The sequence below is a fragment of the Odoribacter sp. genome (genome assembly GCF_985060555.1).
The window spans coordinates 1-57671 of the sequence record NZ_CFKYFN010000056.1; the positions used below are offsets into that span (position 1 = coordinate 1).

Here is a 57671-nt window from a genome sequence, read left to right on the forward strand (position 1 = left end):
CCCGCACAAAAACCAACCCCGCAATCACCGGCACCACCACCCGCGACTTCCGGTACGTCCACTGCCTCAACACCGTCTGTACCGGCAAAAAACACTCCATACCCAGCTCTTCCAACCGGTCACGCACCTTCTTCTCCGCACGGGAGGCGGTGAAGACAGCGTGCCAATGAACCGTTTCCGTTTTTTGCCTATCTATTGCCATACATCCTTTCATAGTATCCCTGATAATCTCCGCTCGTCACCTGATCCAGCCACTCCTGATTATCCAGATACCATTTCACCGTTTTCTCTATACCCTCCTCGAACTGTAAAGAAGGTTCCCAGCCCAATTCATTTTTCAGTTTCGTCGAATCGATAGCATAGCGCAAATCATGTCCGGCCCGGTCTGTCACGTATGTGATCAGCTTCTCCGATGCTCCTTCAGGGCGTCCCAGTAAGCGATCTACCGTCTTGATCAGAACCCGGATCAAATCGATATTTTTCCATTCGTTAAAACCACCGATATTATATGTTTCGGCTACCTTTCCATTATGGAAAATAAGATCGATGGCCCGGGCATGATCCACCACATACAACCAGTCACGCACATTTTCCCCCTTTCCGTAAACAGGTAACGGTTTGTTATGACGGATATTATTGATAAACAAAGGGATTAGTTTTTCCGGGAATTGGTAAGGACCGTAGTTATTACTGCAATTGGTTACAAGGGTAGGCATGCCGAAAGTATCGTGAAAGGCCCTCACGAAATGATCGGAAGAAGCTTTCGAAGCCGAATAGGGGGAATGCGGATCATATTTCGTGGTCTCCGTAAAAAAGGTGCCGTCAAACTTCAGGGCCCCATACACCTCATCGGTAGAGATATGATAGAAACGTTTCCCGTCATATTGTCCGTCCCAGCTTACTTTAGCAGCTTGCAACAAAGACAGGGTCCCCATCACATTCGTCCGGGCAAAGGTAAACGGATCTTTGATCGAGCGGTCTACATGGCTTTCCGCTGCCAGATGGATCACTCCGTCAATGCAGTACTGCCGGAACAATTCCAGTATCTTTTCAAAATCACAGATATCTGCTTTTACAAAAGTATAATTCGGCTGCTGTTCAATGTCTGCCAGATTAGCCAGATTCCCCGCATAAGTCAGCTTATCCAGATTAATGATATGATATTCCGGATATTTCGTCACAAACAGACGTACTACATGCGAGCCGATAAAACCGGCACCACCGGTAATCAATATATTCCTTTTAAAATCCATTATTTCCGTTTTAATTCATTTATACATTTCACAAGTGAATCCTTCCAGTAAGGAATGGTACAATCAAAATCCCGTTTCACTTTTGTTTTATCCAGCACTGAGAAAGCCGGACGTTTTACTTTACCCGGAAACTCATCCGAATGGCACGGCCGGATGTCACAAGTATTTCCCGATAAAGCAACGATCTCTTTAGCAAAATCATACCACGAACACACGCCCTCATTGGAAAAATGGTAAATTCCCTGATGTTGCCTGTATTTTCCCGTTTCGATGGCGTGAACGATCAAAGTGGCCAAGTCGGCGGCATAAGTCGGCGTTCCCACCTGGTCAAATACGACATTCAACTGCTCCCTTTCCACTGTCAAACGCTGTATGGTCTTTACAAAATTATTCCCGAAAGCAGAATACAGCCAGCCGCCTCATCTCATTCCCCAACTATCCGTTGGCTCCGGTCACCAATATCCTATTCATAGAGATTCACATTATAGTCAAACCAATCACAGGCATCTTTCAGGCATGGATGGTGTCTGTCCTTTTCAGAAAGGATCACCTTAGCGGCCGGAATCCGCCAGTCGATTCCTAAATCCGGATCATCCCAGGCTAAAGCCCCCTCACTTTCCGGTGCATAAAAATTATCGCATTTATACTGAAACACGGCCTCCGCACTCAATACCGCAAATCCATGGGCAAATCCCCGCGGAACGAAAAACTGCCGTTTATTCTCCTCCGTTAATTCAACGGAAACATACTTCCCGAACGTAGGCGATCCCTTACGGATATCCACCGCCACATCCAGTACCCGACCTTTCACCACCCGCACCAGTTTGGATTGGGCATACGGAGGTTGCTGGAAATGCAATCCCCTCACCACACCGTAACACGACTTCGACTCATTATCCTGGACAAAAACGGTTTTACATACCTGCCGTTCGAAATCACGCTGCGAAAACGACTCAAAAAAATAGCCGCGTTCATCACCGAAAATACGGGGTTGTACGATAACAACACCCGGTATACAGGTTTCAATCAGTTCCATATTTATATTGATAATATCACACGAATTCTCAGATAAAGCCCAAGCGATTTTTATCATTTCTCCTTTCCGGAAAACTCAGCCGCCAATTTCAGAAGATATTGTCCATATTGATTTTTAATCATAGGTTGTGCCAGTTCCCGCATTTTCTCCGGTGTAATCCAGCCTTGCCGCAAAGCAATCCCTTCCAGACAGGCAAGTTTCAACCCCTGCCGTTTTTCAATCACCTCCACAAAAGTCGACGCCTCACTCAATGAATCATGCGTTCCGGTATCCAGCCACGCAAATCCCCGGCCCAGCAACTGCACTTTCAACTCCTGATCCTGCAGGAAACGCTGGTTCACCGTTGTAATCTCCAGTTCTCCGCGTGCCGACGGCTTGATATGCTTCGCCACATCCACCACCTTATTGGGATAAAAATACAACCCCACCACTGCATAATTGGATTTCGGCTGTGCAGGTTTCTCTTCGATACTCAACACATTCCCTTCCTTGTCGAACTCCGCCACACCATACCGTTCCGGGTCATTCACCCAGTAACCGAAAACCGTCGCCTTTTGTTCTTCCTCTGCCGTCCTCACCGCCTCCAGCAGCATCCGTGTAAAACTCTGACCATAAAATATATTATCGCCCAGTACCAGACAAGCCGAATCTTCCCCAATAAATTTCTCCCCGATGATAAACGCCTGTGCCAGCCCGTCCGGACTCGGCTGCTCCGCATACTCGAAACGCACCCCGTAATCCGATCCGTCCCCCAGCAACCGCCGGAATCCGGGTAAATCCTGAGGGGTTGAAATAATCAATATCTCCCGAATCCCTGCCAACATCAGCACCGACACCGGATAATAAATCATCGGCTTATCGAAAATGGGTAGCAATTGCTTGCTCACCCCTTTCGTAATAGGATAAAGCCGCGTACCGGAACCTCCGGCAAGCACTATACCTTTCATAAATAAAAAATTTTGTGATTATGTATTTCTATCGAAAAGATTTTCTCCCCCTCCAATCCATCGTCCATTTAATATATCAAGCAAAAAACCTTCCTCTTAAACGTTCATATACAACTTTCAACGTTTCCGTACTTCCGACCAATTCATTTAATGAAAGCACCACCTCTTGAGTATCTAACGGATAATCATGTGCTATCGTATTTCTCAACTCCCGCATATAGCCCCAACTTTCAACACTATCAATCACCCCCAGGCGTTCCAAACGATCCAGAACATCCCGCATGGACATTGTCTCTTCCTCCTCATACAACCACGCCAGTACATATCTGAATATCTTTGCCCCAATAACGTCTTGCAACCTGGAAAAGCGAAATATAAACTGATCCAAACGCATCACCGCCTCGCTATTCAGATTCAAATACTTCTCCTCATCCAATGGGAAATACGGTTTCAATCCACATAAAGCCTCCTCTATTCGGGTTATATGTTTATCACAGATTTCAAATGCCCGAAGCAACCAATCTTTCAATTCCTGCCGCTTATCTGTCATATCAATCGTATTCCATGTAACAACGCCTCCTGCACAACCGCATTATCCTCGTAATCCCCGATCACATCTATCTTCCTGTCCCCCAATGCCAGTTTTAACCTGGTCACCATTCGCACCCGTTCCAGGATCCCTTTTTTCTCTCCCGTGCTTCTAACCAACAAATCAATATCCCCACCCCGCTTACTGTCATCCGTACGCGAACCAAATAAAAACACCTCTACTCCCCAGCCATAAATCTCCCTTGCAATCCTGACAATCGTATCTATCTCCCCCTGAGTCAAACGCATAAACAACTTATTTTTGTAACAAATATAAGAAATTTTTCTATCAAACAACTTTTCCTTTACCCATTCAGTTTTTCAGATACAACCGTTCATACTTATCCGCAATCACATTCCAACAATAACGCCGATAGGCTATCTCCCTCATCGCTTCTCCATTCCTTTTCCAAACTTCTTCACCATCTTCATTCATCAGAGCAATTAACTCTTGTTCATTCCCAAAATAACCTGCTTTTCCTTCTGTTGTTTCCCGATTATAAACTACATTAAACGCAAAAACAGGTCTGCCGAAATACATCGCCTCTACCAAAGAGGGATTCGTCCCTCCGGCACTATGCCCATGCAAATAAAACTTACAATAAGTTCGTAACACATTCAATACTTTAATATCATAAATTGGTTCCAAAAGCTTTATATTTGAAATAGTTTCGTATTCCTCTTTCAGTCGCCGCCCAAACTCACTATTATGCCAATTGCCAATAAATACTAATAATTCACCGGAGGCAACAAACGCTCTCAGAATCATTTCCACATTATTTTCCGGTTCAATCCGACACAATGCCAACGAATATCCATTTTCAGGCAACTGATATTTCCCTAAAATCTCCTCTTCCATATCGTTTGTGTCACAAATCACATGGTCACCACCATATTCAATCAAAGCGCTCTTTTTGCCATACTCTTTCTCTACGTAATCCTGTATTCCTTTATTATCAGTGATGATATGAGTCGCATATTTTACAGCTAAAGACTCAGAGAATTTTAAAAATTTTCTCACATAATTACTCCATTTGGCACGCCGATGCTCCAAGCCATCGATATTCACAATAATATTTTTCCTGCTGAACAAACGAATCAAAGGTAAAATAATACATCCCGAAACACCTAAAACCAATAACACATCCGCTTTAAATATGGCATGGCATATAGACACAATATCATATAATATACTTTGTATACCATTTGCCTTCAAGGGTATATACACGACTTTAGCTCCCTTGTAAACCCAACGCTTATCTTTATAAGCACAAGAACTGCAATAAACAGAATACTGTATATCATCTAAAGAATTCTGTTTAATAATGTTCTCAACCAATGTTTCAAATCCGCCATAATTTGCTGGGACACCGACAGTGCCAATCACAGCAATTTTAGTAACCATCATTATATTTGATTTAATCAGAAAACCGGGGGGCTTTTACTCCAAAATAGTACATAAAAGGGAGGGCTGACATTAAATTATTTATACCCACCATATACACAGAATAATGTGTTAAGCTTAAACAAAACAGGATATACAAATATCCCCCTAATCGCACCTTATCGTTTTTCAAATATTTGAATAAACATACAGGTTTTAAATAAATCAATACGCCAACAACACCAATGTAAAAAGTTACCGTAACCCAAAAAACCTCGCTATAAAATAAAGGATTATCGCGTAAATAAGATGCCCCACCGACAAAAAAAGAAACTACATCATATTTAATAAACGTATAGGGTACAAATATGGTGTGCTCGAATAATTGAAAAAGAATTTTCCACATTCCTTCGCCTAAAATCAAATGAAGAATTTTTTCCCAAAACAAAAAGCATATTAACAAAATAAAAGGTAAACTTTTTTTTATATATAAAAACATTCTGCTCGATTTAAATAAAAAGATCAGAAACATTAAAACAACAGTCATATATGCAGTTTTTACACCTGAAAGAAAAAAAGAGCATAACATGACTCCTAAATACACATTTTTGAATCGGATAATATTTTTGGAGAAAATAAGTATTATACTCGCCCCTAAAGGCATGTAATATTGCGAATGTGTATCAAAAAAATAACCAACAGCACGAATAAACCCAATATCATTATATTGTGCACTGATAACGATATAGTCATAAAATAATTTATTCAGCTTCATCAAATAGTCCGTTACCAACTGATAACGATCAAAAGTAATTGTCCATCCATTATGAATATAATTGTCAGTATGTAATAAAACAAAATGAAATATATTGATAATTGAAATCCAAAACGCCATACTAACTATCATACGTAACAAACGTCGAATTTCGTTTTTCTCATAATACATTTTATATAAACACCAACCTATAAAAATAAATATGTAATAACCGGATATGGCACGCAAAAATTCTATAATTCCCATTCCTGCCTGATTGCGTATATAAGCAAACATGGTGATAAAAAGAATGATAATAAACGATAAAAAGAATTTGAAATGAGCAATTTTAAGTTTATTAACATAACTCAGAGATAGGATGATAAGAAATATATAAATAGGAAAATAAAAATTGTTAAAATTAAAAAAAACGCCAAAAACAATATATACTAAAAAGCTCAGAAAAGGCAATAGTAAGAGTATATACACCAAAAATTCAAAGACTCCTCTTCGATTTAAGAATAATTTGGTCATTTAAACAAACGCTTTAAAATTTTTTTAGGGCATAAGATGGCAGAAAAAGAAATAAAATAAAGTTTTTTCAATTTATGAGATTCAAAAAGAAAACGACGATAATATTTTAAATGCAAGTATTTTAATCTCATTTCAACTTTAGAGTAGCCAATTCCCCAAATTTGCTGTGCAATAGAATAGGTTTTTTGAATAGTCTGATAAGGTAAAAAATTAGAAACACTATTTGAATGAACACGAACAAATGTCAATGTCATTGGTAAATTATACATTTTCACCCCATCTTTCAGCATTTTTGAAAATAATTCATAATCTTCGGCAGGTACATTCTTTTGATTATATTCATATTTTTTAAAAACAGAGGTACGTATCAAAGTCGAGCCATGAATTATCCCACAAGAAGCGGATAAGAAGTCATCCCAAATAGATCGGTGGCTATGTGAAACATGGGAATCAAACAACATTTTTCCTGACACAGCATCAAAATATCGGACATTACTGCCTAATACTCCTATTTCTGTATGTTCAAGCATAAATAAATATTGTTTCTCTAGTCTGTCGGGCGCTACATAATCATCCGCATCCACCCGTAATACAAAACACCCTCTTACTTGTTTAAGTCCAGCATTTAAAGCATTAGCAAATCCTTGATTCTTCTCCAATTTAATTAATTCTATAAAATCATATTGAGAAGAATATGATTTTATAATCTCAACTGAATTATCTGTAGAACCGTCATCGACAATAATAAATTGAATCGGCAACATTGTCGATGTCAAGACGGAACGAATTAATTCTTCAATATATTTGCCGTTATTATAATTAGCCGTTAAAATTGATACATCTGCCTTATTCATACTTACGTTTTAACAGTATCAGAGAATAAAATAAAAGTGAACGCAATACAACCGAAAAATCATGACAATGAAAGGATTGTCGAAATTTCTCTATGGATGCATCATACTCTTTTAATAATTGAAAAATCCGGGCTTGACGATAACAAAGATGAGCAATAATTTCCTGCTTCAATTTTGAAGACTGTATATTCATAAGATGTTTTTCATAAAGCGCCTCCATACGGTTAACTTGCTTTTTATTAAATGATAAATTACCATTCCCCAGCCAATAGTAACCAAGACACTTCTTTATATGTTTAAACCGAACCTTTGCCCAGGCCATTCTCAACCAATAATCAAAATCCTCTACTGCAATTAAATTAACATCTGCGGAAAGATATCCAATTTTTTCAATAACACTCTTTCTGCAAACAACACTAGAATTAACACAAGGATTTCCTCGGAGTAACATTTCTTTATATGGATCACGTTTATTCACCTGATAGCCACGCAGCGTTTTCAATCCATGATTTTCCGCATTATAACGGATAAACATATCTGTGTATATTAAATCATAATTAGTAAGAAAAGGGATACAGGCTTCCAATTTATTACAGGTCCACCAATCGTCTGAATCCAGAAAACAGATCCAATCTCCTTTAGCCAGTTCTATCCCTTTATTTCTGGAGACAGCGATAATACCATGATTAGCATTATTAACCAAACGGATACGCGGATCCCGGTAACTTTCCACTATTTCAACAGTATTATCATTAGAGTAATTATTAACAACAATCGCTTCCCAATGGATATAAGTCTGTGCCACAATGCTATCTAAACATCTTTTTATAAGATGTCCATGATTATAGGTAGGAATAACTATTGAAAAAAAAGGTTTTTCATTTTCCATCATGGCATTCTAAAAAGTCAAATAAATCATGAATTCCCCGTTCCAACTCCCATTCTGGTTTAAAACCGATGGTCAGAAGTAAAGAATTATCAATACAATAACGCTTATCAACTTGGACAGAATTTTCATCTTTCCGGTATACAAGAAGTCTCCGCTTATATCTTTTATAATAAATATCCTGTACCAGACAAGCTATTTCCCATATTGTCAATGTAGTACCGGAACTAATCTGATATAAGAAATCCGAATGATCCGTTTCAATAATTTTTTGAACTGCCTGGCAAACATCCCAACCATGAATAAAATCGCGTTGTGGTGTCCCATCAGATTGCAAAACAATTTTTCCATCAAAATATGCCTGTTTGCATAAATCATTTATAACCAGCCACCAACAATTATTTTCAACAAATATTGGAGCTCCATAACTATTGGATAATCTTATAACCCGACATGCAGTCAATGTAGTCCTGTTATAAAAATCACAAATTTTTTCTCCGATCAAATGAGTTAAACCATAAGCATTCGATACAAGTGGAGTATGCTGTTCTGTAATTTTTTCATTAGACAGTTTTCCATAAACCTGGACAGTAGAGAAATAGATAAATTTTTGCAGTCCTTTCTTGGAAAAAATATCCAGCAAACTCCATACCGGAGTTATATTCACAGAAGTGACAAAAGCAGGCTCACCCTCAGACTGTCGATGGTCTAAAGACACCAAATGGATAACAATATCATAAGATCCCTTCGCAATTTCCTGAAGGAAAACTATATCCCGCACATCTCCAACCTTTATTTCCTCCATTTTTTTAATCCAAAACGTATCGGCAGGTACTTCAGGATAACAAACCGGAGTAACAGCATAACCGACATCTGCCAGATATAAACATAAACGGGAACCGATATAACCATTTCCCCCTGTTATAAGAACTTTCTTCACCATCGATAATTTATAGCGTCTAAAGACTCTTTTCGTTCTATTTCCAACGGATCATGTTCTAAATTGGCGACATTGAGTAATAAATTCAAATCTTCCCCCACTCCGGCAAAAGCCACCCAAAGTCCTGCAGGAATAGTCAACCTTTGATAATTTTCATGACTTAAAGTGATATCAAAAAACTCTCCCTTAGTAGGACTTTCCGGTCGATCATCAAAAATAACCACCCGAATCTTTCCCACTGGAACCACAAAATTAAGTGTCATCCTAAGATGTTTTTTCCAAGGTTTGGTATCCTTATGATAAATCGTTGAAAAATAAGCCTCTCCAAAACCATCAAATCCGGGATCACTACATTTCATCGCATGCCAAACATCACCTCTCGGATTATAAATCTGTTTTAAAGGAGTTACAATAACCCCTTCAATCGTTACTTGCTCCATTGTATTTCTTTCTGTATAGCTAATTCTACATAATTGCTTATTTGCTTTTGAGTATAAGCAAACATATCCGGTTTATTTTTATAAAATTCATAATACCAATCGCTGGTATATTCAAGTAATGTCTGATAATCTAATGTAGGACGCCACCGAAAATAGAATAAAGCTTTATCACAATTCAATTTCAATAAACCTGCCTCATGAAATTTTACATCACCGGTAATGCGATAGGCAGCCTCAGGCTTATCAAAATGCCAGCGCACACTCATATGCTCCAACAATTCCTGAACAGTATGGCTATATTCAGCCTGAGGGCCGAAATTGAAACTTTCACCATTCAATTCAGGTCTTCGGCTTAACTCGCTACCCAATTGTAAATAACCGCTTAATGGTTCTAAAACATGTTGCCAAGGACGAGTTGCTTTCGGACTGCGAATCTCTACAACATCACCTTTACTCCACGAACGCATACAATCCGGAACAATTCTATCAAGCGCCCAATCACCTCCACCAATAACATTTCCTGCTCTAGCGGTAGCAATCCGAACAAGATGTCCGGATTGTTTGAAAAACGAATGATAATATGACTTAAATACTAATTCTGCAGCACCTTTACTTCCACTATATATATCTTTTCCTCCCAACTGATCCGTCTCTTTATATCCCCACATCCACTCAACATTATCATAACACTTATCGCTTGTAATGATAACTGCGGTACAAGATTTGCTATAACGACGTAAAACTTCCAATATATGAGCAGTCCCCATTACATTGGATGATAATGTATCCAATGGCTCCCGATATGAAAGCGATACAATCGGTTGAGCCGCCAAATGAAATACAAAATCTGGAGCGATCTGATTTATAGTTGCTTCTAAAAGCGCATAATTTCGGATATCTACAGTATAATGAGTTATTTTGTCAGCCAAATGAAGCTCTTCAAACATAGACGGTTTACTTGGAATATCTTTAGATATACCATATACATCCGCCCCTAAAGAAATTAGCCAAGTTGTAAGCCACGAGCCTTTAAAACCGGTATTCCCCGTTACTAATACTTTTTTTCCACGATATACGTCACTAAACAATTTTGAATCTACCATTTTACCCAAGGAGCTTTATTATTATTATATAAATCATTCAACAATGAATATTCCCTTGATGTATCCATCGGTTGCCAGAAACCATCATGCTCAAAAACTCTCAATTCCTTCATTTCCAACAATTTTCTCATTGGTTCCTGTTCCAATACCAAACCTTCATCGTTGCTTAAAATGTCGAAAAGTTCCCGATTGCAAACAAAAAAACCACCATTGATACGTCCCCCGCTTGCCTGAGGCTTTTCGTTAAAACCTGTAACCGTTACTCCATCCTCTGCAATTCCTAATTCTCCAAAACGACCTGGAGGACGTACTCCTGTAACCGTGACCATCTTACCATGTGATTTATGAAATTTCACCAATTTTTCAATATCCACATCTCCAACACCATCCCCATAAGTAAGCATGAAACATTCATCATTACCTATATATTTGGCAATACGTTTAACCCGAGCACCAGTCATTGCATTCAAACCCGTTTCTGCCAACGTAATATTCCATCCAGCCTCATCACATTCCACATCTGACAGTACAGGTTCAACTTTCTTACCTAAAGTCAACATGATATCAGACCGACGAAACTCATAATTCACAAAAAAATTCTTGATAACTTCACTTTTATAACCAAGACATAATATAAAATCATGATAACCAAATTCCGCATAAGACTTCATAATATGCCAAAGGATTGGCTTTCCTCCGATTGGAATCATAGGTTTAGGGATATCTTCTGAAACATCCCTGATACGAGTTCCATATCCTCCACAAAGAATTACTACTTTCATTTTTTATTATTTAAATACTGTTTTCCAATAATCTTTCACCTCACTCTTAGAATAACAAATAAAATATTTTAAGCAATGGCACTTGAAATATAATTTCAAAATAAAGGTTTCCATCCATGTATTGTGTTTCTCAAAATAATAACACAAACTACTATCATACATTTTCGCACGAGCTAAAGTCGGACTTTGAGAAGTTGTAGAACCCTCTAAATGAATTATTTTACCATAAGGTATAATATAACGTTTATAACCTGCCTTTTGCATCCTTCTTTGGAGATCGACTTCTTCCCAATACATAAAAAAACAAGGATCAAACATGCCAATTTCATCAATTACTTTTTTGGGAATAAACATATCTGCCCCAACTACAAAATCAACTTCAACATTTTTATTACTTGTCAAAAGAGAACGAACATTAGTAAACCTCCGTCCACAGAAACCACAAAATCCACAAATCAAATCTCTAAAAAATCGCCAAATATTAGGGAACTGTCCATAAGAATTAGAATAATTATCTATGCCATTACGATCCAACATCAGAGTTCCCAAAACTCCTATTTTTTCTCTCTGAAAAGAATAATATATTTCTAAAAATCTTGATAAGATATTGTCCAATATTACTGTATCAGAATTTAATAAAAACAAAAAATCACCTTGTGCAGCCTTTATTCCTATATTATTCGCTCTTCCAAAACCTAAATTTTCAGAATTAATTATTACTCTTATATGAGGAAATTTTTTTTGCAGTTCCTCAGCAGAGCCATCATTTGAAGCATTATCAACAACAATAACTTCATAGGAAATATTTTTACTTTTTTCAATAAGTGAATGAATACAGTCTATTGTTAAAGACAAAGTTTTATAATGTACAATAATGACAGAAACGTCCATAATTACTCACAAATAAATTTAACAAATATGTCTTTTGTTAATTTCTCTTCAGTTTCAAAAGAGGTTTGAAAATCATATTTATAAGCCCGATAACGTTCCTCATCCAAAACTTCTATTAAATTAACAGACTCGTGAGGTTGATCAAAATATTGTACATTACAACCAAGATACTTTGCAAAACAAATCACATTCTGATGAATGGATTTCATTTTTCGCTCAATGCTCTTTGAAGTAATAAAATGCAGTTTTTTCCCAAAAACGACAGGATAATTAACAGATGTAGATGCATGGGCTATCACAAAATCAGCATCTCTGCAAAGAATTGCCGAACTATCAAAATAAACCGAACGTCCTCCAAAGAAATTTTCTTCCTTATAACGCAAAGCTTTGGGATGTGCTGCAATAACAACTGGCATTCCAAATTGTTTCTCCACACGGTCAAAATAGGCATTTAACAGAGGATAATATTCCTCAGGTTTTATCGCATCCAACGAAAGTAACTTAGTATCAGGATGCAATGGAAGATATTCATCTAAGAAAAGAATATATTTTCCTTCTATGAGCCTATTTGAGTTTTTTCTTAACTGAAGATATCTATCATAATCATTGCTATTAATTTTTATAACTTCAGCATTTTGAAGATTTTTGGAAGTAATGTGACCAGCTCCTCGTAATCCACAATTTCCACCCACAAAAACAATATCATGATCTTTAATTCGTGTAAATTTCTGGTCAATCATAAGCATACGAGTTTGAAAGAAATTTTTTATCATAGAAAAATTAAGATTTGATATCTTATGGAATATAGAACAACTTTTGTTTGGAGATAATGGAAACATATTACGTCCAAATATACCTAAAACACACTTGTATTTTGTGAACAAATGATATAAATGACGCACTCTTCCATCAAATGTCATTATAGAAATGATTAATGTTCTCTTTTTTAAAATACGTAAAGCCTGTTCAAGTTCATGGTAATTTTTAAATTTTTTAGTAGGCAGAAGATGTGATGAATCTTCTTGTCCATAATTAGAAACAAAAAACAACTTTGAAATATCCCAATACTCAACTTCAAAGCCTGAATCAAGAGCTTCTGACATATAATAATCCTCATATATTTTTACAGTTAGAGGAATATATCTAATATAAATAATTTTATCAAATCGCATATAGACTTATTAAAATTCATGTTTGAGTTTCAAAAGATAACTTTTAAGTTGAGGTATCATTAATACACTAAAAATCATAACAATACCCATATTTATAATAATAATACCTATATTAACAAATAAAGCAAACCAACTTTTTTCTTCCATAAAAAAAGCGTGAGAAAAAAATAATACAATACACAATAAAAATAAAGCTGGCAAATAAGGAAGTATAATCTCCTTCATAAACTGAACCAGCGATTTTTGTAAAAAATTCGAGGAAATTTTTATATAAATCACTCCTGACAATAGGAAAGTAAGAAATTTAAAGATAGCAAATGACTCAGTTCCCCATCTATTTATAGTCAATGCAATCCCAAGCCAAAATAATATTACAGAAATAATGTTCACCCAATACATGACTTTTATTTTTTCAAGCGCATATAACAATATGCCTGCCGGATAAGCCACAAAGGCTAAAATATTGCATAGAATCAACCATTGAGTAATTTGAACCGAAGATTCGTAAGAAGAGCCAACCCAAGATAAAATAAATGGTTTTGTCGCATAAGTTAAAGCAAGAATAGGAAAAACTATTAACGGAAACGTCATTAATATAATATTTCGGTAAAAATGCTTTAACTCTTCAATATTACCTAAACCATAGAAATGATTAAAACGTGTGTTGAAAGGAGAAAACAAAACACCCAAAAGCGACCGAAAAAAATTTAAAATGGTAAAACCTATAGCATAAACAGCAACTTCTTCAGCACCTAATATCTTCCCGATAGCCATAGAGTCCAGTTCATAATATAATACCCAACATACCGTTACAACAAGACTTGACAAGGCCAACACATAGGTATTTTGAAAAACGGCCTTTGAAAAACGAAAATAGGTCCAAAAACCTTTAAAATCGTAATGAAATACTCTTTTTATTTTCACACATGTTATCAATGAACAAAGCAACGTGATTAATTGTAACATAAAAAAATATCCAACAATATTATAACGACCACCTGTAAAAAAATAAAATACCGATGCTATTTTTATAAGATTTCCCACAATCTGTATTTGCTGATAAAGATGCTGCTTTACCCGAATTGATAAAATCATCTGAGGTAAACGTTGTAAAACAGTAGTTGGAGCAAATACAGCCAAAATAAAAAATAATCTTTGAGCCGTTTTATATTTCTCCATACTATCCAATCCTTTGACCAACCACTCCGGATTAAATCCAACCAAAATAAAAAGAACAGAAAACAAAAGCATACATATAAACAAAATAAAATGAGAAAAACCCAAGTACTTCAATTCATTCTGTTCTTCATTGCGTGTATAGCATTCTGCCGCATATTTTGTACCTGCACTTAAAAAACCTAAATCAGCATAAGAGAAAAAAACAGTTACAGAAATACAAATAGAATAAATTCCATATATTTCCTTATTCCCAGACAAATAAGGAATTACCACAAATAAAGAGACAAAACCCAAAACAATGGACAAAGTCTGGAACAAATAAATATTCAAATAATTACGGGTATAGGACTTTTGTAACATCCGACTCTTTTAAATAAACCATAAAATTTCCTCAGAAAACTCAATTTCAAAAGAGGTTTGAGAATCATATTTATAGTCTGATAACGCTCCCTATCCAAAACTTCTATCAAATTAACAAGTTTGGAGTTTGATCAAAATATTGTACATTACAACCTTAATATTTTGCAAAACAAGCCACATTCAATAAATAATGGTATAACGTGTTTATTTTATAATAAGCACTCCAAATCAATTTATCATATCGCCGTCCATCCACCGTCCACCATCAGATTATGGCCCGTAATAAACGAAGCCTCGTCCGACAACAAAAAACAAACAGCCGGAGCAATCTCCTCAGGACGTCCCATACGTTTTAAAGGAGACTTACTTTCATAACGTTCAATAAACGAAGGATGCTGCTGGTCTTTAATACCCCCGGGTGACACACAATTCACCCGTATGCCGCATTTCCCGAAATAAGACGCCAAATAACGGGAAAAATTGATAATGCCTCCTTTAATCGCACAATAAGCAGCAGGGGAGGTCCCCCCATAACCTTCATAAATCGTAAAATCATTCCCGACCACACCATAAATCGAACCGATATTTACTATACTTCCCGAACCTTGTACTTTCATATATTTCAACACCGTCTGACATAACAGAAAAACACTGTTCATCTGCATATCCACATTCTTCTGCCAAGAATCGTACGGAACATCTTCGAACCGGACGCCCCAGTCTCGGGTACGCGGATAGGCATTATTTACCAAACCGTCAACCCGTTTATATCTTTCCATCACACCCGTAACCAACTCCTTTACAGAATCAGGAGAAGTAATGTCGCAATGCACGTTCCCTTGTTCCCAATCTGTGGCTACGCTGATTTCGGCATTAATCACAATGGCCCCGTAACGCCTCAAATCCGAAAGAATATAACGGCCGATTAATCCGCTGCCTCCAGTGACAATAATTACTTTATCCTTCAGTTGCATATTATTTCCTTATAAAAATTTACTTGCCGGTCATTCTTTACCGGAAAATTTTCCCGGCATATATCCACCAAAGCAGGATCAATTTCGTAAATGTCAATTTCTTCGTTTATGCTTTCCGGTGAAAGGATTTCACCTTCTGGCGATACAATCAGACTCGAATTCTCATACTTCAGCCCGTTCCCGTCTTTCCCAATTCGGTTTACCCCTAAAAAGTATACCTGATTTTCGATAGCCCTTGCCTGAATCAGAGTTTTCCAGTGCAATACCCGCCGTTCAGGCCAATTGGCAATATTCAGAATAAGTTTATCAGTCCGCGACAATGCCTGAAATATTTCAGGAAAGCGTAAATCATAACAGATGCTCAAACCTATAGGTACCCCTTGTATTTCCAAGGAGGTCAAATGCTTTCCTTTCTCATAAAACCGATCCTCCCCGGCATAAGAAAAGGGATGAATTTTGATATAATCCGCACACATTTCCCCCTCCGGAGAAACAATAATAAAATGATTAGCCGCTTTTATACCGGCTTTTAAAATCATACCGAATCCGATATACACCCCATACTGACAGGCACAATCTGTAAAAAAACGAATGGTCGCAGAATTCTCTGCCTCCTCGGCATGTTCCTTCACATTCATGGTGAAGCCCGTTAAAGTCATCTCCGGGAAAATCACAAGATCCATATTGCGGAAAGCTATCGTCTGAAAGCAATTCCTTACCTTCAGACGATTGGCTTCTTTATCTTCCCAACTTTGATTTAAAGAAACTAAAGCTACCTTCATTAATTATACTTCCGAAACACAGGTTTTATTACTTCGCCTTTCAGATATTTCTCATATCCTTCACTTACTGCACGAGCATAAACCTGTAGCGACTTCCGGGTGGCTTCAAGTGTTTTTTCAAGCTCAGCCTCCCCATGAGCCAAAGATATGGCAATCCAAGGCATCAGTACGCCATTCTTAATCATTTCCTGAGAAAAAAGAGTACGCAATCCCATCGAAACCTCACCGTTTTTGTCTTTTGTCAGATAATTCGGTGAACAGGGAACTCCGTATACATTGAAATTTTCAGCAACTCCTAATTCTCGGGCTATAGCATTCATTCCGTTTATAAGTTTTCCACCGTAATTCCAAAGATGTTCTATAACATTTTGTTGCTGGTAAACTTTAATTGTCTCTACAAAAGCCCCCATTCCGCACATTTCCGCACCGTGAGTCGTAGAAGTCAAAAAAACCCGTTCTGCTCCGCTCTCTTTTATACCACCGACATTCATATATTCTCGTTTCCCTGCTACTGCTGCCACAGAAAAACCATTGGCCATTCCTTTGCCGAAAGTACACAAGTCCGGCTCTACATGATAGTAGGTCTGAGCCCCTTGCAAATGCCAGCGGAAACCGGTAATCATCTCATCCAAGATAAAAAGCGCCCCGTTCCGGTGGCATAAATCCTGCACCTGATGCAGAAAATTATTTTCCGGATGAGAACCGGTGGCAGGTTCAAGAATAACGCCGGCAATCTGCCCGGGATACCGGTCAAATAATTCTTGTAAAGATGCTATATCATTATAATGGAAATGCAAAGTAAGAGAATGGTATTCCTCCGGTATACCACGAGTCAAAGGGGTATCGCCAATAAACCAGTCGTCAAAGGAGAAAAAGGGATGGTCGTAACACCTTGCTATATACTTCCGTCCGGTATAAGCCCGTGCGATTTTTAATGCAGCCGTTGTTACAGTAGAACCGTTCTTGGCAAATTTCACCATTTCCACCGAAGGAATCAATTCTGTTAGCAATTCGGCAGCCTGCAATTCAATCAAGGAAGCCCGCGTCAAATTATTGCCATTCCATATTTGCTCAATAGCGGCATTGGCCACATCTTTTTGAGCATAACCCAACGTAACAGCCCTCAAAGCCATGCCATAATCCAAAAAACGGTCACCTTCCGGCGTATAAACATAAGCTCCTTCGCCCCGCTGAAGAATCTGAGGGGCATTCTGCGGATACTGGTCATCTCCCCGGCTATAGGTATGACACCCACCCGGTATCACATGATTTAAACGTTCACTATAATTCATTTTATTATACCTTTTAATTTTAAGTCCATCAAAGTTTCTATAATCTTAAAATCTATAAAATCATCTATTTCAAACGATTTCCATTTAGGAACAACATAAGGCAAACATTTTTCGTGATAAAAAGATTTTCTTCTTATCAGCGCTTCAACACCTGATACATAGACAGATCCCTCAAAAAAATACAAATCCTCCAAATCCTGACGACGTACAGCCTTCATCTCATTAGTATAGGGTGCTAAGAAACCCCGGATAATTTTTGTCAAAAATGCCGGATGAACAGCTTCTGTCTTACACACCCCTACAATACTTTCCGCCTCCTCTATAGTAACCAGTTTTTCTATGGCATAATCAATATCCATAACATCCCTTAAGGGAGAGGTCGGTTCCAATAATACTATATATGAAAAATTTTTCCCTCTCTTCTCCAAAAGATGTAAAGTGTAAAGTATAAAATCCATAGAACTAGCTGTATCATTGGCTAATTCTTCCGGTCTTAAATCAGGCACTTGAACCCCAAATGTTTCTGCTACATCGGCTATTTCGCGGCTATCCGTAGAAACAAATATCTCATCAATATACTTACTAGTCAATGCTTGTTCTATAGTCCAGCCAATCAAAGGTTTTCCTAACAGCGGTTTTATATTCTTTCCTGGCAATCCTTTACTTCCTCCACGTGCCGGAATAATGGCCAATATTTTTTTATCTTTATACATAAATGCTTCCTATAAATGTTTTACAAACTCCTGGGCCTTACGGTAATCCTCATGCTTGCCGATATCAATCCAATACCCCACCAAGGGGAAACGAATCACATTGAAGCCGTCATGGATCAGTTTTTCCATAAAATCGGTAGCGTTGAAAAAAACGCCGTCCGGAATCAAATCCAATAATTTCCTCTTAATCAAATAGATTCCGGAATTAGCATAATAATTATAAGTGGGTTTTTCCCTGACGCCCTTTATTTTTCTCTCGTCCAATTCAAATATGCCGTAAGGCACCGAAATGGAATAAGGTATAGCGGCTACCGACATATCGGCATGATTCCTCCGGAAATGCAGGAAAAAATCTTCAAAGTTGATGTTCGTAAACAAATCCGAATTCATCAACAAAATGGTATCATTATAAAAAGTGTCCACAAACTTTATAGAACCGATAGTTCCTAAATACTGAGGTTCACGCACACAATTTACTTTTATCCCTTTCCGTGAGACTTTAAAATGTTTTTCAATCTGCTCTCCCAAATAATTCGTCGTCACACTGATATGAGATACGCCATAAGAAATCAGATTATCGATATTATAGTCTATGATTGCCTTTTCCCCCACTTTCAAGAGCGGTTTAGGCGTTTTTTCCGTCAAAGGCCTCAAACGCTCACCCTTGCCTCCCGCCATCAATACAGCATCTATCGGAAGAATCGATTTTTTCTTTTTCAGATTGTAAATCGCCCGAATGGTACAGTCGCTTTTCAATACCGGTAATAACTTCACACCTTCCTCTTTCAACTGTTTCAAACGCTCTACACTGAACTCCGTTTCATAGATATAACGGAAAGAGGTAAACATCGCCGCCGTGACACAATCCTCCACCCTCAAACCTTCGATTAATCCCCGCCGTATATCCCCGTCTGTCAAAGTACCGACCAAACGCCTGTCCCGGTCAATGACAAACAACACCAACGTATCGTTTGACAAGCGATTCAAGGCTATCAACGCTTCCCGGACCGTTACATTATCCCGTATCAAATATTTGGAAAAATCACACATGGCGAATATCATAAAAGGTTTTCTGAACTATTCCGTCCAACGGATAGTTCTTCAATATTTTCAAAATTTCCAAAGCCGAATCTTCCTTCTCATAAGGATTTTGAACACAAGCCGTCTGCTTCGCAAACGCATCGGAGAGAACCCGGTTCAGCCCCTCGCTGATTTCTGCTCCCGACACCCCGCAATGTACCACACTATTCGCCGCCAACCGGCCTTTTTGACGATTGCCGATGTCCAACGTCGGTTTCCCGAAAGAAGGTACCTCCAATATGCCGCTGGAAGAATTCCCGACAACTGCGGCAACAAACCGCAAGGCCGACAAATAGCGCAATTGCCCCAAAGAAGTATATGCCCTTGCCCGTTGTTTGTTGCGGGCCACAAACTCCTCAATCATCCGGACAATAATCCGTCCCCCGGTATCGGAATTCGGCAGAGTAAAGAGGATTCGTATATCTTGCCGGTCATCCAAGGCCTCCAACAGATTCCGGAACTGTTCCTCGACCGGAATCGCATCCAAGGTTTCCGGATGATAAGTCACCAAAACCGTTTTCCTGTCAAAAGGAAAATCCAATTGTTCCTCCAGCACTTTCTTATCCAATAAAGCGATATGCCGGATATTATCTATCCCTATCGCCCCCACATGAAACACCCGTTCCGGTTGTTCCCCCAACTGAATGACCCGCCTCCGGTATTCCTCCGTCGATGTAAAATGCAAATGGCTCATCTTCGTAATCGCATGCCGTATCGCATCATCATAAGCCCCCTCTGTCACCTCCCCGCCATGCAAATGCGCCACCGGAATCTTATAAAACAAGGCAGCTGTCACTGCGGCTAATATTTCATAACGGTCACCTAACACCAGCAACATATCGGGTGCCAACTCCTCGTAAGCGTCCGCAAATCCGATTGTAGCCAAACCGACGGATTTCCCCGTGGCATTTGCCGAATCCGATGACAGTAACATTTCAACCTTGCGGTTTATCCGAAAACCTTGCCGCTCTATTTCCCTATACGTCAAACCGAACTCCGGCGAAAGGTGCATATTGGTCGCGATAATCTGTAACTCCAGTTCCGGATCATCCGTAATCTTCCGTGCTAAACCGCTCAACAATCCCCATTCAGCCCTCGAACCCGTCACAATACAAATCTTCCTCATAATTCTATCAATTCATCAGGTTCAAAATCTCTGACAGCGACCTGACCGACAACCTGTTCCCATTCCATCGGCGATATACCCGTTCCGGGACGCTTCACCGCCAGATTGTCCTCCGTCAGCATTTCCCCCGCCCGAATCTCCCTGCGGGCTACGATGCTTTTGCGTGCCACCGCTATATTCCTGGCCTCGGACACACTCACTTTCTTTTCTCCGTCCCCCAAGGCTGCCTCCACATTCCGGATGGCCCGTACCATCGCCTTCAACTCCTTGGGTTCCAAAGAAGCCTTGTGGTCAGGGCCTTTCAGGCTCCTGCTCAAAGTAAAATGCTTTTCTATCACAGTTGCCCCCAATGCCACCGCAGCAACCGGAATCTCTATCCCCACTGTATGATCGGAATAACCGACTCTTATCCCCAATTGCCGACCGATCGTCTGCATGGCCCGTAAATTCACATCGCACATCGGGGTCGGATATTCCGTATTGCAATGCAAAACCGTAATCTGTTCCCGCCTCACGCCATACGTTTCGAGTACGGCAATTGCCTCCGATATATGTTGCATCGTACACATTCCCGTTGAAAGTATAACCTCTTCCTGCTGCCGGGCAATTTTGCGCAAATAAGGAAAATTGGTTATTTCCCCCGACGGAATTTTCCAAATACCCAACTTCAATTCCTGCAGGAAATCAATACTCTCCAAATCAAATGCCGTAGAAAAGAAACGGATTCCTTTATGCCGGCAATAACCGATTAATTCCACATGCTGCTCCGGAGTCAATTCCAGTTTTTTCAGCATATTAAATTGGGAATCGTCCGTGTCACGGGTGTAGCGTGACTGGTATTCTGCTTTCCGGGCCTGCTTCGACACTAAATTTTCAGTCCTGAATGTCTGAAATTTTACATAATCCGCTCCCGCTTCCGCCGCCGCATCTATCAACTGTTTGGCCAATTCCAAAGAACCGTTATGATTCACTCCGGCCTCCGCTATGATTAACGTTCTGCACATTACAATTTTATTTTCAACACCGCGGGATTATCCGAATAAATTCCTTTCCGGACTATATTTTTCCGCACCATCGAACCGGCCGCAATCACACAACCTCCCACAATAGACACGCCGTTTACCATGACCGCCTGGCTGCCTAAAAAGGTGCCGTCGCCCACCATACAGTTTCCATTTACCATAGCCCCGGTAGAAATGTGGCAATAATTCCCGATGACCGCATCATGTTCTATATTGGAAAAAGTATTAATAATGCAACCTTTCCCGATTCTTGCATCGGCATTTACCAGGGCATGGTGCATAATAACAGACCCTTCACCGATAAGGGCATGTTTGGAAACATGCGCGGTAGAGGCTATTAAAACGGCCAGACGCCCTCCGGCAGCTTTGATTTTTTCATGCAAACGGATTCTCACGGAAGCATCTTTAATGTACCCTATGGTAACGACAAACTCGGCCTTGCCAGCCCATTCCACAATCGAATCATCCGTTCCGATGATATCATATCCCAAAACTTTCTTACCCACATTCGCCGCGACATCCAATATTCCCGCTATCCGTCTTCCGGCACTTTCCGCAACTTCGATGACCGACTTGCAATGTCCTCCTCCGCCGACTAATATCAACTCCCGCTGATTCATGACAATCTTACACTACTCGGAATATTTACGATACGTTCTTCCAACCATTTCGCATGGCTCAAATCTCCGCACTCACAGTTTTTGAACATCGGCAAACGATTCATCAACTGCCACACGGGCCGGGTCATAACTCCGGCGTCATTCGTTTCTTCCAAAAAACGGTCTCGGGCGGTCTTATCTTTCAGCAGAACCGCATTCAGCCAATAATTCGACCGACATCCATCCGGCTCTGTAAAAAACTTGATATCGCTTCCCTTGAAAAAACCGGCGTACAAATCCGCTAGTTCCCGCTTGTTGTCCACAAACTCCTGCAAATGCTCCATCTGCGCACATCCCAATGCTGCATTGATATTCGGCATTCGGTAGTTATATCCCACGTGGTCATGTACGAATTCCCAACGATGCGGAACCTTCGCCTGGGTCGTTAAATGCTTGGCGTAATTTCCCAACTCTTCATCCATAAACAACAACATACCCCCTCCACCCGTGGTAATAGTTTTGTTGCCGTTAAAACTGACAGCACCGACTTTACCGAAAGTGCCGGTATGCCGCCCTTTGTAAAAACTGCCGATACTTTCCGCTGCATCTTCTATCAGTTCCAGATTCCATTCCCGACAGATGCCGGCCAATTCATCGATTTTCACCGGATGACCGAAAGTATGCATCGGTATTACCGCTTTCACCCGGCGTCCGGTACCTTTGTTGAAACATCCTCCGCCACGCACCTCTGCATTGCTCTCAAGCCACGTCCTCACCGCCTGCGGGGACAAGCCCAGCGTGTCACAATCCACATCAATGAATACGGGGTGGGCTCCGATATAACTTATCGCGTTACAAGTGGCAATGAACGTCAAAGGCTGGGTGAGAATTTCATCCTCCTGCTTTATCCCCGAAAGCAACATCGCCATATGAAGGGAATTGGTTCCGTTCACACATACCACCGCCCGTTTTGCACCTGTATATTCTGCGACCATTTCCTCAAAACGGTCTACGAATTTTCCGACACTCGATACAAACGTAGAATCAATACATTCGTTCAAATATTTCTTCTCATTCCCGACAAAACAGGGAGCATGCAACGGAACTACCCCTTCCGTCTGATGAAAAGTCTGACGAATAAAATCAATAACCCGACTATACATTGTAAATATCAGCCTTATATTTTTTCAAATTCTCCTTATCCAAAAACCAATCTATCGTTTCCCGCAATCCTTCTTCAATAGTATATCGGGGAGTAAAACCGGTCAGGGATTTGATTTTCGCATTATCCCCCCACAACCGGAATACTTCCGAATTTTTCGGACGCAGACGCTGCGTATCTTCCACGAATTTTACATCCGAATGCATCAGTTGGGCGATTAATTCCAAGGTATCGCGCATTGATATCTCGTAATTGCTGCACACGTTCACTTCCTGGCCTATGGCAGCGTCACATCGGGATAATTCAATAAAACCGCGGCAGGTATCTTTCACATAATTAAAGTCCCGAGTAGGAGTGAGATCCCCCAATTTGATTTCCTTCATACCATTGGCAATTTGGGTGATAATTGTAGGAATAATAGCTCTTGCTGATTGACGGGGACCATACGTATTAAAAGGCCGCACAATCACGACTGGTAATCCAAAAGCATTATAAAAACTTTTAGCCATCGCATCTGCCCCTATTTTGGTTGCCGAGTATGGAGATTGTGGTTGTTTCGGATGCTTCTCGTCGATAGGGACATATTGTGCCGTTCCGTATACTTCAGAAGTAGAAGTAACCAATACTTTTTTTACTCCATTTTCTTTTGCAGCCTGACAAATATTCAGTGTTCCTTTGACATTAGTATCTACATAACTATCCGGGGCTACATACGAATAAGGAATAGCGATCAGAGCCGCCAAATGGAAAATAATATCGGTGTCTGCTGTGATATGTTTACAAAAATGAGGATCACGGACATCACCCGTTACAACTTCCAGATTCGGATGCTGAATCCCGTCCAGCCATCCCCAGTAATTGAAAGAATTATAATAGGAAAGAGCCCGTACTCTATGCCCCTGTTCCAATAACATTTCAGTTAAATGTGAACCGATGAAACCATCAGCCCCCGTTACCAATACTTTTTGCATAAAGAAATATTGTAAATTTGAAAAAATCGATTTTAAAAGAATTATTCAATGCCCGAATGAGACTTCAATTAAATCAGGATGGGAATTGTGCAAACTGATCTGCCCGGGTAAAATAACCCAAATCAGTGGAAGCAAATTTTTTACCGATAACGATAGTATAAATATTCCGGTAAATTGTATCTAATAATCCGGAAGCCAATAGTTTGGAACCAAAAGCGAATAGTTTTTTGAAAGATTCAAAAGAAAAAACTTTCAAAGGAATCCACTTTGAAAAAATCCATAATAAAACTGTATTCACGAAAGCATTTAAAACAGTCTGAACAGCAAGTGACCATACTCCGAAACCGGTATATGCCATGACTATGCCGACGATGCCTGATATTATCGCAGCACTAAAAGAAGCCTTTGCCTGAGTCTTAAAATCTATTTTTATAGACAATATAGCCCGTTGAACGACAGCTAAAGAATTTATAAACAGATTCAAGGCTAATACACGTGTTAATCCTGTCAGTTCGGGCGTGTTATAAAATCTCGCTATTAAAGGAGAGGAAAAAAACAGAATAAAGTAAAGGATAATTCCTACAACGATATTAAAATAAAATACAGTAGAATAATCAATTTCTGATCTGTCTTTTTTCTGAATTAAAGCATTGGAGAAACCACTGTCTATCAACGTTTGTGCTATGGCGATAAATATGGCGAGCATTCCGATCATCCCATAATCAGAAGGTAAAAGTATTATGACCATAATGACAAACTGAATACCTTGAACCGAAAAGCGTTCAACACAACTCCAAAGAACTCCTGAGATCGTTTTTTGTTTTAGCGATGACAATACAATCAAATAATTAATAAAACATATTAATCTAATTAAATCAGAATTTAATTGGACTTTTAACAATTCGGATAACATTTATATTTTTGTGAAAAGTTTTTTATTATTGGGAGGAAATGACCTTGATGAATAAAGAAATTAAAGGACAGATTTTCGGTTATGCAAGGGTGAGTACGCGTGATCAGAATCTGGATATGCAACTGGATGTGTTGCAACGACAAAATTGCGTAAAAATCTTTTGCGAGAAAATTTCCGGGGTAAAAAAACGTCCGGAACTGGAACATTGCCTTTCACTATTACGTGAAGGCGATGTATTAGTCGTTTATAAATTAGATCGTTTGGCCCGTAGCCTGTCTGAAATTGTCCGGATATGCTCGGAGCTGGAAAGTAAAAACATACGGATTCGTTCGGTCAAGGATAATATCGATACGACCGATTATATGGGGAAATTTACGATGCATATTTTTGCGGCTCTGGCAGAATTCGAACGGAATGTGATTATGGAAAGGACTCGTGAAGGACGGGAAGCAGCCCGGAAAAGAGGAAAAAAATTCGGAAGACCTCAGGGCTTGAATCCGGAAACCCAGCAAAAAGTAAAAAAAGCAGCTCTCTTGTATCAAAAAGGATTTGCTGTAAAACAAATATGCCAACAAATTGAAATTAAGAGTAAAAGCACACTTTATAAGTACCTCCAACTGGAAAATATTCCCCTGAGATCTTTCTCTAAAAACTGAAAAGGCATTTTTTTCTTTGTAGTGGAAAAATAAAAGGCTATTTTTGCGGCTGAAAATAAGACGGTTCTTCAGTAGAAATATGACACTGAGGACCGCGGAGCGTACCTAATCGGTTCCTTTTCTAAAAGATAATCATATAGAAATCAAGTAGTAAACTATATTTACCCTGAGTTTAGTTTAAATAAATTCAGTGAAATAATTTGCCTTAAAAAGGTCCAATTAAATTCTGATTTAATTGGACCTTTTTTATTATATAGTTATAACTATCGGGGGAATGCTAACCACATAGGACAAAGCAGGATATGTGTATAGATAAATCCAGATTAAATCCAGTACAAATCCTATTTATTACCAGATTAATAACTAAATAAATAAGCTTTAATCCAGTTTTTATTTGGATTTTAATCATTTTTTAGTTAATTTCATGGAAGCTGATACTCAAAGGGATCTCCGGGGAATCGCTGTTATCGGGAAATTGATTCATTTTCAAACTAAAAAAACAGGCTATGGGTACTGCTGAAAGGAAGTTTCGGAAATGTTATCCTTTATGAAGTAAACGGACAGCTGAGAATAAGGAGCAAAACGGGACGGTATAGAAAATCGAAAAGTAGTAAGCAAAAAGCACAGAAAAACAGGTTTAAAGGGGCGGCTTCATTTTATCATAAACTGGAAATGCCGATGTATATGACCTGGAGCGATGCTACGCATGGACAAAACATAAGCGGATATAACCTTTTTATAAAAGAGAATATCCATAGCTTTACGGAGACAGGAGAAATTACCGAATTTTCAGGCCTGAAGATATGTTACGGGCCGCTTTATATCCCGGATTATTTCGGAATGCAATATACCACTCCGGATCTTATTCGCCTGGAATGGAATCCCGGGTATAAAAATCAGGGTTTCGACGACGACTTATTACAAATAGCCATTTACGATAAAACCAGGGTAGACGACGGTGAGATATATTGGCTGGAAGGTTTTGAAACCATACGGGCTACAGGAGCATATACCTTTACTCTCCCGGCCGAAAGAGGTAAAGAGATCCATTTATTTGCTTTTTTCAAAAATAAATACCGGAACATTTTTTCGGAAAGTCGTTTTCTGGGAACAGTGGCAAAAGAAACATAAGTCTCCCCTGACGGAAGAAATGAACGAATTCGTTTCGTTCTGCACCCGGTTTGCATTATCATTCGATAAAATAAGCTACATCTCAGCAAAGTTCAAGTAAACTTGGCTTTGCTTTCGGTTTACATTATCTTTGTAGCAGAATCAAGTCGTGCGGAATTATGAAAATGTGTATTGCAGAGAAACCAAGTGTTGCCAAAGAAATCGCGAATATTCTGGGAGCTACGACCCGGCGGAACGGATATCTGGAAGGGAATGGATATTGTGTTACCTGGACATTCGGACACTTATGTACCCTGCAAGAACCGGGAGAATATACGGAGAAATGGCAAAAATGGAATTTAGGGGTATTGCCGATGATCCCCTCGAAATTCAGGATCCGTCTGATCGAAGATGAGGGAATAAAAAAACAATTTGTCGTTATCGAGGAGCTGGTCTCGAAAGCTGAAATGGTGATCAATTGCGGGGATGCCGGCCAGGAAGGAGAACTGATTCAACGCTGGGTATTGACCAAAGCCAAATGCGGGGTACCTATCAAACGCCTTTGGATTTCTTCGCTGACAGAAGAAGCCATCCGGGAAGGATTCGAAAAACTCATGGAATCGCAAGATTTCGATACTCTCTATGCGGCCGGTTCTGCACGGGCTATCGGCGACTGGCTGTTAGGGATGAATGCCACGCGGGCTTATACGTTGAAATACGGGACAGGAAAAAACGTACTCTCGATCGGACGAGTGCAGACCCCTACCCTGGCCCTGGTCGTCGAACGACAAAAAGCGATCGAGAACTTTAAACCGGAAACTTATTGGGAAATACGGACGAATTACCGGGAAGGACTTTTCTCCTGTTTGCGCGGACGGTTCAATAAAAAAGAGGAAGCCGAAGCCCTCCTGGAAAAAATCACTCCACTCGAACTGGAAATTCTCAGTATCGAGCGGAAAAAGGCCATGGAACATCCGCCGAAACTGTTCGACCTGACTCTATTGCAGGTGGAATGTAACCGAAAATTCGCCTATACAGCCGAAAATACCTTAAAAATCATACAGTCGCTTTACGAGAAAAAGCTGACCACCTATCCCCGTGTGGATACCAACTTTTTACCGAACGACCAATATGCCAAAGTTCCCAAAATACTTCAGGGCCTGAAACCTTATGAGGCTTTAACACAGCCGATCTTATCGGGAGGAAAAATACGGAAGTCAGCCAAAGTCTTCAATGACAAAAAAATTACGGATCACCATGCCATCATTCCTACCGGTGTATTCAGTTACGATATGTCTCCCGAGGAAAAGCGGGTATATGATCTGGTAGCCCGCCGTTTCATTGCCGTCTTCTATCCGGACTGCGAAATAGCCAATACAACCGTTATGGCCAGAATTGGCGACGAAGACTTCAAAGCCACCGGAAAACAAATCATCGATCCGGCGTGGCGGGTGGTATTCGGCAATAATACAGACAAACAAAACGAAGAAAACGTATTACCGGTTTACGAAAAAGGAGAACACGGCCCGCATACCCCCGAAATCCAGGAAAAACAAACTCAGCCCCCTAAATACTATACGGAAGCCGATTTATTGAGGGCCATGGAAACTGCCGGGAAACAAGTGGAAGACGAAGAACTGCGGGATCTGATGAAAGAAAACGGAATCGGACGCCCTTCTACCCGCGCAAATATCATCGAAACGTTGTTTAAACGGCAATACATCCGCAAAGACAAAAAACGGATTTTAGCAACAACGACAGGCATAGAGCTTATCGACACCATTCAGAACGACCTTCTGAAATCCGCAGAACTGACGGGACAATGGGAAAAGAAGTTGCGTATGATCGAAGACGGTACCTATCAGGTGGCCGACTTCATGGAAGAATTGAAGGCGATGGTAAACGAAATCGTCCATTTTGTACGTTATTCTTCAGCGAAAACGATCACTGTAGAAACACCGGAGGAAAAAGACGGGGAAGACAAGAAAACTAAAAAAGAAAGGGAGAAAGGAAAAGGGAAAAAGGAGAACGGAGAAAAAATTGCAGTTGTATTGAAATGCCCCAAATGCGGACAAGGAGAAATTGTGAAGGGAAAAACCGCCTGGGGATGTACCCTATACCGGAAATCCTGTGATTTTCTGATTCCGATGGAAATACAAGGCAAGAAACTCACCCAAAAACAAGTAGATACATTAATACAAAAAGGCCAAACCGGCAAAATATCCGGTTTCAAGGATCCGAAAGGCAACCCGTTTAACGGAATGATCCGCCTGGATGAAAATAAAAACATTATAGTCGACAAGATATAATATTACAAAAAACGTATACACACTTTTTATAACAACAACTTATTATTAACTTTCCGGGGTTGGATGTATACCTTATAATATTTCAGGACTATGAAAAAAAAATGGGGAATTATAGATTATTTAGTCATCGCTACAATAATAATCATTCTATTAGCTACCTCTTGGACAGAAAAAGGAAAATGGATTCTTTCATCTGTATTGATCATTTCATTGACATCAACATTTTTGACAAATAAAACAATCAAAATAATAATCGCTATCCTCCTTTTAATAACACTTATTATTACTCTTTATTTCAATCTTATTTAAAATAGGGAAGATGGTAAATGAAACAGACTGAATAAAAAACTTTGCTTCATAAATTTAAGTTTTTAGGTTAATCGATACGAATTTAAACATAATTATCAATAATAAAAATATTTATCGATATTCATTAAGAAAAAGATACAAACAAATATACAGTTTTAGATAAAGTTTATGTTATCCGAAAAGATTAAATAAATATATTCCCAAAACAGAAATCCCCTAATGGCCCGCTTTCGGATCGGTATATTGAATAAAAAACAGAGAAAACGGTCTATATCTAAAAACTACCGTATAAAAAGAAAAATAAGATACCCGCCTTTAGAACAGGAAACGGGCTATTAATGAAAGAAAGGCCCACTCTGCCGTAAACAGACCGACAACTGATCTATCAGTACATTCTTTGAACACGCTGATCAGCTTTAATAAATAGCTTAAAATCCGGAACCGAAAGTCCCGCCAATCAGCCCTATACCCATGTATATCCCTACATGGGACACTAATCCCAACAAGTCGAAAATTCGACTTGTCGGAATCCCTTTTTATTGTTGTTTCAAATACCCTTTTTCCTGTGCTTTCTGCATCAGTTCCTGCATCGTCTGCATCCCGATCTGTTGGGCGATAGGTAATATTTCGGCTGTCGCTTTGGGATTCATTTCAGACAATTTCTTTCCTACCGGAGTTTCATAAAACTTGATGATCTCTTTCAGATCATCCAGCGTAAGGTATTTTTTATACACCGGGATCACCGCCTTGATCATCTTGTCATACATCCCATTCATAGAAGCATCCAGCTCTTTCCAAAATTCATCGGGAGCCTGAGGCAACTGCTGCTTTAACATAGCTGTCATCTGAGGGAAGATTTGTTTCATGGCATCCATGGTATGAGTCATTTCCAACATCTTGGCAACTTGCTTCTCATACTCCTGATTATCCTGTGCCTGTACACCGAGTGCCACACACCACAATACGGCTAAACTTACCAGAATCTTTTTCATATTATTAAAATTAAATCTATCGGTTCCGACAGAATAAGCCCATCCGATCCGGAAAATTTATGGACTTTTCCGACCGGTCTAAGGTAAGGAAATTTTTATCGTCTGCAAACTAAAATGAAAATTGCAGCCGGGCCTGAATCAGGTCGAAATCATCACCTCCCTTGGGCGAACTATTTCCGACCATCATATGGGTATAATTGATTTTTGCCGCTACATATTTATTGATAAAATAATTCATTCCCAAAGAAATATCCGTCAGTCTCCCTCCCCGGATACCGGCATCATTCAGGTCGATCATATTATAGCGGCATAACACTTCAAGGCTTTTGGGAGCAGGATTGACGATCATACCGGTAGCAGCATTATAATTATGCTTTGCTCCCAGAATCATGTATCCGATCTGACCGTACCATCCTTTGCCATTGTAATTATCGGCCTGAAAACGATTCAGGTGTGCCAGAAAATATTGCCCCTGGAAATACCATTTATTGTAGAGCAAAATCATTTCGAGATCGAGCTTCCATTGATTAATCACCTGATCCACTTTTGCCTCTACATACGAATTATCGTCTTTCGTCAATAAATCGGTCGGTATGCCGGCATTGAAAGTGATCGTTTCCTGTCCGCTACTGAACCGGGGTGCGACAGAAAGATGGACAAGTTTCTTATCTTTCAACAGAGGCCGGCCGATCAGTTTCGCCGCCAGGGAATAGCCCTGATCCAGCGACTTGGACTTCTGTACATCTCCGTCGCTGTATATACCTCCCATAAAATTAAACCATTGGTGATTATAGCTGTAGCCTACCCCCAATTTCCGGGAATTTCCCAACGCTTTATCCGAAGCAGCATTGGTCATAAAACGAAAATTCGTCGTTCCTACCCGGGAATTTCCGAAAGGCTCATATTGATAACCGACCCGGACAGCCTGTTCACCGAATTTGTAAGTCAGGAAAATATCCTTCATACTGATCTTACTGTCTCCATACCCCAATTCTATTTTAGCTTCCCAGTGCTCCAGAAAACGAATCTGGGTCCCTAAACGGATATCGTTCACCTGAAAACTACTACCTAAATCGGTGGTATCGTTAAAAAAATACCCTCCGTCAAAAAATACACGGCCTATCAACCGCCATTCGAAACCATTCGCCCCCCCTTTTACAAACTCCTGAGCAGAAAGTGAAATAAAAAACGAGGAAAGAAAAATACAGGAAAAAAGCAGAAAAAACCGAAGACCTAAATGTGTGAGCAATCTTTTCATAATCGATGTTATTAAGAGTGTAAAATTATAAAATGAAATATTAACAAACAAATTCCAGATAAAAAGAGTAAATCCCTATCTTTGTCCATCATTTAATCTATCATTTCAGTTACAAGAGTTTCAGGTTGTTTTTACCCTCTTTACCGGCTTTGTAACTACAGCGGACAGCATCGATGATTCACGGATAATCATCGGTCGTATACGTTAAAACAGACAAAAAGTAAGCAAAATATGAACAAAGAAATCATCGACAAAACTATTGCAGCTTTACGCCACAACCATTTCGAAGCATTTTTTGCCCATAATACAGCCGAAGCCAGTGCGATATTTTTCCGGGATATCTTCCCGGGACTACAGGTGGAGACTGTTTCCTGGGGCGATTCCGAAACGATGAAGGCTACGGGCGTTTTGAATGAATTGCAAAAAAATCCGGAACTCTCGGTCATCGATAGTTTCGCTCCGGGTATGAGCCGGAAACAAAAGATCTATTGGAGACGCCAGGCTCTGTTAACCGACCTGTTTCTAACGGGGAGCAACGCCCTCACACAAAAAGGTCAATTGGTCAATCTGGATATGATCGGTAACCGGGTCGGCGGTATCACTTTCGGGCCTAAACATGTGGTATTGTTCATCGGTATCAATAAAATCACCGCAAACCTGGAGGAAGCCATGCACCGGGTCAGGACCATTGCAGCCCCCCGAAATGCAATACGCCATGAAGGCTTCCGTACCCCATGTCACAAGACCGGTGTATGTATGGATTGTAATAGCCCCGACCGGATTTGTAATGTCTGGACAATTACAGAAAAGAGTTATCCGGCAGGCAGAATCAAAGTCATTTTGATCGGAGAGGAACTGGGGCTTTAAACGAAACAAAATCAGGGATTAAAAGAAAAAGAAAGTGATTCGAGGATTACGGGAGATCTTACCGGATAACGGTAAGGCTTTTTCATCTATTCTGATATCGTTGAAGACGCGTAATTTCCGGTTGTATTTCACGGGGATGTGTGTGTCGCTGACCGGAACCTGGATGCAACAGATTGCGATGAGCTGGCTGGTATACCGCCTGACCGGTTCGGTATTTTTGCTGGCAACGGTAACTTTTATGGCCCAAATTCCGATTTTATTGGTCACCCCCCTCATGAGTGTTTTTGTCGATCGTTTCGACCGGCAAAAAATACTGATCCTGACCCAATCTTTATCTATGGTACAAGCCCTTTCGATGGCTGTACTGACCTTGAGCGGCGTGATCGAAGTATGGCATATCCTGATTTTAAGCCTGCTGATCGGTTGCATCAACGCCCTGGACAATCCCACCCGTCAAGCCTTCTATCCGAGTTTGGTAGCCAAAGAACATCTCAGCAATGCCATCGCGCTCAATTCGGCTGTGATCAATGGTTCCCGGCTCATCGGCCCGGCAGTCGGAGGAGTACTGATCGGAATCTTCGGTGAAGGGCTCTGCTTTCTATTGAACGGAATCAGTTACCTGGGAGTCATCATCGCCCTCTTCCTGATGCGCCTGTCTCCTTTTACCGTTCAGCACCGCCGGCAAAATGTGCTCACAGATATACAAGAAGGTTTCTCCTATGTGTCCGGTAACATTCCCATACGGGCCCTGTTGTTGTTAATGAGTGCCGTTAGTTTCTTCGGCTTGCCGCTCATGACTTTTATTCCGGCTTATGTCAAGGATATTCTTCAGGGAGATAGCGAAATGCTGGGATTTTTACTATCCTGCATCGGAGTGGGCTCTTTTCTGGCCGCCCTTTACCTCGCAGCCCGCAAAAGCGTAGTCGGCCTGGGTAAGGTAGTCACGATATCGGCCTTCCTGCTGGGGATCAGCCTAATGATTCTATCGTATATCGATACTTATTGGATTGCAGCATTCATTTGCCTGCCAGCAGGATTTGCCATCATCAGTACGGTAGCCTCTATCAACACCCTGTTACAAACGTTATCCGATGAAGATAAAAGAGGACGTGTCATGGGATATCTGGCAATGACTTTCACCGGAATAGCTCCGGTGGGGAGTATGTTTCTGGGCAGTCTGGAAAAGCAAACCGGTTTACCGGCTATCATCCTGATTTCAGGTGTTTCCTGTGCTCTCGGAGGAATTATTTTCGAATACTACCGCCCATTGGTACGGAAACATGCCCGGCAAGTCTATATCCGGAAAGGGATTATCCAGGAAATTGCAACGGGGATCGATGCTGCAGAAGAGCAGATTTAAACAAGTCCCCTTTCCTTCATTTCCAGATAGCCATCGATCACCGTAGCGGTCAGTTTTTCGGGTTCGGTCAGAATGGTATAAATACCGGCATTTCTCAGCTCGTGGGCGATACGCCTTTTCTCTGTAATAAAACTTCCGGCTAAAGCTTTGAAATAGATATCCCGGATGCTCAAGGCCGGTTCGGTCACCACCCGGTTGATCTCTGTGTTTTCAAATAAAACGATCAGCAGCAAATGGTTATCCGTCAACCTTTTCAAGGCCGGCAAACGGCGCTTCATCCCGTCGACGGTATCGAAATTTGTAAAAAGGATCAGCAGACTCCGGTTATGGATCTGCCGGGAAGCCGTGACGCACAATTGCTCGAAATCCGACTCCAGATAATAAGTCTGCTGACTATAAAGCGCCTCGCTGATGCTATTCAGCTGCAACCGGCGGTTATCTGCTTTTATCAACGCTCCGGCTTTATCAGAGAAAGTCAGTAATCCGGCTTTATCTCCTTTTTTCAGAATGATATTCGCCAAGGCCAGAGTGGCATTGATCGCATAATCCAAAGTCGTCATTCCCCGAAAAGGAGCTTGCATGGTCCGTCCTTTATCGATCACGCAATACACGGATTGTGAACGTTCTTCGGTATAGGAGTTGACCATAAGCCGGTTGCATTTGGCGGTCGCTTTCCAATTTACGGTACGGGGATCATCACCCTGGATATAAGGCTTTATCTGGTCGAAAGCCGTGGAAATACCGGCCACCCGTATCCGTTTTATCCCGTTACCGGACTGCCGGCCTGTAAATGCCAGTAATTCGTATTTCCGCATAGAGACAAAGGAAGGATAAACCGCCACTTCCTTTTCTTTTCCGAAGGAATAGCGGCGTTCGACCAGCGACAAACGGGAGGTCACGAATACCCTGATCTGCCCGAACCGGTAAGCCCCCCGTTTTACAGGGCGGAGGAAGTAAGTACCTTCTTTGTGTTCGTGGGAGGACAGACAAAAATTCAAACTGTTGTTTCTTTCCTGAAATTCGACCGGCGCTTCATCTACGACACGCACCCGGACCGCAAAAGGATACTTGTTTTCCACCCGGATCCGTACCGGATTTTCTTCCCCGTTGGAAAATTTATCCCCTACGATACGTTGTGCACCGCATGCCTTTCCGAATCCATACAACAAGGTGATATCCACAACGACGAGTCCCCCTCCGCATCCCAAAGCCCAGATTACCCAGGGATATACCCGAGGAAATACGAAGGTCAGCAGTAAAGCGAATACCCCACCCCACAGGAACATAAAAAAACGCCGGTTCAAAAAGAGTTCCTTCATTATCTGGGAATTTCGACTTTAGCGATCAATTGTTGAATGACCTGATCCACCACAACCCCTTCCAACTCTTTCTCGGCCGAAAGCTGCACGCGATGCCGCAATACCGGAGCAGCCAGATACAATACATCCTCAGGAACGACAAAATCACGTCCGCTGATGGCAGCAAATGCTTTTGCACTATTCATCAAAGCGATCGATGCCCGGGGAGAGGCACCCAGGTACAACCAGGCATTGTCGCGGGTTGTACCGACGATATCTACGATAAAAGCTTTTATTTTTCCGTCGACATGCACATCATGTACTTTCTCCCGTAAATAGCTCAATTCCCCGACCGATACTACCGGTGTTTGTTCTTTCCAACTTTCGGACGATCTTTTATCGTGCAATTCCAATACTTCAATCTCTTCTTCTTTCCTGGGATAATCCACTAAAATTTTAAACATAAACCGGTCGAGTTGGGCTTCCGGCAGGCGATAAGTGCCTTCGTGTTCTACCGGATTCTGCGTTGCGACGACCATAAATGGAAACTCCATAGCATATTCTACACCATCATTGGTAATCTGTCTTTCTTCCATAACTTCAAAAAGGGCTGCCTGCGTCTTTGCCGGCGAGCGGTTGATCTCATCCACCAATAAAATATTGGTAAATACAGGCCCCTGCCGGAACTCGAATTTTCCTGTAGAAGGTAAAAATACCGAAGTCCCGAGGACATCACTCGGCATCAGGTCGGGAGTAAACTGAATACGGCAGAAACCGGCTTCGATCAAATGAGACAACACCTTAGCCATCAATGTTTTAGCCACTCCGGGTACTCCTTCGATCAAAACATGGCCGTCGGCCAGCAAGGCCGTCAGTAACAAATCGACCACTTGCCGCTGCCCGATAATCACCCGGGCCATTTGTTCTCTTAACAAACCAATTTTCTCATTCAACGCTGAAAAATCTATTCTCGTTTCAAAACCAGTATCCATATTTTATTGATTTAATTTCCTGTTAAAAAGTTCTGTTCCCTGTACCAAATTACGCAATTCGGTTTCATTCACCTGCCGGCTGGTCCTGATTTTCGTAATCAGCTGCACCAGTCTGCGGGTATCTTCCTCCTCTACCCCGGAGCGTGCGGATAATCCGAGGATAAAGGGTTCGTCCAGCCGGTCGGTAGCCAGTTGATATCTGGTCCTGACCTCTCCCAGAAAATAGTCGGTCAGTTTTAAAGCAATCGCCGAATGTTCTTTCTGTTTATAATAAAGTGAACTCACGGTAGCTATAAATTCGAGCATTTTATTTTCCGGAGGGTGGATTACCGGAATCGGACGTTGTTCTCTCCGTGCGCGGAACAGCACATAACACAAAGCTCCTGCCAGCAACAGATAAAGCGCCCATTTTAAGGCAGGGTATTGCAAAATCACCCGCAAAGGTGTTTGTGCTTCCTGCCTTCCCAACGTGTGGTAGGCGTCCCAAATCACTGTTCGACCTTTATCCGGTAACCACGACAACGCCTTGTAATAATAATCGCCACAGACACTATCCAAAACCCAGCGATTGGTGAAAGCCCAGGGATTCAAATTCAGGAATACCTGTCCCCGCCCATAGGGTAGGCGGATAAAATCGGTGGAATCGTTATCGATCCTGATCCCCAAACGTTCGCCTTTAAAATCAGCCGGCAAGACAAAATAGCTACCGTGCCGGATTTTATAAAACGGATATACGTGCCCGGGAGCAAAAAGCAATTTACTGCCGCTGGGGTTCAAATTCTGTTCCAGCTTCAGGGATAAAGCATTCAACAGCGTGTCGGCAATCCACCCGGCGGCAACGAACATATCATTTCCTTTCTCTACCCACTGCATCAAATGTTTCAATTCAAGGGCATCGATCCGATAGTCCGAACCGACAAAAATGTATGTCCCGGCAGATGTATCCCGCCCACTTCCGAACTCTTCGGCTATCGACAAGCGCGAAGTCCTGATCTTTGAATCCGGGAATAATTCAGGCAAGCTCCGGTATGTAATGTAAGTACCGTAAGGGATCTTATCCTTCGGCGAATACGTTTCGGACCAATCTACCGGCCGGGGACGATTTGCCTCATACCAGGTGTAGATCAGTGATAAGATCAACAATAATGCAATACCGACAAAATTTCTAATCTTCATTTTTTCAGTTTATCCCGGAATTCGTCGAACACCGGTTCAAGTTGCCCATACAGAGAAGCACTCACCTCAAAATCACCGTAACACACGCAATCGAAAATATAAGCGAGCTTTTCAAAATCATCCCTTAAGGCTTTATCTTTCAATTCATAGTAATAGGATCTATTCGTTTTATGGGCATCCCAGCGGATCATTCCTTTTTCATCCATCAAATGCAGCAGGCCTCCATAGCGAATGCGTATAGCCAATTTGAAATCATTTTCCGCCACGGCTTGTTCCAGCATTTGCCGGTAAGAAAGTTCGTTCCAGGCTTCACCTATCCAGGGGGCCATCGTTTTCTGAAAGTCCGGTTCCGATTTTGCAGTCAGCCAAAACTTGCTGCGTACGAGTTTATAAATGCCAAAAACGACGATCAGTCCTGCCAGCACTTTCAGCAACAAGTCCAGCCATACGATATCTTTATGCGTGTAACTACCGAAGATATGCTGCATGAGCCACCACCTCAATCTCTGCCACCAATCGCCGGTTTCGGCAACCGGTTTCACCGAATAATCGAATGCCGGATCGTCACGGTACTGTTGTAAAAAGTTTTCTCCGGGAGTACGTTCCCGATAAGCGATCCGACCAGAAACCGATACCGACTCCGCCGAAACCGAAGCAGCATACCCCTCTCCCCGTCCCACAAGCAGAACGACGACAAAAACAATATATTCAATGCATTTCTTCACGCTCCGGCATTTGTTTATCCCTATTCCCGATCTGTCCGATCTTACTCAACAGACCGGTATGTTCTTTCTGTTCCAGATAAGTGAAGAACCGGACTGCAATACCCACCACGGAGATCAGTTGCAACAGGCTTTGTCCCAGGTTTGCGAACAAAAGACTAAAAGTCGTTTCGTAAATTCCAGGAAGCTGCTGGGTAAAAGTAGTCTTAAAAGTCAATACCAGGTAGGGAATGGAAAAAATATAAGAAAGCCCGCCGACAATCAACTGTAAAACGATCACATACCCGAAGAAATTCCACCACTTTCCCTTCAACAACTCTCTCGAACCGCTCATTCCCGCCGAAATCGACCGGTTTTCCAGTATCATATAATAGAATACGAAACCAAAAACGACTCCCAGATAAACCCCGGGAGCAATAAAGAGTATCGTACCGAAAACAACCATCAGCAAATAGATAACCGCCCACAACAGGGATTTACCCAGATTACGCCACATCACTTGCCAAACCTCTCCCGGAGTGATTCTTGCCTCGTCGGCCGCAGCAACTTTATCCTGATAAACACGAATATAAGCGATACCGATCAGCGCCATCCAGAAATAGATCACCATCGTCGAAAGATTGGTCAACAGGCTATTGGTCAGCATATCGAGCGGCGATCCGGCGTATTGATCAGGCTGTACGATCGCAATCAAGCTCTCACGAGCCGAATAGCTCATAAAAAACAATCCGATAAAAATAACAGGCAGGGCAATCACCGCAAAAGACCTCAGCAAAGGCTTAAATTCCTGTTTAATAAAATTAAAAGTCAGGGTAATCGAATCACTGAACCCACGTACCTGATTAAAATTAATCTTTTCCATTCACATGTATATTTAAAATATCAATCAATCTATTTCTCCTTCGTTCAACTTCTGTCTGCGCCCGATGATCACAGGATAAACGATAAAATAACCGATCACGCCGACAGCCGAAATCCCGATACAGAGTGCACCGACGACAGGCATAGCATCTGCATAACGGGTAATATAACTCTCGATCACGCCGGCCAGAATAAAAAAGGGAACTAATCCCGCTACGATCTTCACCCCACGAACAGCTCCCCGCCTGAAAGAAAACAAACGGGGATAAGTCCCGGGAAACAAAAAGCTATTCCCCATAATCAGACCGGCAGCTCCGGCAATAATAACCGAAGTAATCTCGAAAGTACCGTGTGCCCATACCGACATGACGGAGTGGGCCAATAAACCGTATTTATAGAAAAAATATTCGAAAGCACCGATCATCATCCCGTTCGAGAAAAGGATCCACAAAGTTCCGGCCGAAAAAAATAACCCGAAAGCAAAAGCGATAAAAGACACCCGGATATTGTTCGTCGTAATCCGCAAAAACATCTCCCATTCGTCTCCCTGGTTATAAACGCCCATCGGTTTACCGGAAGTGATATTATCGATGGTCATATTCACATAAGTATCTCCCAAAATCAAGCGGATGAACGACTCATCGTGAGCAGCTGAAAATACCCCGACAAAAGCCGACAACACGAAAAAGAAAAAGGCAAAAAGTAAGGTTTTGTATTCGCTGGCCAACAGTAAAGGCAATTCTTGTTTCCAAAAATACCATATCGGTTTATTTTTCCGCACAGGCCGCGAGTTGATATCGGTTTGATAACCGGCAATCAGCTGGTTCAGGTAGCGTTCCACCTCGCTTCCCGGATAAAAAGTACGGGCATAAGCCAGATCATCGGACAATTCGATAAAATTAGCAGCCAAATGCTCCGCATCCGGTTGCTGTCCGTTTTCCATATTTTTCCATTTATCTTTATTGCGTGAAATAAACCGGGCTTCTTTCATACTCTCAGTTAAACAGCATAAAAGTATATTTTTTTCAGAAAAAAACATATGTTTGCAAGATAAAATAGAATATAAATTCAACTTATATGGATATATCTATACGTACTGCCCAGCACGTCAATATTGCATACCAGCCGGCAGGATTGGTGAACCGGATAGGGGCAACCCTCATCGACCTGGCTTTCTTAGGCGGAATATACATACTCTGTTTCACCCTGGCTTCCCTCAGTAGTATTTTCAGGAACACCACGACAGCCATTATCTTATTGGTCATTTTAATGTGTTACCATTTTGTTTGTGAATACTTTTTTCATGGCAGGAGTCTGGGTAAACTAACTTTACATTTAAGGGTCGTACGGCTCGACGGCCGAAAGCTCTCTTTCTGGAATTGTCTGTTGCGCTGGATATTGCGTCTGGTAGACATCAGTGCCAGTATGGGTATTCTTGCTATGCTGAGCATTATCATCAGTTCGAAAATGCAGCGTCTCGGGGATTTGGCAGCAGGTACCACGGTCATTCATGAAAAAAAGGACACCGATCTGAGACGGATCAGTTTTTTCGAAACACCGGAATCTTACCAGCCGACTTTTCCCCAAATCGCTATGCTTTCGGATAAAGACATGGCCATTGTCCGGGAAGTGTTCCGGGAATTCGAAAAAAACAAAGAGTATAAACTCCTGGAGCCTTTATCGGCTAAGATCAAGGAATTGACCGGAATAGAAACTCATATGAATAATTTACAATTCATCCAAACTATATTGACGGACTATATTCATTTGACGAAATAAATTTGGTAGTTATATACATATTTACACTTATAAACCTACATTTAGGATAAACATGTATATAAATACCATAAATTTTATGAATTATTAAGTTTTGATCAGACACCGATATCAAATTCAAAAAAAATTCCAATCAGACGTAACCGATTCCCAAAATATGTATATTTGCATAATCTAATCAAGATTTAGGTGTGCATCATTACTTTTATAACTAAAAACTAAAAATTATGATTGGTTCTATTATTTATCTTGCGATTGTCGTGATCGTCATCGCAGGCATGTGGAAAACATTTGAAAAGGCCGGGCAGCCGGGTTGGGGATGTATCATTCCGATTTACAACATCTATCTGATGACTAAGATAGCAGCCAAACCGGCCTGGTGGGTGATCATGTTTTTCATTCCGTTGGTAAATATTGTATTCGCTATCATGCTTTACAATGAAATAGCCAAAAAATTCGGTCAGGGAATCGGCTTTACCATCGGTCTGATTCTTTTACCTTTCGTTTTCTTCCCGATTTTAGGTTTCGGTGATTACACTTATCAAAATGAAGTAGCCGCTCAATAATCTTTCGGAGCCATAATAAAAAAGGCTGGCAGAAAAGTAAAATTTTGGGAATGACCCCTAAAAGTTGGATACAAAACTTTTAGGGGTCATTTCAAAACTCTTCCTTAGTTAAATTACATCTATTTCACTTTTCAAAATAGCCAGTATTATTTCACACAATCCAACGCAAACGAACGACATTCCCCCGGATGCATTGAAAAATAGTTTTCTCCAAACAGCTCAGAATGAAATCCATAAGCGATTCACTTGGCATTTTGATCCCTTTTTTCTATATTTGCAACCTCAAAATAAAATTATAATCAAAAAAATACAGAATCAATGGCAACAACAGCAGATTTCCGTAACGGACTATGTATTGTATTCAAAGACGATTTATATACAATCGTACAGTTTCAGCATGTAAAACCCGGTAAAGGTCCGGCATTCGTGAGAACCAAGCTGAGAAACGTAAAAACCGGCCGTATACTTGAAAACACATTCACCTCTGGAGTTAAAATCGACACGGCCCGTATCGAAAGACGTCCGTATCAATTCCTGTACAAAGAAGGCGAAGACTATGTGATGATGCATACCGAGACTTTCGAACAGGTAAACATCCCGGAAGAACTGATCAATGCCCCTCAATTTCTGAAAGAAGGAGATGCAGTAGAAATGGTTGTACATGCCGATACCGAAACTCCGTTGTATGTCGAGTTGATGCCGAGTGTCGTGTTGGAAGTGACCTATACCGAACCGGGCTTGAAAGGCGATACCGCTTCATCTACCGCACTGAAACCGGCAGAAGTGGAAACCGGCGCCAAAGTAATGGTTCCCCTGTTCATTGAAATGGGAGAAAAAATCCGGATTTCGACAGCCGATGGCTCTTATGTTGAAAGAGTAAGATAATTCATAATTACGATTTACGATTTACGTTCAGAATCGATTGTAAATCGTAAATCTTAAATTTCTATATTTCCGTCAGCTTCTTTCGATAAGATATCGATAACAATTTTAGCCGCATTTTGTTCGGCTTCTTTTTTGGAAGTACCTTCCCCTTTTCCTTTTTCTTCCTCGCTAAGCATCACGGTGCAACAGAATTTACGACGTCCGCGAGCCACTTCGTCTGTCTGGAAATGGATATCGACTTTATTTTTTTGTCCCCATTCGATCAGGCGGCTTTTGTAGTTGGTGTCGATCGTCACCAGATCTTTGATATCGAAGAAATTGGGAAAGATAAACTTCTCGATAAACCGTTTGGTATTAACGAATCCCTGATCCAGAAACATCGCCCCGATAAAAGCTTCGAATACATCTCCGTAAATATGTTTATTCCGGGAGATATCCGATTTTGCGACGACAGCTTTATCCAGACCGATATTAATGGCCAATTCATTCAAAGATTCGCGGCTGACTACTTTAGAACGGACACGGGTAAGAAAACCTTCGTCCTTTTTAGGAAAGAATTTATACAATAATTCAGCGACAATAGCTCCCAGGACGGCATCTCCTAAAAACTCCAGACGTTCGTAATTGAGCACAACCCCTTTGGAAGTCATCTTCGATGCCGACTTATGCAGCAGAGCCAAACGATACAGACTCTTATTGTTGGGCACAAAGCCGATCTGAGAAATAGACAATCCATAAAACTTCCCGTTACGATTCAGGTAAAGTCTTATGGATTGAATGATTTGCCTAATCACAGCCCTAAAGAATTTAGTATGTGATTATTTTTTGATTACGACACATGCATTGTGTCCACCGAAGCCAAAAGTATTGCTTATGGCCACTTTCACTTCCCTCTTTTGCGGCTCGTTGAACGTAAAATTCAATTTCGGATCGAGCTCCGGAGCCAAAGTATGGAAATTAATCGTCGGAGGAACAATATCATTCTTTACAGCCAACGTACAAGCGATCGCTTCTACAGCACCGGCAGCCCCCAAAAGGTGACCTGTCATAGATTTCGTAGAACTGATATTCAACTTGTAAGCATGCTCGCCAAACGCTTTCAGGATAGCTGTCGGTTCGGAGATATCTCCCAACCCGGTCGAAGTACCGTGTACATTGATATAATCGATATCTTCGGGTTTCATACCTGCATCTTCAAGAGCCAGCAACATCACTTCATAGGCCCCGTCCGGATCCGGAGCGGTCATATGATAAGCGTCGCAGTTTCCGGCACCCCCTGCAATCTCTGCATAGATATGTGCACCTCTGGCCACAGCATGTTCATACTCTTCAAGAATCAGGGCAGCTCCACCTTCACCGATCACAAAACCATCCCGGTCTGCATCGAAAGGACGGGAAGCTGTCTTCGGGTCATCGTTGCGGGTTGAAAGGGCTTTCATCGAATTGAAACCACCTACACCAGGAACGGTGACAGCAGCTTCAGAACCACCGGCAACAATGGCATCAGCTTTTCCTAAGCGAATTAAGTTCAATGCATCAACAATAGCGTGAGCCGACGATGCACATGCAGAGACCGTCGTATAGTTCGGACCTTTCAATCCGTTTTCTATAGCGATCATGGCTCCTCCCATGTTAGCGATCATCTTAGGTATAAAAAAAGGATTGAATCGAGGCGTACCATCTCCTTTCGAGAAAGTATCACACTCCTCGAAAAAAGTCTGCAAGCCACCGATTCCTGCTCCCCATATTACACCTATCCGCTTTTTGTTCGCTGTTTCCAGGTCCAAACCCGAATCTTTAAGCGCCTCTCTTGCAGCGATGATACCGAATTGAGTATAAAGATCCATCTTCCGAACTTCTTTCTTATCGAAATATCCGGTCGGTTCGTAATTTTTCACCTCACAAGCAAACTGTGTGCGGAATTTTGATGCATCGAAACGAGTAATAGGACCGGCGCCACTGACGCCTTTCAATAAATTGTCCCAAAACTCAGGCACATTATGACCTAAAGGGTTGATTGTTCCAAGACCTGTAATTACTACTCGTTTCAAATCCATAAAAACAATATTAAATTACTTTGCGTTAGCTTCCACGTAAGAGATAGCATCACCTACAGTAACAATTTTTTCTGCTTGATCATCCGGAATAGTAATATTGAATTCTTTTTCCAGTTCCATAATCAGCTCAACAGTATCCAAAGAGTCGGCACCCAGATCATTTGTGAAGGTAGCTTCGGGTTTAACTTCTGATGCATCTACACCTAATTTCTCTTCAATAATCCGTTGTACTCTTTCAGTAATGTCAGACATAGCTTAAAATTTTAATTAGACATTCTTTTTACTTTAACACTCTATGCAACAAGATTTGCATAATTATCTAAATTCAGATGGCAAATTTAGACTTTATTTTTTTCACTAAAAAATTTTTTGCCAAGAATAAACTTTTATTACCTTTATCGTCTTGATTTTTAAATGCTTACACCATGAAAAAAATAGCAATATTTGCCTCAGGATCAGGTTCTAACGCTGAAAATATCATTCAATATTTTGCTCAAAAACCGCAATTCTGCGTAAAATCTGTCTTTTGTAATGTCCCGGATGCTTATGTTCTGGAACGGGCAAAAAAATACAATGTTCCGACCCTTGTTTTTAACCGGTCAGAACTTCGTGACCCGGAGAAAATGCTGCACCAATTACAGGCAGACGGGATCGATTTTATCATATTGGCCGGTTTTTTATGGTTAATGCCAGCTTGTATAACAGCTGCCTTCCCAAACCGGATCATCAATATCCATCCGGCCCTTCTCCCGGCCTACGGCGGTAAAGGTATGTACGGTCACCATGTACACGAGGCCGTTATTGCAGCCGGCGAAAAGGAAAGCGGCATCACCATTCATTATGTCAATGATCACTACGACCAGGGCGCTATCATCTTTCAGGCCAAATGCCCGGTGCTCCCGACAGACACCCCCGACGACCTTGCCGCCCGGGTACATGAATTGGAATACCGGTATTTCCCGCAGATCATCGAAGAGACGATTTTGAAACAGGAGGTCTGAGTAAACCTTGCCATTCCCCGCAAGTCACCTGAAAATGAACTAAAAAAATAGTGTGTCAAAAATTTTTGACACACTATATCAATAATCAGGCAAATTATGTCTCATTCCGGCAATCGCCCGGTCTGCCTGTCAGGAAATCTCCAGATGTAACGTCCTGCTGGCTGTCTTGCCATCTGCACTAGTTGCAAAACAATAAGCCATAACAGCGCCACTCCACAAATCAGAGACTTCGATTACCGTTTCTCCGGCTTCACCGCGCTGCCCTATTGGCACCAGACGCGTAAACAGCTGTTCGGTATCCAGAAGCAGCACATACACAACATCATCCGGATGGCAGTTGCTTTCTGCCGGCATCTCCGGATAGCTTGCTGTATAGGTCTGCGACTCCTGGTCGTAGGTCAGCGTCACCTCCGGCGGATAAAGACTACCGTTCGAAAATTGGAGTTTTTCAAAATCGATCTCAATGCCTTCATCTGTTTTACGGAAACATTCTTTGTTCGCCGAATGCCAGGCATTCTTAGGCGTTATTCCCCGTTTCCGCTGAGGAAAACCCACTTTGGCGATTTCCTTCATTTGCCCCGCCATTTGCGAGGCGGATTTGAATCTGGCCTTCACTTCTGCCTGCAAGGGAGTATTGGATTTATATTCGCTCTTACTCAAAGACCTGACATAATTTACGCCATCCTTTATATAATAAGCGACACCACCAACCTTGCTCACATAAGCACCGGCCAGATCCGGCTTAATCTTTCCCATAATTTTCTCAATTTATGGGGTTTGACATCACCTGCTCCGTCCTTCCAGACAAAACAGATATTCATTTTTTTCGACAGTCCCAAGACTGTCTTCAAAACAGTTGACCAAGTAGGATACGACTGCGCACCATCATATAACCTACCCGCAACCGTCAAAGGAATCTATTCACCCCATGAACTGTTTTCCGACAAGCACAGAACAAGGGAGATTACATTCCGTATTGGATCCAACATATAAAAGAGCGTAGAATTCCGCCTGACTTACGATTGTCTTATTGTAGCGGTTTTTTCCTGTTGCAAAAATAGGGTAAAACATCGGATATTTTCAAAAAAAATCCCCTATTTTTCTTTCCGGAACAACAAAATAATTATATGATTATCAATACCATATAGAATAGTAGCACCTGCATCGGCATCTGTCAGAACAGCAGCCGGAAATACCTGTTTTTTCGCTCCGGTATCATCTCCCGCATCACCACCGGCATCATTTTCTGCACCACCATCTGCATTTCTCCGCCATCCCCCACTCCATCTTCCCCCCTTCCATATCTTTTTTTAATTCATTCAACAATCAATTTACCTAAACATTTGCAGATGTGAAAAATATCTTATATTTGTGACATTGTGTACAAGTTGTCACAAAATATATTAATTGATATCCATGTCTGAATCGAACAAACTGAATACTGAAGAAATTGTAAAGCAAAATTCTGTTTCATATCCAGGTATAAGTTCAAAATATTAGGATGATTTTCCGGAAGATTTTGTTTTGTATATAGAAACGTCTTATGATATACAGGAGAATCAACTCATTGCCCATAATTTGGATGAAATTCAAAAAATCTACGCGGCTCATAATTTAAATTTTTTGTATTTACCCTTGTTGGTACAGGATGAAGCCAATGTTTTCTGACGTATTTATCCCGGTGCGGAACTCAACTGCACGATTTGTCCGGAAAATATAACTTCGGTTATTACAGCCAGCTTGTTTGCAGACCTGCATGTTTCAAAGGACATGCAAGGGGCAATGCTCCTGGCCCGTTCATCTCAGTGGGATAGACGGAATAAGGATTTTGAACTTACCCCTTTGAGATGTGGCATTCCCATCAGAGAATTGTTTCAGGCTCATGCCCGGATGCACGCTTTCTATGATGTTAACACGAAATATAGTAAAATTCTCACTGATGGAGAGCCCGAGGAAGAGACAGATCCGGAAATGCGCTTTGATACGGAAATCAGTAAAGTCATTTCGGAAATAGACGAACGGATTCGTTTTCTGAAAGGAAAAGGATTATTCCGCCTGCTGTCCGATACAATTGCTCCCATGCTGAAATCCAAACCAAGCCGGCTTCGTGTGACCGAAGATTTCAGGTTGTTTTTTCCGGATTACAACAACATGGAGATCTCCCTGAATCTCTTGCCGAAGGTCGTTTATTTCTTGTTTTTACGCCATCCGGAAGGCATATTCATTAAAAATTTATCTCTGTACCGTCATGAACTGACTCAAATCTACCGCCTGTTATCCCATCGGGACAATTTGGAGGACATGAACGAAAGCATCCGTAAACTCACCGACCCGTCCGACAATTCCATTTATGAAAAATGTTCCCGGATAAAACGGGAGTTTCTTCAGAAAATGAGCGACGACCTGGTACAAAACTACTATATAAAAGGTTATGAATGGCACCCAAAACAAATTAACCTGTCACGCACATTGGTAGAGTTGCCGGATACTCTGAAAAATATACAAATACCCAAAGAAATACAGATGAATATCATGGTGTCTCATACCTATCAACTTCTGTCAAAAATGAACCGGTGATTTTTCATTGCCAGGAAAGGGAATATCGCCGAAATCCCTGAAAAAACTTTTGCAAGTCTTGCAAAAAATACATCTGCACCCAACTGTTTCCTATTTTTACCCTACTAATTAAAAACAGTCACCCTTAACCGTTTGCATAATGTTTAAATTTGTTTATATTTGTCATGTTGTTGGGCTAAAGACCTGACAGCGGACATATTAAATGAAGCGTTTAGCTTATCCTTGATAGAAAATTCGCCAAAATTTTAAGTAGAAGGATAACAGTACAAACGTTCATGCTTGCCATATATGCAATTCTGCAATATATCGGTCAGCGTGGGGTGACTGTTTATTTCTACAAGGTGTTTGGCGATACCTCTATCAGATAAACTGGAAATTCCCACGCTTCTTTTTAGTTGTAAAATCAATTGTTTGGGAATTTGAGGTACTAAATCAATTAGTGTATGGTAAAAAAATTTTTTATTGTTATCCTTGTACTTATGATTCTAATGTCATGCAGGGCATTTCGGTTTCAGCCTATGGACATTCCACAAAAGCAACTGCCACCACTGAAAAGTCAAATTAGCGTTATAACTGAAGGTGCTATGCCTAATGTAATTTTATCATTAACAGAAACGAGAGGTATCTCCTCTGCTGTGTTAAAAGCACTTTGTTCTTCCGAAGGGGACTTCCAGGGGTCTATAAAATGTGATGTTAGGTTAAGTCGAAAAACTTCTTCTGCGATTTGGGAATTCACCTGTTATATGTTTTGCGGTTTATTTAATATTATCGGCTTACCTGCTGGTGTATACAAAAATCAAGCGGATGTCGTCATTCGTATTTATGATTTATCAGGTAATCATATTGGCACCTACCAAGGGGTTGGATTCGATAAAAGAACTATTGCCTGCTATTATGGCTATAGTATAAAGAATACTACTCGGACATCAGTAGAACAAGCACTTGTAAATGCCATGGGCGAGGTATCAAACAAAATCCAAAGGGATTATACATACATCACGGCAATGCTTGATAAAAATATCGAACAATTGAAAAAAGAGAAAAAAGAACTGGAGCTTGACTTTGAGATCAGACGCAAAAATTAATACCAAATTATTATGAAAACAATATTTACTTTGCTGCTCATATTTGCAGTTTGTTGTTCATTGAACGCACAAAATCTGAATAAACATCTGAATGTAGACGTAAATATCAAAAAAAAGCCGAAACTCAAGTACTCAAACCTTTCCTATTCTAAATCTCCTGAAGTCAAACCTCTTGACTTAAGTAGTTTCAAGGAAGCCGGCAATGCTATCATTGAAACTGCTGATGCTTTACAAAAAAGAGCTTTGACAAATGAGAATAAGGCGCATGAATTTTTAAACAAGGTAATGACTTTGGAAGTTCCTGAAAATTGTGAAGAATACAAGAAAGCTTTAATCAGGGATGTAATCAGAGCGCGGGACAATTATATTGAAGAAAAAGAATATATCATATTTGCAGATGATATTGATCATATTATGTATCAAGCCTATTTACAGAGTCCAAACCTAAAACGTATCAAAAATCAGATTACATTGAACGAATTGGAACACAAGTATACAGAACAAATACACGGACAGGTAATTAATGGTATACTGGAACAAGAAATAAAAGAAATGTGCCAGGTCGTTATTCCGGTCTTAAAAGAATTGAAAACAGAACATATAGATTCTATTTGCTTTGATTTGATCACCGTTTTATCATTGGAAGGATATATAAAGGGGTCTAATAATTATTTGGGTATCAAGCAACAGACAAGTATTCGGGCTGTCAAACGTACTGATTTCCCTGATTTGCCTGCGAAATATCTTTCTGTCCGTGATTTTACATTAGATTTCTATGATTTATACGTGAAAAAAAACGTTGGAATTTTTGAGGAAACGGCAGCAATTAATCTATATCGTAAATTAATCAAGAAATATTATTCACCACAGATTGTTCAAGCGATATTGAACCTATGAAAATGGAAATGTTTCTGCATTCGGCTTGTAGTTTATTTTGTAAATTGGGAAAAGCATGAACAAAGAACAGTTAGAACAGATGCCCATGTCTGAATTGGAGCAATATATCCAAAGTCATCCGTATGGTCAGTATTATAAATATATGACTGCCTGGTATGTTTATGCCCGTCGCTTGCTAAACGGTAACGGATGCCCGAAAGATCCGGGGAAAGCCTTGGACTATTTCGAAGAACTTGCTGCCGCCCAACACAATTCGGCTGCATTACAAGCCGGGAAATGCTATTATCAAGGTATCGGGACTTCTTGTGACTACCATGAGGCATTGAAATACTTTGAACAAGTAAGTAATTGGCCAGATTACACCTCAAGGGAAGGGCATTTATGGAAAGGGAAATGTTTGTTAAAAATGAAAAACAGAGAACAAGAAGCGGTTAATTGCTTTAAGCAGGTTATGCAAGGTATCAAAACACCCAAACAAATACAATATGCGAAACTGAAAGTAAAAAATGAAGCACAATACTTACTGGGCATGTGCTACTATTACGGAATCGGAGTGAAAGAGAACAAAGAAACCGCAGTCCAACACCTGAAAAAAGCTGCGTTAGGTAACGATGCAAACCTGACAGCACAATACTACCTTGCCCATTGCTACCAAAACGGTATTGGAACAGAGGTAAATCCCGAAAGGGCTGAACATTGGCGGTCTATGTGTTTTGAACAAAATTACAAGAAATTGGCGAATGAAATGGAAGAAGTATTGGGTATAACGTTAAAAGATATTTGTAAAGAAAGATAGCATTAATATCAATTTATAAATGTAAAACTATGGGTTTTAATGAATTAATAACAGCAGCACAAACGGGAGATGCATACGCTCAATTTGAGTTAGGAAGTAGTTATTATTATGGTAATGGTACACCTATAGATAAAATGAAAGCTGTGGAATGGTGGAAAAAAGCGGCAGAACAAGGTCATGTACATGCTCAATTCGAGTTAGCTATACATTATAATTTGGGTATAGGTGTACCCGAAAATCCAGCAAAAGCTACTGAATGGTTAGAAAAAACAGCAAAAAAATGGACACTCAAGTGCGCAAATTGTTTTAGGACTTCATTATTACCAAGGTAAAGGAGTACCTAAAAGTAAAGAGAAAGCCATAGAATGGTGGAGAAGAGTACTTGAAAAAGGAAATACAGAAGATGAGAGAATGTTGAAAAATGTTTTTTAACATAATATAATTAAATAGGAATATGAAAAAAATAGGAATGCTTGGTTATGGCATATTGCTTATGTGCATGACCGCCTGTTCTCATGCTGATATCACAATGAAGACGGATAAAGTAGAGTTTGTGGAGTTTTATTTATCGGGAACGGAAGCGGATGAACCAATTCTGATAGATTGGGGGGATGGTAGTGTAAATGAATATGCGGGTGGTGGTAAAATAGAACATAAATATGCTGTTCAAGAATCTTATGTTATTAAAATCACTGGGAAAATTCGTCTATTAGATTGTTATAATACTCGTTCTTATGACTGTAAATTACTTTCTTTAGATGCAAGTGGGAATACAACTTTAAAGGTGTTGAAGTGTGATGGTACAGGAGTAAATTCTTTGAATGTAGCTAATTGTACATCTTTGTATGAGTTGAGATGTGGTTCCAACAATTTTACATCTTTGGATGTCAGTAAAAATCCTGCTTTAGAAGAGGTAGATTGTGGTGGAAACAAATTGATTTTTTTGGATGTTAGTAAGAATTTGGTTTTAAGAGAATTAAAATGTGCTGCAAATTTACTGACCTCATTAGATGTTTCTAAAATACAGACGTTGGAACTTCTTTGGTGCTTTAGTAATCAACTAAGTATTTTGGATGTCAGTAACAATAAGAATTTATCTGACTTAGATTGTCGTAAAAATCAGCTGAAAAATATAGATGTCAGAAGTAATACGAAATTAAATAGTTTAGATTGTTCAGAGAATAGTCTAATGGAATTGGATATCAGGAGGAATCCGAAATTAAGGCATGTGCATTGTTCCGATAATAATTTATCCGCTTCTGCCTTGAATCAAATTTACGAGAATTTGCCTAAACCACCAGCACCATATTCTGCCCAAGATCCCTTAGGTTTATCTACTATGGTAGGTAGTTACACTTTAGACATAAGGAATAATCCTGGAACAGTTGCTAGTAATAGAGACATTGCTAAAAATAAAGGTTGGGAAGTTTGGGGGTATGAACGTTGAGTTCTTATGGCATATAAATAGGTATGGTTATGAAGTATAAATGGATTCTGTTCGGAGTGGGTTCGGTTGTTGCAGTTGTTTTGTGTTGGGTATTTGGAGTATTTATCTGTTATGACAGAATTGAGTTAACAGTAAGGGTAGGCAAAGTTACTAATATTTTTCAGTCTGATGCTTCTTCCTCAAAGGTGGTTTTGTTGAAAATAAAAAGTAGCGGAAATTTGAGGATAGACTGGGGAGATGGAGTGGTAGATGACGTGGTAATTGATAGTTGCAAGCATACGTATGAGGATGATGGAAATTATAATATATCTATTCGTGGAGAAAACATATCTCATTTCACAGCATGGAAGGTTGGAATGGAAAAACTGAAACTTACTCATTGTCCTTTTTTAGAGCAACTTTTTTGTTATGATAATTATTTGGAAGAATTGGATTTGAGTGGTTGCCACCTATTAAAAGTTGTGAATTGTGGTAAAAATCGACTTATCGAATTGGATTTTTCTTTCTGTCCTGCTTTAAATTATTTGTATTGTTCCGAAAATTACTTGATTTCTTTGAATTTATCCAACAATGAAAATCTAAGCACATTAGTCTGTAGTTTCAATCAGCTCAAAACATTGAATGTGGATAAATGTAGGTGTTTAACTATATTGGATTGTTTATATAATGATGTAACCTCTTTGAATGTAAAAGATTGCCCTCTCTTGCAAAATTTGACATGTGCTGAAAATCGTTTGAAAGTTTTAGAATTGCCAGCAGAAGCATCATTAACGAATTTAAATTGTAATTACAATGAATTAAAAGAATTGGATTTAAAATCTATAACCTTATTGAAATTAGAATGTAAAAACAACCAGTTGAAAAGATTGAATTTACAATGCCCGTCTTTATTATATATCAACTGTTCTAATAACAATTTGAGGATATTGGACTTATCGGATTGCCCTTCCATTCTGGCTGCCGACCGCCAAGGAAATCCCTTGCAAAATATTTTAAGATAAATTAAAATTTAAAGATTATGAAAAGAAATTATTTCGTATTTGCTATCACATTATTAGGCATGTATCATACCACTTGTGGGCAAGAAGTTCATACAATTTTCAACTTAAAAAACCAAATGGTTACGTACGATACTTTGACCACAGAAAGAGCAAATGCACAGGGGCTCACATTAAAATTGCAACAAGCCTGCGACTCATTAGGATTGGATATTGATTCAAAAGCTTTCATGGTTGCGTTTGCACAAATCCGTACAAAGAATTTTACAGCATCTTGTTGCAAATACAACAATATCTTCAAAGTCACAAAAGTAATACAATACGATGTTAGTAAAATTTCACGCCCTATTACTTTTAAAAATCCTCAGAATATTCCAAATATAGGTTGGAGTTTTTCAAGTATTTATGATGCTGTTTACAACATATGTACCATAGCTATGTTTAATTTACAAAAAAACACAACTGCAAAACCGCTCTCTCATAAATTACAAATAACAACTCAAGATATTATGAATGCTTTAGTGCAAGCAACCCAAAATTCTTTAACAGAACAAGAAGTAAAAGAAATTAAAGAGATTTACCCAATCATCTTCGAAATGTATAAAATTATGGACGATCCAAATAAATTAAAATCCCTGCTGAATCTTTAAAATAAAATCAAGTCATGAAAACAGTCCTGAAATAGCATTCAATTCAATACAGATCCTATATTTCCGTTATGCAAAATCCTTATTTAAAAGAAAAACTATGAAAGGCATATTTTCAATTTTGACGACATTAACCATGTTGCTAACATCAAGTGTGTGTGTTGCCCAACGTTACCAAAGGAGTTTTGAAATCTTCGGTTTTCCGGATGGAGAGCAGATGGGTGATTCTTTGAAGATAGCCATTCCTTTACTTCTCATCGGACTTTTTTTTGTATTTGTAATAGCCAAAGGAAATAAAGGCAGCAAAACAAAAGATACGCTGGGATGCATAGGATGGATAATCCTATTGATAGGAGTTTTTTTCTTATTCCCATTGTTAATATGGGTGGAAGGTATTGTGGCATCAATCTGGAACATTTTACTCGTCATAGGAATTGTTATCGTCATTATCGGAGTTATAAAAGGGAAGCAGAAGCATGATATATAAAATAACAACTTAAGTTAATATGATCAGCCTTAAAACCAACAAACAATGAAACGAATCACTACAACCTTTTTTATATGTCTGTTATTAGGCATAACATCTCTCCATGCCGAAAGAGACAACCACACACAGAGAACACCGGAAAAACAACCGGAATTCATAACCGGTTTCAGATACCTTCCCCCGGGGTGCGAATGCTTTGCCGACATGTTCAAATACAAAGTCATCGACTTTCCTGGCTTTTCAACACAAGATACCCTCTATTTCAAAAAATACACCCGCCCCATAAAAGGCTATACAGTCAGGGAGATACATGCCCTGAACGGTAATCGCTGTAACGCATATGTCCTGTGCTTTGAAAAAGGGAACAAAAAATTCTTTGTCGGTGGTAAAGGGTGCGGATATGCGGAAATATGTACGAAAGACAGAACACACAGGGTTGACAGTATGGATTACTGGGGAGTTCCGGGTGGAAACACCATCACCCCCCATTCTTTTAAATATCTGAAAGAAGAAGAAGGCGAATATCGTGATATTTGCCTCAAAGCTTACAATTTGCATTTTGATTCTGCAAAAAAATATACAGAATACGGATCTTCTACAACTCTTACCTTCTGTTTTACAGACATAGATGTGGACGGGAAAGACGAATTGATTATTTTCTCTCCTTATTGGGGTACTTGCGGGTTCCGAATCTATGACATTTGGGAAACTCCCCGGGACATCCGTTTAAAACCTGTTTCGAAAACGGACTTCGATGAAGCAAGGCGACTTTTAGTTGCACCGGAAGAAGGTGTCCTCCTTGTTTGGTGGAGAGGGTGTATAGTAAAATTTAAAATGCAAAAAAACGCTGATCATTCGGTTTCCGGATTCAAATACATCGACGAAGTTTGTTCCCCCGGACCTAGTGATTTTTTCCTGACCTACACCCTGGAAGAGCCGGATTAAGATAAACTACTTACCGATGCAGTTCAAATGCCTGCCATCTATTATTCACTTCTTATTCATCTATTAATTAACTATTAGTTTATTAATAGATAATAATTGGAATATTTGTAGATAATCATGTTTTTACTTACATTTGACAGTCAGGAAAAAGCAAGGAAAAGGTTTAAAATCCAGGAAATATGAAAGTAAAGGATCTGTCACAACCTCTGCTCAGCGGGCGGATGGGCAATCTGATTTATTATGTCCGTAACGGGGTGCAGTGTGTCCGGCGAGCGGAAGTACCGGGAAAAAAACGGAAGAAAGAACGGTCGGATCAGCAAAAAGGAGTGACAGGACGTTTCGCCATCGTACAGGCTTTTTATGCGGCCTATTGCCGCCAAGTGTCACGGGATATCTGGCGGGCAGCTGCCAGGGCGGAAGGAAAAATGGCGCACAACCTGTTCAACTCGACGAACTGCCGGTGTTTCAGCGGAGAGGGGAAGCTTGTGGATTTCGTCAATTTTACTTTTACGAAGGGGTCCCTGCTTTTGCCAAGGGGATTGAAGATAGAACAGGTTGAGGGGACAGAGAGGCGGTTCCGGGTGAGTTGGCAGGAAGAGCGCGAATGGGCCACAGCAACAGGGAGCGACCTCCTGCAAATAGGTGTATTGTACGATTCCCTGCCGTTAGGACCACGGCTGGCAGTGAGCGTATCGGGCAGGCGGCAGGATTTGTGCGGAGAATTCACACTGTCGGAACGGGCAACAGACGGCGCACACGTGTATTGCTTTTTTGCCCGCGAAGACGGAAGCGCTTATTCGGATTGTCAATATTTCCGGATCAGTGCCATCCCCTCTCATCCACAGCATACAACATGAATGTAATGAAGTGACCCGGAAAGAAAAAATCATCCGGCAATGGATTGTTCGGGAAGATGTTGTATTTTTGTTTACAAATTTAGCAGCTTACAAACGATGAAATTTACCCACTTCCACGTCCACTCGCAATATTCTATTCTCGACGGAGCAGCCAGTATTCCAGGCCTGATCGAAAAAGCCAAAGCCGACGGCCAGGCCGCACTAGCACTGACCGATCACGGCAATATGTTCGGGATAAAGTTGTTTTACGACACCTGCCGGCAAAAAGGAATCAAACCCATTTTAGGATGTGAAGCCTATGTCGCACGGGTATCCTTATATAATAAAGAAAAACCGGTCGACCGGTCGGGGGAACACCTGATTATTCTGGCCAAAAACCTCACCGGTTACCGCAATCTCGTCAAGCTCTGTTCGACGGCTTTTTGCGACGGTTTCTACTACCGTCCCCGTATCGATAAGGCCCAGCTCGAAAAACATCATGAGGGATTGATCATTTCCTCGGCTTGCCTGGGAGGAGAAATCGATCAGAAAATCATGGCCGGTGATCTGGAAGGAGCTGAAAAAGCAGCTCTATGGTACAAAAATCTGTTCGGCGAAGATTATTATCTGGAAGTGATGCGCCATCCGGCAGCGGATCCCAAACAAAGAGCCGAGATTTACGACAATCAGCAACGCTGTATTCAGGAGAAAATCAAAATAGCCAGGAAACTGAATATCAAACTTATCGCTACCAACGACGTGCATTTTCTCAATGAAGAAGATGCCGAAGCCCATGATCTGCTGATTTGCCTGAACACCCGGAAAGACATCGACGATCCGACCCGGATGCGGTATACCCGTCAGGAATGGTTTAAAACCACCCAGGAAATGATCGACCTTTTCCCTGATCTGCCCGAAGCCATCGAAAACACCCAGGAGATCACCGATAAAGTCGAGGAATACGAACTGGACTCCGATCCTTTAATGCCCGTTTTTCCCATTCCTCCCGAACTCGGTACGGAAG

At 40.5% G+C, this 57671-nt stretch carries 62 protein-coding genes and 1 pseudogene (1 of these 63 running past the window's edge); 22 read left to right on the forward strand and 41 right to left on the reverse strand.

Annotation, left to right across the window (positions count from 1 at the left end; genetic code table 11):
* The 29 genes and pseudogenes from AC5RDS_RS07160 to AC5RDS_RS07300 form a co-directional block, all read right to left on the reverse strand.
* Window positions 1-202, reverse strand: a 202-nt coding sequence (locus tag AC5RDS_RS07160) for a transcription termination/antitermination NusG family protein (RefSeq protein ID WP_494222282.1), incomplete at its 3' end; no start/stop codon positions are given.
* Entirely contained in the window at window positions 189-1253 is a 1065-nt protein-coding gene (rfbB, locus tag AC5RDS_RS07165; RefSeq protein ID WP_118103194.1) for a dTDP-glucose 4,6-dehydratase, read from the reverse strand. The genes rfbB and AC5RDS_RS07160, both read right to left, overlap by 14 nt.
* A pseudogene (locus tag AC5RDS_RS07170) lies at window positions 1253-1666 on the reverse strand (SDR family oxidoreductase); the annotation flags it as partial. The pseudogene AC5RDS_RS07170 and the gene rfbB, both read right to left, overlap by 1 nt.
* Before the next feature lie 50 nt (window positions 1667-1716).
* Window positions 1717-2289 (reverse strand): dTDP-4-dehydrorhamnose 3,5-epimerase, encoded by a 573-nt coding sequence (rfbC, locus tag AC5RDS_RS07175; RefSeq protein ID WP_118103353.1) that lies wholly within the window; start codon window positions 2287-2289, stop codon window positions 1717-1719.
* A gap of 53 nt (window positions 2290-2342) precedes the next feature.
* Window positions 2343-3236 carry a glucose-1-phosphate thymidylyltransferase RfbA gene (gene rfbA, locus AC5RDS_RS07180; RefSeq protein ID WP_118103198.1) on the reverse strand — a complete coding sequence of 298 codons (894 nt, stop codon included), beginning with the start codon at window positions 3234-3236 and terminating at the stop codon, window positions 2343-2345.
* A gap of 76 nt (window positions 3237-3312) precedes the next feature.
* The gene (locus AC5RDS_RS07185; protein ID WP_013613173.1) at window positions 3313-3786 is read right to left on the reverse strand and encodes a hypothetical protein; all 474 of its coding nucleotides are present in this window, start codon (window positions 3784-3786) and stop codon (window positions 3313-3315) included.
* Window positions 3783-4073, reverse strand: a complete 291-nt coding sequence (locus AC5RDS_RS07190; protein WP_013613172.1) for a nucleotidyltransferase domain-containing protein — start codon at window positions 4071-4073, stop codon at window positions 3783-3785. Before AC5RDS_RS07190 ends, AC5RDS_RS07185 begins: the two co-directional genes overlap by 4 nt.
* A 64-nt stretch (window positions 4074-4137) precedes the next feature.
* Window positions 4138-5232, reverse strand: coding sequence for a DUF1972 domain-containing protein (locus tag AC5RDS_RS07195; RefSeq protein ID WP_229039824.1), 1095 nt, complete (start codon window positions 5230-5232; stop codon window positions 4138-4140).
* Window positions 5233-5242: 10 nt separating this feature from the next.
* A complete protein-coding gene (locus AC5RDS_RS07200) occupies window positions 5243-6229 on the reverse strand; it encodes a hypothetical protein (RefSeq protein ID WP_147347672.1) in 987 nt (328 codons plus the stop codon).
* A 263-nt stretch (window positions 6230-6492) separates the two neighbouring features.
* The gene (locus AC5RDS_RS07205; protein ID WP_118103204.1) at window positions 6493-7350 is read right to left on the reverse strand and encodes a glycosyltransferase family 2 protein; all 858 of its coding nucleotides are present in this window, start codon (window positions 7348-7350) and stop codon (window positions 6493-6495) included.
* Window positions 7343-8242 carry a glycosyltransferase family 2 protein gene (locus AC5RDS_RS07210; RefSeq protein ID WP_118103206.1) on the reverse strand — a complete coding sequence of 300 codons (900 nt, stop codon included), beginning with the start codon at window positions 8240-8242 and terminating at the stop codon, window positions 7343-7345. Before AC5RDS_RS07210 ends, AC5RDS_RS07205 begins: the two co-directional genes overlap by 8 nt.
* Window positions 8229-9179, reverse strand: coding sequence for an NAD-dependent epimerase/dehydratase family protein (locus tag AC5RDS_RS07215; RefSeq protein ID WP_118103208.1), 951 nt, complete (start codon window positions 9177-9179; stop codon window positions 8229-8231). Before AC5RDS_RS07215 ends, AC5RDS_RS07210 begins: the two co-directional genes overlap by 14 nt.
* Window positions 9173-9616 carry a dTDP-4-dehydrorhamnose 3,5-epimerase family protein gene (locus AC5RDS_RS07220; protein ID WP_118103210.1) on the reverse strand — a complete coding sequence of 148 codons (444 nt, stop codon included), beginning with the start codon at window positions 9614-9616 and terminating at the stop codon, window positions 9173-9175. Before AC5RDS_RS07220 ends, AC5RDS_RS07215 begins: the two co-directional genes overlap by 7 nt.
* Window positions 9604-10719: a CDP-glucose 4,6-dehydratase gene (gene rfbG / locus AC5RDS_RS07225; RefSeq protein WP_118112904.1), complete on the reverse strand. Its 1116-nt coding sequence runs from the start codon at window positions 10717-10719 to the stop codon at window positions 9604-9606. The genes AC5RDS_RS07220 and rfbG overlap by 13 nt, the downstream gene beginning before the upstream one ends.
* The gene (rfbF, locus tag AC5RDS_RS07230) at window positions 10713-11501 is read right to left on the reverse strand and encodes a glucose-1-phosphate cytidylyltransferase (RefSeq protein ID WP_118103214.1); all 789 of its coding nucleotides are present in this window, start codon (window positions 11499-11501) and stop codon (window positions 10713-10715) included. The genes rfbG and rfbF overlap by 7 nt, the downstream gene beginning before the upstream one ends.
* A 6-nt stretch (window positions 11502-11507) precedes the next feature.
* Window positions 11508-12392 (reverse strand): glycosyltransferase family 2 protein, encoded by an 885-nt coding sequence (locus AC5RDS_RS07235; RefSeq protein WP_118112903.1) that lies wholly within the window; start codon window positions 12390-12392, stop codon window positions 11508-11510.
* Between the two features lie 2 nt (window positions 12393-12394).
* Entirely contained in the window at window positions 12395-13564 is a 1170-nt protein-coding gene (locus AC5RDS_RS07240; RefSeq protein WP_118103218.1) for a hypothetical protein, read from the reverse strand.
* A 9-nt stretch (window positions 13565-13573) separates the two neighbouring features.
* The gene (locus tag AC5RDS_RS07245; protein WP_118103220.1) at window positions 13574-15103 is read right to left on the reverse strand and encodes a lipopolysaccharide biosynthesis protein; all 1530 of its coding nucleotides are present in this window, start codon (window positions 15101-15103) and stop codon (window positions 13574-13576) included.
* Between the two features lie 236 nt (window positions 15104-15339).
* Window positions 15340-16077: an SDR family oxidoreductase gene (locus tag AC5RDS_RS07250; protein WP_118103222.1), complete on the reverse strand. Its 738-nt coding sequence runs from the start codon at window positions 16075-16077 to the stop codon at window positions 15340-15342.
* Entirely contained in the window at window positions 16068-16859 is a 792-nt protein-coding gene (locus AC5RDS_RS07255; protein WP_118103224.1) for a nitrilase-related carbon-nitrogen hydrolase, read from the reverse strand. The genes AC5RDS_RS07250 and AC5RDS_RS07255 overlap by 10 nt, the downstream gene beginning before the upstream one ends.
* Window positions 16859-18151, reverse strand: a complete 1293-nt coding sequence (locus tag AC5RDS_RS07260) for a glutamate-1-semialdehyde 2,1-aminomutase (RefSeq protein WP_118103226.1) — start codon at window positions 18149-18151, stop codon at window positions 16859-16861. Before AC5RDS_RS07260 ends, AC5RDS_RS07255 begins: the two co-directional genes overlap by 1 nt.
* Complete coding sequence (locus AC5RDS_RS07265) at window positions 18148-18864, reverse strand: acylneuraminate cytidylyltransferase family protein (protein ID WP_118112902.1); 717 nt, start codon at window positions 18862-18864, stop codon at window positions 18148-18150. The genes AC5RDS_RS07260 and AC5RDS_RS07265 overlap by 4 nt, the downstream gene beginning before the upstream one ends.
* Window positions 18865-18873: 9 nt before the next feature.
* Complete coding sequence (locus AC5RDS_RS07270) at window positions 18874-19914, reverse strand: nucleotidyltransferase family protein (RefSeq protein ID WP_118103230.1); 1041 nt, start codon at window positions 19912-19914, stop codon at window positions 18874-18876.
* The gene (neuC, locus tag AC5RDS_RS07275; RefSeq protein ID WP_118103232.1) at window positions 19907-21070 is read right to left on the reverse strand and encodes a UDP-N-acetylglucosamine 2-epimerase; all 1164 of its coding nucleotides are present in this window, start codon (window positions 21068-21070) and stop codon (window positions 19907-19909) included. The genes AC5RDS_RS07270 and neuC overlap by 8 nt, the downstream gene beginning before the upstream one ends.
* Window positions 21067-22074, reverse strand: a complete 1008-nt coding sequence (gene neuB / locus AC5RDS_RS07280; protein ID WP_118103234.1) for an N-acetylneuraminate synthase — start codon at window positions 22072-22074, stop codon at window positions 21067-21069. Before neuB ends, neuC begins: the two co-directional genes overlap by 4 nt.
* The gene (locus AC5RDS_RS07285; RefSeq protein WP_118103236.1) at window positions 22074-22712 is read right to left on the reverse strand and encodes an acetyltransferase; all 639 of its coding nucleotides are present in this window, start codon (window positions 22710-22712) and stop codon (window positions 22074-22076) included. The genes neuB and AC5RDS_RS07285 overlap by 1 nt, the downstream gene beginning before the upstream one ends.
* Window positions 22709-23854 carry a LegC family aminotransferase gene (locus tag AC5RDS_RS07290; RefSeq protein WP_118103238.1) on the reverse strand — a complete coding sequence of 382 codons (1146 nt, stop codon included), beginning with the start codon at window positions 23852-23854 and terminating at the stop codon, window positions 22709-22711. The genes AC5RDS_RS07285 and AC5RDS_RS07290 overlap by 4 nt, the downstream gene beginning before the upstream one ends.
* Window positions 23847-24824: an NAD-dependent 4,6-dehydratase LegB gene (locus AC5RDS_RS07295; protein WP_118103240.1), complete on the reverse strand. Its 978-nt coding sequence runs from the start codon at window positions 24822-24824 to the stop codon at window positions 23847-23849. The genes AC5RDS_RS07290 and AC5RDS_RS07295 overlap by 8 nt, the downstream gene beginning before the upstream one ends.
* Before the next feature lie 73 nt (window positions 24825-24897).
* Window positions 24898-25725 carry a lipopolysaccharide biosynthesis protein gene (locus AC5RDS_RS07300; protein ID WP_229091399.1) on the reverse strand — a complete coding sequence of 276 codons (828 nt, stop codon included), beginning with the start codon at window positions 25723-25725 and terminating at the stop codon, window positions 24898-24900.
* 59 nt (window positions 25726-25784) lie between these two features.
* Here AC5RDS_RS07300 and AC5RDS_RS07305 point away from each other — a divergent pair, with 59 nt between their 5' ends.
* From AC5RDS_RS07305 to AC5RDS_RS07315, 3 genes are all read left to right on the forward strand, one after another.
* The gene (locus AC5RDS_RS07305) at window positions 25785-26393 is read left to right on the forward strand and encodes a recombinase family protein (RefSeq protein ID WP_046402312.1); all 609 of its coding nucleotides are present in this window, start codon (window positions 25785-25787) and stop codon (window positions 26391-26393) included.
* 684 nt (window positions 26394-27077) lie between these two features.
* A complete protein-coding gene (locus AC5RDS_RS07310) occupies window positions 27078-27524 on the forward strand; it encodes a hypothetical protein (RefSeq protein ID WP_147347671.1) in 447 nt (148 codons plus the stop codon).
* A gap of 158 nt (window positions 27525-27682) precedes the next feature.
* Window positions 27683-29812, forward strand: a complete 2130-nt coding sequence (locus AC5RDS_RS07315; RefSeq protein ID WP_118944902.1) for a type IA DNA topoisomerase — start codon at window positions 27683-27685, stop codon at window positions 29810-29812.
* Window positions 29813-30657: 845 nt separating this feature from the next.
* Here AC5RDS_RS07315 and AC5RDS_RS07320 read toward each other — a convergent pair.
* The gene (locus AC5RDS_RS07320) at window positions 30658-31113 is read right to left on the reverse strand and encodes a DUF2059 domain-containing protein (protein WP_013613149.1); all 456 of its coding nucleotides are present in this window, start codon (window positions 31111-31113) and stop codon (window positions 30658-30660) included.
* Window positions 31114-31222: 109 nt separating this feature from the next.
* Complete coding sequence (locus AC5RDS_RS07325; protein ID WP_022159550.1) at window positions 31223-32371, reverse strand: OprO/OprP family phosphate-selective porin; 1149 nt, start codon at window positions 32369-32371, stop codon at window positions 31223-31225.
* Between the two features lie 231 nt (window positions 32372-32602).
* Here AC5RDS_RS07325 and AC5RDS_RS07330 point away from each other — a divergent pair, with 231 nt between their 5' ends.
* On the forward strand, window positions 32603-33238 hold the full coding sequence (locus tag AC5RDS_RS07330) for a lactate utilization protein (RefSeq protein WP_013613147.1): 636 nt from the start codon (window positions 32603-32605) through the stop codon (window positions 33236-33238).
* A gap of 34 nt (window positions 33239-33272) precedes the next feature.
* Window positions 33273-34598, forward strand: coding sequence for an MFS transporter (locus AC5RDS_RS07335; RefSeq protein ID WP_118103174.1), 1326 nt, complete (start codon window positions 33273-33275; stop codon window positions 34596-34598).
* Here AC5RDS_RS07335 and AC5RDS_RS07340 read toward each other — a convergent pair.
* Genes AC5RDS_RS07340 through AC5RDS_RS07365 form a run of 6 tightly spaced genes read right to left on the reverse strand, consistent with a single transcriptional unit; the run spans window position 34595 to window position 40638 of the window.
* Window positions 34595-35917 carry a DUF58 domain-containing protein gene (locus AC5RDS_RS07340; protein ID WP_013613145.1) on the reverse strand — a complete coding sequence of 441 codons (1323 nt, stop codon included), beginning with the start codon at window positions 35915-35917 and terminating at the stop codon, window positions 34595-34597. The genes AC5RDS_RS07335 and AC5RDS_RS07340 overlap by 4 nt on opposite strands.
* On the reverse strand, window positions 35917-36888 hold the full coding sequence (locus AC5RDS_RS07345) for an AAA family ATPase (protein WP_013613144.1): 972 nt from the start codon (window positions 36886-36888) through the stop codon (window positions 35917-35919). Before AC5RDS_RS07345 ends, AC5RDS_RS07340 begins: the two co-directional genes overlap by 1 nt.
* Window positions 36889-36891: 3 nt before the next feature.
* The gene (locus AC5RDS_RS07350) at window positions 36892-38064 is read right to left on the reverse strand and encodes a DUF4350 domain-containing protein (RefSeq protein WP_013613143.1); all 1173 of its coding nucleotides are present in this window, start codon (window positions 38062-38064) and stop codon (window positions 36892-36894) included.
* Entirely contained in the window at window positions 38061-38789 is a 729-nt protein-coding gene (locus AC5RDS_RS07355; protein WP_172720280.1) for a DUF4129 domain-containing protein, read from the reverse strand. Before AC5RDS_RS07355 ends, AC5RDS_RS07350 begins: the two co-directional genes overlap by 4 nt.
* Window positions 38773-39648: a hypothetical protein gene (locus AC5RDS_RS07360; protein WP_013613141.1), complete on the reverse strand. Its 876-nt coding sequence runs from the start codon at window positions 39646-39648 to the stop codon at window positions 38773-38775. The genes AC5RDS_RS07355 and AC5RDS_RS07360 overlap by 17 nt, the downstream gene beginning before the upstream one ends.
* A gap of 24 nt (window positions 39649-39672) precedes the next feature.
* Window positions 39673-40638 carry a stage II sporulation protein M gene (locus AC5RDS_RS07365; protein WP_013613140.1) on the reverse strand — a complete coding sequence of 322 codons (966 nt, stop codon included), beginning with the start codon at window positions 40636-40638 and terminating at the stop codon, window positions 39673-39675.
* Window positions 40639-40724: 86 nt separating this feature from the next.
* Here AC5RDS_RS07365 and AC5RDS_RS07370 point away from each other — a divergent pair, with 86 nt between their 5' ends.
* From AC5RDS_RS07370 to efp, 3 genes are all read left to right on the forward strand, one after another.
* Window positions 40725-41426, forward strand: coding sequence for an RDD family protein (locus tag AC5RDS_RS07370; protein ID WP_046403701.1), 702 nt, complete (start codon window positions 40725-40727; stop codon window positions 41424-41426).
* Between the two features lie 224 nt (window positions 41427-41650).
* Window positions 41651-41989, forward strand: coding sequence for a DUF5684 domain-containing protein (locus AC5RDS_RS07375; protein ID WP_013613137.1), 339 nt, complete (start codon window positions 41651-41653; stop codon window positions 41987-41989).
* Window positions 41990-42307: 318 nt separating this feature from the next.
* Window positions 42308-42874 (forward strand): elongation factor P, encoded by a 567-nt coding sequence (gene efp / locus AC5RDS_RS07380; RefSeq protein WP_013613136.1) that lies wholly within the window; start codon window positions 42308-42310, stop codon window positions 42872-42874.
* A 53-nt stretch (window positions 42875-42927) separates the two neighbouring features.
* Here efp and rnc read toward each other — a convergent pair whose 3' ends face one another.
* Genes rnc through AC5RDS_RS07395 form a run of 3 tightly spaced genes read right to left on the reverse strand, consistent with a single transcriptional unit; the run spans window position 42928 to window position 45183 of the window.
* Complete coding sequence (gene rnc / locus AC5RDS_RS07385; protein ID WP_013613135.1) at window positions 42928-43668, reverse strand: ribonuclease III; 741 nt, start codon at window positions 43666-43668, stop codon at window positions 42928-42930.
* Between the two features lie 24 nt (window positions 43669-43692).
* Window positions 43693-44931: a beta-ketoacyl-ACP synthase II gene (gene fabF / locus AC5RDS_RS07390; protein WP_022159530.1), complete on the reverse strand. Its 1239-nt coding sequence runs from the start codon at window positions 44929-44931 to the stop codon at window positions 43693-43695.
* 15 nt (window positions 44932-44946) lie between these two features.
* Entirely contained in the window at window positions 44947-45183 is a 237-nt protein-coding gene (locus AC5RDS_RS07395) for an acyl carrier protein (protein ID WP_013613133.1), read from the reverse strand.
* Between the two features lie 173 nt (window positions 45184-45356).
* On the opposite strand from AC5RDS_RS07395, the gene purN reads away from it, so the two are divergent.
* A complete protein-coding gene (purN, locus tag AC5RDS_RS07400; RefSeq protein ID WP_118107486.1) occupies window positions 45357-45932 on the forward strand; it encodes a phosphoribosylglycinamide formyltransferase in 576 nt (191 codons plus the stop codon).
* A 129-nt stretch (window positions 45933-46061) separates the two neighbouring features.
* Here the strand turns inward: purN and AC5RDS_RS07405 are convergent, their stop codons facing one another.
* Window positions 46062-46688 carry a DUF6266 family protein gene (locus tag AC5RDS_RS07405; RefSeq protein WP_118107488.1) on the reverse strand — a complete coding sequence of 209 codons (627 nt, stop codon included), beginning with the start codon at window positions 46686-46688 and terminating at the stop codon, window positions 46062-46064.
* 1014 nt (window positions 46689-47702) lie between these two features.
* On the opposite strand from AC5RDS_RS07405, the gene AC5RDS_RS07410 reads away from it, so the two are divergent.
* From AC5RDS_RS07410 to dnaE, 13 genes are all read left to right on the forward strand, one after another.
* Window positions 47703-48509, forward strand: coding sequence for a hypothetical protein (locus AC5RDS_RS07410; RefSeq protein WP_118107490.1), 807 nt, complete (start codon window positions 47703-47705; stop codon window positions 48507-48509).
* A gap of 443 nt (window positions 48510-48952) precedes the next feature.
* Window positions 48953-49594, forward strand: coding sequence for a hypothetical protein (locus tag AC5RDS_RS07415; protein WP_195328901.1), 642 nt, complete (start codon window positions 48953-48955; stop codon window positions 49592-49594).
* A 12-nt stretch (window positions 49595-49606) separates the two neighbouring features.
* Window positions 49607-50491 carry a hypothetical protein gene (locus AC5RDS_RS07420; RefSeq protein ID WP_195328900.1) on the forward strand — a complete coding sequence of 295 codons (885 nt, stop codon included), beginning with the start codon at window positions 49607-49609 and terminating at the stop codon, window positions 50489-50491.
* Between the two features lie 55 nt (window positions 50492-50546).
* Window positions 50547-51287, forward strand: a complete 741-nt coding sequence (locus AC5RDS_RS07425) for a tetratricopeptide repeat protein (protein ID WP_195328899.1) — start codon at window positions 50547-50549, stop codon at window positions 51285-51287.
* A 29-nt stretch (window positions 51288-51316) separates the two neighbouring features.
* Window positions 51317-51619 (forward strand): tetratricopeptide repeat protein, encoded by a 303-nt coding sequence (locus AC5RDS_RS07430; protein WP_195305541.1) that lies wholly within the window; start codon window positions 51317-51319, stop codon window positions 51617-51619.
* Entirely contained in the window at window positions 51588-51719 is a 132-nt protein-coding gene (locus AC5RDS_RS07435; RefSeq protein ID WP_195328905.1) for an SEL1-like repeat protein, read from the forward strand. Before AC5RDS_RS07430 ends, AC5RDS_RS07435 begins: the two co-directional genes overlap by 32 nt.
* A 22-nt stretch (window positions 51720-51741) precedes the next feature.
* Entirely contained in the window at window positions 51742-52734 is a 993-nt protein-coding gene (locus AC5RDS_RS07440; RefSeq protein WP_172720109.1) for a leucine-rich repeat domain-containing protein, read from the forward strand.
* 29 nt (window positions 52735-52763) lie between these two features.
* Window positions 52764-53735 (forward strand): leucine-rich repeat domain-containing protein, encoded by a 972-nt coding sequence (locus AC5RDS_RS07445; RefSeq protein WP_172720108.1) that lies wholly within the window; start codon window positions 52764-52766, stop codon window positions 53733-53735.
* 17 nt (window positions 53736-53752) lie between these two features.
* Window positions 53753-54382: a hypothetical protein gene (locus AC5RDS_RS07450; protein ID WP_172720107.1), complete on the forward strand. Its 630-nt coding sequence runs from the start codon at window positions 53753-53755 to the stop codon at window positions 54380-54382.
* Between the two features lie 97 nt (window positions 54383-54479).
* The gene (locus AC5RDS_RS07455) at window positions 54480-54866 is read left to right on the forward strand and encodes a hypothetical protein (protein WP_172720106.1); all 387 of its coding nucleotides are present in this window, start codon (window positions 54480-54482) and stop codon (window positions 54864-54866) included.
* A gap of 45 nt (window positions 54867-54911) precedes the next feature.
* Window positions 54912-55811, forward strand: a complete 900-nt coding sequence (locus tag AC5RDS_RS07460; RefSeq protein WP_172720105.1) for a hypothetical protein — start codon at window positions 54912-54914, stop codon at window positions 55809-55811.
* A gap of 179 nt (window positions 55812-55990) precedes the next feature.
* On the forward strand, window positions 55991-56668 hold the full coding sequence (locus AC5RDS_RS07465) for a hypothetical protein (protein ID WP_046405395.1): 678 nt from the start codon (window positions 55991-55993) through the stop codon (window positions 56666-56668).
* Window positions 56669-56764: 96 nt separating this feature from the next.
* A protein-coding gene (dnaE, locus tag AC5RDS_RS07470; protein WP_306443277.1) for a DNA polymerase III subunit alpha crosses the window boundary here: on the forward strand, window positions 56765-57671 show its 5' end (the start). 2858 nt of this gene lie beyond the right edge of the window; the window shows 907 of its 3765 coding nt (coding positions 1-907); its start codon is at window positions 56765-56767; its stop codon lies beyond the right edge, outside the window.

Bases quoted from the DNA above. Each gene is read 5' to 3' on its own strand.
- AC5RDS_RS07445 (WP_172720108.1), top strand. From the start codon at position 52,764: ATGAAGTATAAATGGATTCTGTTCGGAGTGGGTTCGGTTGTTGCAGTT.
- rfbC (WP_118103353.1), bottom strand. From the start codon at position 2,289: ATGGAACTGATTGAAACCTGTATACCGGGTGTTGTTATCGTACAACCC.
- AC5RDS_RS07370 (WP_046403701.1), top strand. From the start codon at position 40,725: ATGGATATATCTATACGTACTGCCCAGCACGTCAATATTGCATACCAG.
- rfbB (WP_118103194.1), bottom strand. From the start codon at position 1,253: ATGGATTTTAAAAGGAATATATTGATTACCGGTGGTGCCGGTTTTATC.
- AC5RDS_RS07415 (WP_195328901.1), top strand. From the start codon at position 48,953: ATGGTAAAAAAATTTTTTATTGTTATCCTTGTACTTATGATTCTAATG.
- AC5RDS_RS07205 (WP_118103204.1), bottom strand. From the start codon at position 7,350: ATGAATAAGGCAGATGTATCAATTTTAACGGCTAATTATAATAACGGC.
- rfbF (WP_118103214.1), bottom strand. From the start codon at position 11,501: ATGAAAGTAGTAATTCTTTGTGGAGGATATGGAACTCGTATCAGGGAT.
- AC5RDS_RS07240 (WP_118103218.1), bottom strand. From the start codon at position 13,564: ATGCGATTTGATAAAATTATTTATATTAGATATATTCCTCTAACTGTA.
- AC5RDS_RS07265 (WP_118112902.1), bottom strand. From the start codon at position 18,864: ATGTATAAAGATAAAAAAATATTGGCCATTATTCCGGCACGTGGAGGA.
- AC5RDS_RS07235 (WP_118112903.1), bottom strand. From the start codon at position 12,392: ATGGACGTTTCTGTCATTATTGTACATTATAAAACTTTGTCTTTAACA.
- AC5RDS_RS07465 (WP_046405395.1), top strand. From the start codon at position 55,991: ATGAAAGTAAAGGATCTGTCACAACCTCTGCTCAGCGGGCGGATGGGC.
- AC5RDS_RS07460 (WP_172720105.1), top strand. From the start codon at position 54,912: ATGAAACGAATCACTACAACCTTTTTTATATGTCTGTTATTAGGCATA.
- AC5RDS_RS07290 (WP_118103238.1), bottom strand. From the start codon at position 23,854: ATGTATAGTCGGGTTATTGATTTTATTCGTCAGACTTTTCATCAGACG.
- AC5RDS_RS07315 (WP_118944902.1), top strand. From the start codon at position 27,683: ATGAAAATGTGTATTGCAGAGAAACCAAGTGTTGCCAAAGAAATCGCG.
- AC5RDS_RS07190 (WP_013613172.1), bottom strand. From the start codon at position 4,073: ATGCGTTTGACTCAGGGGGAGATAGATACGATTGTCAGGATTGCAAGG.
- AC5RDS_RS07420 (WP_195328900.1), top strand. From the start codon at position 49,607: ATGAAAACAATATTTACTTTGCTGCTCATATTTGCAGTTTGTTGTTCA.
- purN (WP_118107486.1), top strand. From the start codon at position 45,357: ATGAAAAAAATAGCAATATTTGCCTCAGGATCAGGTTCTAACGCTGAA.
- AC5RDS_RS07310 (WP_147347671.1), top strand. From the start codon at position 27,078: ATGACCTGGAGCGATGCTACGCATGGACAAAACATAAGCGGATATAAC.
- AC5RDS_RS07395 (WP_013613133.1), bottom strand. From the start codon at position 45,183: ATGTCTGACATTACTGAAAGAGTACAACGGATTATTGAAGAGAAATTA.
- AC5RDS_RS07430 (WP_195305541.1), top strand. From the start codon at position 51,317: ATGGGTTTTAATGAATTAATAACAGCAGCACAAACGGGAGATGCATAC.
- AC5RDS_RS07360 (WP_013613141.1), bottom strand. From the start codon at position 39,648: ATGGAAAAGATTAATTTTAATCAGGTACGTGGGTTCAGTGATTCGATT.
- AC5RDS_RS07350 (WP_013613143.1), bottom strand. From the start codon at position 38,064: ATGAAGATTAGAAATTTTGTCGGTATTGCATTATTGTTGATCTTATCA.
- AC5RDS_RS07255 (WP_118103224.1), bottom strand. From the start codon at position 16,859: ATGAAGGTAGCTTTAGTTTCTTTAAATCAAAGTTGGGAAGATAAAGAA.
- AC5RDS_RS07455 (WP_172720106.1), top strand. From the start codon at position 54,480: ATGAAAGGCATATTTTCAATTTTGACGACATTAACCATGTTGCTAACA.
- AC5RDS_RS07295 (WP_118103240.1), bottom strand. From the start codon at position 24,824: ATGCAAAAAGTATTGGTAACGGGGGCTGATGGTTTCATCGGTTCACAT.
- AC5RDS_RS07375 (WP_013613137.1), top strand. From the start codon at position 41,651: ATGATTGGTTCTATTATTTATCTTGCGATTGTCGTGATCGTCATCGCA.
- AC5RDS_RS07250 (WP_118103222.1), bottom strand. From the start codon at position 16,077: ATGCAACTGAAGGATAAAGTAATTATTGTCACTGGAGGCAGCGGATTA.
- rfbA (WP_118103198.1), bottom strand. From the start codon at position 3,236: ATGAAAGGTATAGTGCTTGCCGGAGGTTCCGGTACGCGGCTTTATCCT.
- AC5RDS_RS07325 (WP_022159550.1), bottom strand. From the start codon at position 32,371: ATGAAAAGATTGCTCACACATTTAGGTCTTCGGTTTTTTCTGCTTTTT.
- fabF (WP_022159530.1), bottom strand. From the start codon at position 44,931: ATGGATTTGAAACGAGTAGTAATTACAGGTCTTGGAACAATCAACCCT.
- AC5RDS_RS07195 (WP_229039824.1), bottom strand. From the start codon at position 5,232: ATGATGGTTACTAAAATTGCTGTGATTGGCACTGTCGGTGTCCCAGCA.
- AC5RDS_RS07450 (WP_172720107.1), top strand. From the start codon at position 53,753: ATGAAAAGAAATTATTTCGTATTTGCTATCACATTATTAGGCATGTAT.
- AC5RDS_RS07285 (WP_118103236.1), bottom strand. From the start codon at position 22,712: ATGAATCAGCGGGAGTTGATATTAGTCGGCGGAGGAGGACATTGCAAG.
- AC5RDS_RS07320 (WP_013613149.1), bottom strand. From the start codon at position 31,113: ATGAAAAAGATTCTGGTAAGTTTAGCCGTATTGTGGTGTGTGGCACTC.
- AC5RDS_RS07210 (WP_118103206.1), bottom strand. From the start codon at position 8,242: ATGATGGAAAATGAAAAACCTTTTTTTTCAATAGTTATTCCTACCTAT.
- AC5RDS_RS07185 (WP_013613173.1), bottom strand. From the start codon at position 3,786: ATGACAGATAAGCGGCAGGAATTGAAAGATTGGTTGCTTCGGGCATTT.
- efp (WP_013613136.1), top strand. From the start codon at position 42,308: ATGGCAACAACAGCAGATTTCCGTAACGGACTATGTATTGTATTCAAA.
- AC5RDS_RS07245 (WP_118103220.1), bottom strand. From the start codon at position 15,103: ATGTTACAAAAGTCCTATACCCGTAATTATTTGAATATTTATTTGTTC.
- AC5RDS_RS07330 (WP_013613147.1), top strand. From the start codon at position 32,603: ATGAACAAAGAAATCATCGACAAAACTATTGCAGCTTTACGCCACAAC.
- AC5RDS_RS07440 (WP_172720109.1), top strand. From the start codon at position 51,742: ATGAAAAAAATAGGAATGCTTGGTTATGGCATATTGCTTATGTGCATG.
- AC5RDS_RS07215 (WP_118103208.1), bottom strand. From the start codon at position 9,179: ATGGTGAAGAAAGTTCTTATAACAGGGGGAAATGGTTATATCGGTTCC.
- AC5RDS_RS07220 (WP_118103210.1), bottom strand. From the start codon at position 9,616: ATGGAGCAAGTAACGATTGAAGGGGTTATTGTAACTCCTTTAAAACAG.
- AC5RDS_RS07365 (WP_013613140.1), bottom strand. From the start codon at position 40,638: ATGAAAGAAGCCCGGTTTATTTCACGCAATAAAGATAAATGGAAAAAT.
- rfbG (WP_118112904.1), bottom strand. From the start codon at position 10,719: ATGGTAGATTCAAAATTGTTTAGTGACGTATATCGTGGAAAAAAAGTA.
- AC5RDS_RS07345 (WP_013613144.1), bottom strand. From the start codon at position 36,888: ATGGATACTGGTTTTGAAACGAGAATAGATTTTTCAGCGTTGAATGAG.
- AC5RDS_RS07410 (WP_118107490.1), top strand. From the start codon at position 47,703: ATGCAAGGGGCAATGCTCCTGGCCCGTTCATCTCAGTGGGATAGACGG.
- AC5RDS_RS07425 (WP_195328899.1), top strand. From the start codon at position 50,547: ATGAACAAAGAACAGTTAGAACAGATGCCCATGTCTGAATTGGAGCAA.
- neuB (WP_118103234.1), bottom strand. From the start codon at position 22,074: ATGTGCAGAACGTTAATCATAGCGGAGGCCGGAGTGAATCATAACGGT.
- neuC (WP_118103232.1), bottom strand. From the start codon at position 21,070: ATGAGGAAGATTTGTATTGTGACGGGTTCGAGGGCTGAATGGGGATTG.
- AC5RDS_RS07340 (WP_013613145.1), bottom strand. From the start codon at position 35,917: ATGAAGGAACTCTTTTTGAACCGGCGTTTTTTTATGTTCCTGTGGGGT.
- AC5RDS_RS07270 (WP_118103230.1), bottom strand. From the start codon at position 19,914: ATGTGTGATTTTTCCAAATATTTGATACGGGATAATGTAACGGTCCGG.
- AC5RDS_RS07260 (WP_118103226.1), bottom strand. From the start codon at position 18,151: ATGAATTATAGTGAACGTTTAAATCATGTGATACCGGGTGGGTGTCAT.
- AC5RDS_RS07305 (WP_046402312.1), top strand. From the start codon at position 25,785: ATGAATAAAGAAATTAAAGGACAGATTTTCGGTTATGCAAGGGTGAGT.
- AC5RDS_RS07405 (WP_118107488.1), bottom strand. From the start codon at position 46,688: ATGGGAAAGATTAAGCCGGATCTGGCCGGTGCTTATGTGAGCAAGGTT.
- AC5RDS_RS07200 (WP_147347672.1), bottom strand. From the start codon at position 6,229: ATGGGAATTATAGAATTTTTGCGTGCCATATCCGGTTATTACATATTT.